The organism is Microcoleus sp. BROC3 (assembly GCF_036702515.1).
Classification (GTDB): domain Bacteria; phylum Cyanobacteriota; class Cyanobacteriia; order Cyanobacteriales; family Microcoleaceae; genus Microcoleus.
Genome location: NZ_JAUBTQ010000009.1, coordinates 112,555 through 168,035, shown reverse-complemented (window position 1 = coordinate 168,035; position 55,481 = coordinate 112,555). Strand labels below are relative to the sequence as shown.

The following is a 55,481-nucleotide window of genomic DNA, read 5'->3' as shown; positions in this document are numbered from 1 at the left end:
CATTGCTCGAATCTCTAAGGTTGCGCCAATTCAACCGGGCATAGAGTTGGATTCCTTGACCGGGTAAATTCATATATCTCTTTTTTTGTCAACTTCTAATACTGTACCGACGCTCTAGGGGGGATCGATCGGGAGTTTACTTCATAAACCTGCAATCTGCTGTCTCAAGATTCACCAATCCAGGGTTCAGTTAAATCGAGAATCTTCTCAAACTGAAACTCCGTCACCCAACCCCTGAGAGTTTGAAGCTCGAAAGCTTGAGATTCAGGAATCTCCTCAAGGAGTTGAAAAACTAATTCCGAATCAGCGTCAATAGCTGCTTCATATAATTTTACTATCCATTCTTTTGACATCCCTGCTAATAAATCAGTGAAATTTAACGGTTCTCCAGTCACATTAGAAGGGGAAGACGGTAGCTCTTGATCCTGATAAATATAACCGACTCCCAAATGTTTAGCCATGATGTCAAAGATGGCTTCTGTGTGGAACGGTTTTCGCACAAAATCATCACAACCAGCGGATAAAATAACTGCCTTTTCTTCTTCCCACACGCTAGCAGTAATAGCAATAACAGCAGTAGCTTGACCTTTAAGGGTGCCTTTAATGCGTTTCGTGGCTTCATACCCATCCATAACTGGCATTCTCATGTCCATCCAGATCAGATGGGGTGAGTATGAATCCCAAATTTCAAGCGCTTCAATACCGTTAGTCGCTTCTTGCACTTCAAAACCAACAGGTTGGAGGAGTTTAACTAACAGTTGCCGATTGTAATCTCGATCGTCCACTACTAGGATGCGATATTGGGGTTGGTTAGGCGCTAGGGCAACGACGCGACGACTGTGGGGTTGATTTTGAATGGCGCTGGCATCAGCGATGCCCACAGGAATGTCAAATTTAAATGTTGTGCCCGTTGTGTCTTCTAAAAATTCCTTGAGAGGCATTCCAGGGGTGAAAGCTTTACCGTGACTAATGACTGTTATTTCACCTCCCATCAAGCGGACAAATTGACGGCTAATCGTCAGTCCTAATCCGGTTCCTTGCTGTACTTTTTGACCGGATGCTGTTTGCACGAAGGGTTTGAATAAATTCTCCAGTTCCTCTGCCGCAATACCAACTCCCGTATCTTTTACTTCAAAGGTAATGGTTGTTGATTGTGGGTTGTTGGTTGTTGGTATTTCGGCTTCACTTTGGGTTTTTACCTGTTTATTTTTTACTTCTAAAGACACGCTTCCCGAAGAGGTAAACTTAACGGCATTACTGACAAAATTAATCAGCACTTGCCGCAACTTAACTTCATCAGCGCAGATATATTTAGGAACATCGGCAGCACATTCAAATCGTAAGTGTAAGCTTTGAGTGTTGGCTTTCAACGCAAACATCTCCTCGATTTCCGCTAAAAAGTGATGAATGTGAAAATTATTTTTAGATAGCGTCATGCCTCCAGCTTCAACTTTGGCAAGGTCAAGCACCTGATTAATTAGAGATAATAAATGCTCTCCACTGCGCTGAATGATGTTGAGGTTCTCTTTTTGTTCAGTTAACAGATTGGTATCCTGATTCATCAGTTGAGAAAAACCGAGAATGGCGTTCAGGGGAGTTCGCAATTCGTGGCTCATGTTGGCAAGGAAAGTGCTTTTGGCGAGGTTGGCGGCAACGGCTGCTTCTTTTGCCCGTTCGAGTTCTGCTTCGGCTTTTTTGCGATCGCTGATATCTCGTCCTACCGCCTGGAATTCAACAATGCAACCGGAACGATCAAATATCCCTCGGTTAACCCACTGCGTCCAACGCACCTGGGAGCTAACAATCACCCGATTTTCAATTGTGACAACGGGATTTTCTTTGCTAATGGAATTGACGACTCGGGTTACATATTCGCGGTCTTCCTCAAACACGACAGGTTCGTAGTGATGCCCGATGAGTTGTTCCCTTGTCAGTCCAAAAAATCGACAGAAGCCTTCATTGACAAAGGTAACGGTACCATCTGGCAGATACCGGGCAATCAGTTCTGTCTGGTCTTCCAGAATACCAAGGTAGCGTGCCTCGCTCTGCCGCAGAGCCTCTTGTGTTTTTTGGCGCTCGCGAATTTCCTGTTCTAAGCGGACATTTTCGATGAGCGTAATCTGTGCCTGCTTGCGTTCGCTAATATCTTGAAAAGCTGCGATCGCATATTCTACATTACCCGTCTCATCAAAAATTGGCGTGCTAGTTACTTCTAAGGGAACGATTCGCTCACTGTAGTGCAGTTCCAAATCATCCGCCCATGTTTTTTCACCGCGAAGCGATCGCACCAAGGGTAGCTGTTCCACTGGATAAATCTGGCCTGTGCCTGCCCGATAAACGTGATAGGTTTTTGAGAGTTGCTCGATTTCGGCTTTGGGTAAATCTTGAATATTCAGTAACTGCTGTGAAACTGGATTGGCGAAAACCAGTTGTCCTTTGGCGTCGTGAACGGATATGCCAAAAGGAATGGCATTAAGGAATTTATTCTGGCGATTTTGCGTCGATTGTACCTGAGTGTAGAGTCTGGCGTTGGTAAGTGCGATCGCCGCCTGAGTTGAAAGCAATTGAATCACTTCCAGGCGATCGGGTGTAAAAACCCCATCTGCTAAATTATTTTCCAAGTAAACAATGCCAATTAATTGCCCTTGATTGAGCAGAGGGGCGCAAAGGATAGACTTGGGCTGCTGTGTTTTGATATAAGCATCTTGAGTAAATCTCCCTTCACGGGCAACATTGGTTTCAATCAGTCCTTGTTTAGTCCTCTCAACATAGTGAATAATCGACAAAGGAAGACAGCTTTCTATAGGAGTAGATTGCAATACCATCACCTGATTTGAGTTAGCCTCGCCTGACGCTTCGACTCTTAGTTGTCCTTGAGACTCTAAAATTAGATAGCCAGTTTGTGCCCCGCAGCTTTCCAGGAGGATTCTCATCAAAGTCGTGAGAAGTTTATCTAACTCAATTTCACTGGCGATCGCCCCAGATGCTTTCATCAAGGCTGCCAAATCCAGGAGTTCACCTGAAGTGCTGTTAGATGTATCAGACAGGTTGCGGCGCGATCGATCGGAGAAATCGGCTGTGGTAAAACGCTTTAAAAGTTCTGGATACTGTCCTTTTAAATCAGTCAATTTAGCTGTTGCACCCCAACGTAAATAGCAGTAGTAAGCATTTGTCATATAGGCTTGGGCAACTTGCTCTTTTCCCCAAGCGATGTAGAATTTGGCAGCTAGTTCATTAGCCAAAGCCTCTTCGTTGATGTACTCATGTTCTTTGGCTAAGGCAATGGCGCGATCGTAGTAGTCGATCGCCCTAGCCTTTTCACCCAAAACTCGATACCGCTCTGCCTCCACTAGATAGAATTTATGGAGGTGAGTCATTGGAGCAAAATGAGCCCATTTTTTGAGTTTTTTCTGGTTGGCTTTAACCTTCTGGAGGATGAGTTTTTGCTCGGATTTTGGTGCGTCAGAATAGATAGCCAGAGCAAGTAAAGAATTGTAGAAATGGTAGAGAGGAATAGTACCTACAGCGCTATCGCTATATTTTTCTGCTAATTTAGCATTTTCTATAGCTTGCTGATAGTCTTGAAAAAGATAGCAGAGAAATAGCTTGTAAAAATAGACCGATCGACAAAGATTTTGAGCATTCGCCTCTAGATGCAGGGGTAACATTTTTGTTTCGTCATAACTTTCACCGATTAAACGGCATTTATCTTCAGCCTGTCCCCTCAAGTTCAATAAAACCTGTCGATTGAGTTGGTTATAGTAATATGATGTTTCTTGCTTCAGTTGGCTGAGGGTATTACTGTACATTGCCATCTCTGCCTCGACTGTTGCCAATTCCTTCCCCAATACATAGGAATGGTAGCAGTATACGCAGGCAGAATAAGCTGCATATTCTAAATCTCCAGTTTCTAGGGCGATCGAGTAAGCATTCTGCAAAGGGTTTAAAGTTTCCCTAAGATGCTCTTTCCAATGTTTGACAAAGTAATTTACAATAAATATGGTTCTGGCTTTGAGTTCTTTAGCATTAAACTTATCGAGTAACAAGAGAGCAAGTTGTCCAAATTGATAGCCAGTCTCAATGTCTCCTACGGTTTCTCCAGACAGAATCAGTCCGTAAGTAGCATAGGCACAAGAAGACACAGAAGTATTCCCGTATTTGATGGATAAATTGACCTGTTTAAAAACCATCAGTGGCAGCAGTTCAGGTGTTGCAAAATGGGCAGCCGAAACTACACTTGAGAGGATACGCATTGCTGCCTGCTTATCAGGATTAGTCATCACTGGTAAGTCGATTAAGTCCTCGATTCGCTTCCCTGCTAAACTTAACTGAGTCTTCACCAGTTCCAGGAAAATATTTAATTGTGTTGGTTTTTTGGGAAAGCGAATCCCCAACAGCTTTAATACTGAAAGGGCCGTATCTATCGCTTCTAACGGTTGGTTTTGTGCTGTATAGGCTTGAATCTTGACTTCATAGACTTTCACTTTGTCCAGCAAGGAAGTAGCTTGTTGAAGCACAATGTCAGCCAATTTTTCCATTTCCTCAAGGTGGCCACTCAAGATAGCAGCTTCTACTGTTTCCACATAAAGTGCCAGAGTTAGGTCATACAGACGAAACCAACTATCTGCAGTCAGGCAATTTATACCAATTCTTAAGTAATTCCAGGCTGGTTTCCAAGCTGCTGATGCCTTCGCTTTTTTGCCAGCAATCAGATTTAATTGAGCAAGTTTATCTCTTTCTAACTGAACGTCTATTGCTTCAATACTGAAGTTGAGTTGATTGACAATATCAAAAATATTTTGTTGGAGTATCGGTTGCGGTGTATTTTGTAACAACAGTTGCCCGATTTTCCAGTGAACCGCTTGCTTGTCGTCTGGGGGAATTAGAGAATAGGCGGCTTGCTGGATGCGATCGTGAGCAAATTTATAAGTAATTTTTAAGTCCTTCGCATCTCGATTGGTTTTCAGGAATTTGTAATCATCCCCAATGGGTAATATCAATCCCGCTTGAATGGCATCCCACAATTCATTAGCCGCTGCTTTTTGAGAAGTTTCATTAATAATTGAAAGCGTTTCTAAATCAAATTGGTTGCCAATACAAGCGGCTAATCGTAAAACTTTTTGTGCAGACTCTGATAAAGTTTTAATTTTATCTGCCATGAACTCAACAACGTTATCAGTAATATTCCTAGTTATAATTGGATCTAAATCCCAAGACCAAGCCCCAGAATTCGGATCAAAATTTAGCAATTGCTCTGTATAAAGTGACTTGATAAACTCTTTGATAAAAAAGGGATTTCCTTGTGTTTTTTGCCAAACCAACTCTGCTAATTTTTGCGTAGGGAGGCACTCTGTTTTCAGGGTATCCGCAATGAATTCATTAACCTGGTTTAAATTTAAGGGTGAAAGAGAGAGATGATTAATTACTACTCCCTGTTTTTTTATCTCAGATAAAGTCAGCATAGTAGGATGAGTTGCACTGACTTCGTTATCTCGATAAGCTCCGATTACAAACAGATATTGAGTAGTAAAATCGGTCATTATCAACTGGAGAAATTGCAACGTAGCGCTGTCTGTCCACTGAAGGTCGTCTAGAAATAGGACGAGGGGATGTTCTTTTTGGCAAAAAACCTGAATAAATTTTTGAAAAGCTAAATTAAACCGATTTCGTGCTTCTGTTGCAGGTAATTCGGGGACGGGATTCTGTTTGCCAATAATCAGTTCAACTTCGGGAATGACATCAATAATAATTTGTCCGTTGATTCCTAATGCCCGTCGAATCTTCTCTTGCCACTGTTGTAATTGCGCTTGAGTTTCTGTGAGTAATTGTCGCACCAATTTTTGGAAGGCAGCGACTAAAGCTTGATAGGGAATATCGCGTTGCAACTGGTCAAATTTACCTGCAATAAAGTAGCCGCTTTTTTGAGTGATGAGCTTATACAATTCCTGAACTAAAGCTGATTTCCCAATACCAGAGTATCCAGAAATTAGCATGATCTCAGTTTTTCTTTGTACGGGCAGATTTTGTGACTGAGTTGTCGTTGGGTTACTCAGGTTATTTGCTAAACCAGCCCCTACTTGTTTTTCTTGTGCCGACGCTACACGCTCAAATGCAGTCAATAAGGACTTTATCTGTGATTCTCTCCCGTACAGTTTTTGAGGGAGTTGTAATTGAGGAGAAATGTCTTGGTATCCCAAGGAAAAAGCTTTAATTTTGCCATTTCTAGATTGAGCGAGACATTGTTTTAAATCGGTCTTGATTCCCCAAGCACTTTGATATCTATATTCCGCCGTCTTTGCCATTAATTTCATGACAATTTCTGAGGCTATCAAGGGAATTTCTGGATTGATTTCATGAGGTGGAGTCGGTTGTTTTGCAATATGACAATGGACTAACTCAAGTGCATCGACGGATTCAAAAGGAAACTGGTTGGTTAGCAGTTCATAGAAAGTAACGCCAAGAGAATAAAAGTCGGTGCGGTAGTCTATCGCTCGATTCATCCTGCCTGTTTGTTCGGGGGAAATATAAGCTAATGTCCCTTCTAGAAGATGAGGACTTTTGAGGGTGGGATTCTCTTGGGATAGGATGGTAGATAAGCCAAAGTCAATAATTTTTAATTGTCCGGTTTGAGGATTTAAGACAATATTAGATGGATTGATATCTTTGTGAATGACCTTTTTTTGATGAACTTTGCCTAACGCATCTGTGATTTGGATGGCTAGGTGGAGAAACTCTGGTAAAGCCAAGGGACGGTCATCCAGCAGGATTTTTAAGGACTCTCCTCCAAAATCCTCTAACAACATGACTTGTGTGTTTTCGTATTTTCGCAGTTCGTAGGCTTTAATCGTTTCCTCTAGGTTGAGACGGCGAGTGATTTCGTATTCCTGCTGATAGCGGTAGAGTTCGGCTGGTGTGGGGTAATCCTCTTTGAGGAGTTTCAAAATTAAAGGTTGCTGATTTGATTTGAGGATGCCTCGGTATACGAGGGAATTAGCACTTTCGTAAATCTGGCTGACAATTGTGATATCTGGCAGTGAAATCATGTTGGGAATTATTGCTGCCTAAAAAAGTTAAGTATATAAATAAATATAACATGGGGAGGAGCGGGTGAGAGCAGCAGTACACTCGCTGCGAATATAAATCCTTGCCTTACACCCCCGACAACTCCCGATCTTTTATTATTGCTTTTTTGCTCTGGACTTACTTACGCTATATGTAGCGTACAACCTCACTGGCGCAGGCTCTAGCTACTGTGCGATCGCCAAAACTGAAAAATTCCGGAACACAGAATAATTAATGATAAAATAGCTTAAGGATTGAGTTCCCCAATTGTGGTAATCTGAAAACAATCCACTTTCATTCTCGATCGAGTGCGTGCAGCTATGCGAATCGGTAAAAATTTACAAAAGTTTCTGCTTTTCACAATAGCGTTCTTTTTCGCAGTATCGCTGTTAATTAAAGTTACTAAATTTCACAATTATTTCGGCATTAACCGCGCCGATACCGAAGTGAAAGTTGTTGCCCTCACCTACGACGACGGCCCCTATCCTCCCTATACAAATCAGCTTTTAGATATCTTAGACCGCTATCAAGTTAAAGCAACTTTTTTTGAAATCGGCCGCAATATTGAAAAACATCCAGAAATCGTGAAAATGATTATCGGGAGGGGAGATGAGTTGGCAAACCATTCCTACTCTCACAAAGATATGATGTTTAAACCCCAGGAAGTTTTGCTGTCTGAGATTGAAAAAACGGACAAACTTTTGCAGGAAGTGGGGGTTAAGCAAGACAGTATCAGTTTTCGGCCACCTTGGGGTAGGCGATTTGTAGTTTTGTCTTATTTGCTATCGCAAATGCACAAAAAACTGATTATGTGGGATGTGGATTCCCAAGATTATGAAAAAACACACACGGTAGAAGATATCGCAAAGCGGGTGATTGAAAATGTGCGATCGGGTTCGATTGTGGTGATGCACGACGGCGGGGGCGATCGCTCGAAAACCGTAGCAGCAACTGAGATGATTGTCAAGGATTTGCAGTCAAAAGGTTACGAATTTAAAACTGTTTCTGAGTTGTTGAAATAGCAGTAGGGTTAGTCAGCCACAATTATTTTCGCGACAAATCAACAATCTCATGCTGACGCACCAGGAAATAAATGGTGGGTCATAATTAGACTTTTCGTGCAGATTGAAAAATTAAAACCTGACGCACCATACCAGAATCAATAACCAAGATAGTTTGCCGCGTAATTAGCAATTTTTATGCTGCCACCAGCTTGCCCCATTCTCTCTAAACCATTTTTAACGCAACTTTCCAAATAACAATCGTCTTGCAAAGTTCGATCGACTGCCAAAGCAGCTTCCTTGATAATATCAGAATTCGCCGGTTGTGTGCCAATAACCTGCACGGAATCACCTAAAAGTCGGTGTTGAGCCTCCGCAAATCTATAGGTAAATGCAGGGCCGTTTCCCGGTACTGCGATGACTGGTTGGCCCAATCCCACCGCTTGTTCGATCGCACTTCCTGTCATCCCAATGACTAAACTAGACTGCTGTAAAATATCGGCAAAAGCATCTGCATAACAAAGCACTTCAACTCCTAAATTTTGGTGGCTTTCCGGTGATTTTAGGTGTTGAAAAATTAACTTTCCCGATCGGTGTTGCCATCCAGAACGCGCCGCAATATCATCTAATTGAGGCATCAAAGCTGGAACTAAAGCTGCCCGAAACTGCACTGGTACAGTAGAGTTACTAGCAATTTCTTTAACCAGTTCCAGTAGCAAAACGAGGTTGTAGGTGGCTTCCGGGAGGCGAGAACCGGGGAGGAGGGCGATCGTCCTAACTCCGGCTATTAACTGCAAATCTTTGCCCGTAGAATTGAGGTTGTCCATGACGGGATTGCCGACAAACTGAGCTTTCTTTAAACCCTGTCGGTTTAAGTCAGCAGCAGTCAAAGCATCTCTAGTAAAAACCGCCAGACATTTCTCGGAGGAAAGCAACTGCCACAAGATTAAACCCAAATCGACTCGCCCTTCGTAATAACTAGAATGAGCCGACAGAAAAATTATATAAGGGCGGTCGGTCGATCGGGCGATCGCCGCGGCGACAATATCCCCAGTCGCCACCACCAAATCGCAGCGGCGCGAATGCGTCCAAACAGCCTGCAATTGCTGCCAAGTCAAAGCAATTAGGCCCGCCCCAATATCTTTGAGGAAAAACAGGGGATTCATGTAAAAAACTCCCCCAGACGGCATTTGACTGGTGGGCCCAATAATGGGCACGGTCGATCGGCGGTAAGCAGCCCCGTCACCTACAATCGGCATTGCCGAAACATCAATATCCGCGCCAGATACTCTCAAAGCTTTGAGAATTTGACAGTTAATTGCGTCTTCCCCGTGGCCGTTGCTGAGGAAAAGCACCCCCTTCGATTTCATATAATCAGAATACAATCAGAATCAGTGCCGAGCTTTTTTTAAAGACAGCCGTGCGATAGCTACACTCGGGCCGGCTAACTTTTTGTTAGTCTAATTTAAATACATTGTGGAAGTGAAACAGCGTGAATATTGAAATTGGGCGGGGCAAAAGCGCTCGCAGAGCTTACGGCATAGATGAAATCGCGCTTGTACCCGGACAGCGCACCCTCGATCCGAGTTTGGCAGATACCAAGTGGCAGATTGGCGGGATCGATCGAGAAATCCCGATCATCGCCAGCGCCATGGATGGAGTAGTCGATGTCCGCATGGCCATTTTGCTGTCGGAATTGGGAGCAATGGGCGTGCTCAACCTAGAAGGAATTCAAACCCGCTATGCCGACCCCCAGCCAATATTAGAGCGCATCGCCAGTGTCGGGAACCACGAATTTGTTTCCCTGATGCAGCAACTCTATGCCGAACCCATCAAGCCAGAATTAATCGACCTGAGAATTAAAGAAATTAAAGCTGGAGGAGGGATTGCCGCCGTCAGCGGTACCCCCGCCGGTGCGAGCAAATACGGCCGGGCGGTTGCTGAATCTGGAGCCGATATATTTTTTGTGCAAGCAACTGTAGTCTCGACTGCTTTCCTTTCCCCGGAATCGATCTCATCTTTAGATTTGCCTCAATTCTGTCAAGAGATGCCGATACCAGTAATTTTGGGCAACTGCGTGACCTACGAAGTCGCCCTGAATTTAATGAAAGCTGGCGCTGCGGGAATTCTCGTGGGCATTGGGCCGGGGGCTGCTTGCACATCTAGGGGAGTATTGGGTGTCGGCGTTCCCCAAGCCACAGCGGTAGCAGACTGCGCCGCCGCGCGGGACGACTACTATCGCGAAACTGGCAAATATGTGTCGGTGATAGCTGACGGCGGTTTAATTACTGGCGGCGATATCTGCAAGTGCATTGCCTGCGGCGCAGATGGAGTGATGATTGGTTCGCCCTTTGCCAGGGCAGCCGAAGCTCCCGGGCGAGGCTTTCACTGGGGGATGGCGACTCCCAGCCCGGTTTTGCCACGCGGCACTCGCATTCGCGTCGGGACTACGGGTACTGTGGAGCAAATTTTGCGCGGGCCTGCGGTGCTCGATGACGGTACGCACAACTTGCTCGGGGCTCTGAAAACTAGCATGGGTACCTTGGGCGCTAAGGATATTAAGGAGATGCAGCAAGTGGAAGTGGTAATTGCTCCTTCTCTGCTGACTGAGGGTAAAGTCTATCAAAAAGCTCAGCAGTTGGGCATGGGTAAGTAGATTTACTGACCCAATACCAGCATACCTTGACAAAATTTGTTCAAGAGTCTCGAAATTTACAGAATATTGTGGAATTATCCAAAAGGAGATGTCACAATAGAAGAAGCGGAGACGCATGTTTCCGTTCACTCCTCACACCACACTCCGCCCGGACTACTGTTCGGGCGGTTCCTTTTGTAGCAGAAATCTTAGCTCTTGGTTACTACAGACAGGACTGAGGCTGTTAGCTCCGGAGAGGGGGAGAGTGGGAGAATGGGAGAGTGCGGGAGTGGGAGATAATTCAGAATTTTTCTTCTTCCTCGTGCATTCTGCCTTCGGAAACATCAGTGCCTCGTTCCTTCAGAAACCTTGTGCCTTCTTCCTTCTACCCTCTTGGTTGTTCCTTCTACCCTCTTCCTTTTTCCTTCTTTTTACCCGATCGCGAAGTCGAAGGGCATTCTTGCTTCAAAAGCCTTCTCTTAAAATCCTTGACGCAAGTGGTTACATTTTTTGCTAGACTTGTTATCCGAGAAATAGTATTTACAAGGATGGCTAGGGATGTCAACAGCCGCGCAAGTAACCGACTCTTCCTTTAAGCAGGAAGTGCTCGAGAGCGAAGTTCCAGTTCTAGTGGATTTTTGGGCTCCCTGGTGCGGGCCCTGTCGGATGGTGGCGCCCGTCGTAGACGAAATTGCCCAGCAATATGAAGGGCAGGTCAAGGTAGTAAAAGTTAATACCGACGAGAATCCTCAGGTTGCCAGCCAATACGGTATCCGCAGCATTCCGACGCTGATGATATTTAAGGGCGGTGCACGGGTGGATATGGTGGTTGGGGCAGTTCCGAAAACTACTCTGGCAAACACTCTGGAAAAGTACATTTAACCCAACTGCGAGCGGTTTCGCGCTGTTCTTTTTGGGCCGCGAAAGCTAACTCGCTTCAGAACCGGGGCAAAGCTACTGGAAAAGTTATTAGTTCCCAGCAGGGCAATTTGCTGGTTGCTATGAGCTTCTAAATTTGGCTTGCCCCTTAATTTTTAGTAGCGACAAATTGTTACCGTTTCGGAAAAATTCATGATACGTTCTGGGTCTGGTCAAGGTTTTGAGTCCCTCCAAGCTGAATTGATCGATTTGCTCGATCGCTTGCCCATGTTGAAGCACTCTGAGTGGATCGAACGATCGCTCTCTACTATAGTGCAAATGGCCGGAGAGGATCTCGATCGCCTAGACTGGAAAATTATTGCTGCGTCGCTCCGAGATATGGAGAGCGCTTTTGAGCTGTTTTATCCTTACCGCCACGTTCGCAAAATTGTGATTTTTGGTTCGGCGAGGGTGTCGCCGCCATCGGCGGAATATTTGATGGCCAGAGACTTTGCGCGCGCGATCGCCCAGCAGGGGTTTATGGTGATTACTGGCGGCGGCGGCGGAATTATGCAGGCGGGGAACGAGGGGGCGACGGCTGAACGTTCTTTTGGGCTAAACATTCAGTTACCTTTCGAGCAGAGTTCTAATCCTTTTATTGCCGGCGATCGCAAATTGCTCAATTTTAAATATTTTTTCACTCGCAAGTTATTTTTTCTCCGGGAGAGCGATGCTTTGGCTCTGTTTCCGGGCGGTTTCGGCACTCTGGACGAGGCTTTTGAGTGTCTGACTTTGACTCAAACTGGCAAGTTCGGGCCGGCTCCTGTGGTATTGCTCGATCGACCGGGAGGAGATTATTGGCACGATTGGAATATTTTTGTGCAAAAACAATTGCGGGGCCGGGGTTTTATTTCAGCCGACGATCGCAGCCTGTATACGATTACTGACGATGTAAATGTCGCTTGCGAGGCGATCGGTAGTTTTTATCTCGTTTATCATTCCTGCCGCTACGTGCGCGAAAAATTGGTAATTCGCTTGAAAACAGAGCTTTCTGAGGAGAATGTCGATCGGCTAAATGCTGATTTTAGCGATATTGTTGTCACCGGAAAAATTGAAAAAAGTCAAGCTTTGGAACCGGAAATAGGAGATGCAACTTTCGAGCTGCCGCGCCTAGTTTTGCATTTCAACCAGCGGGATTTGGGGCGGCTTTACCAGCTAATTGCTGCTATAAATCAAATGGGTGCAGCCTCGCCGGCGGCGGCGCATCCAGAACAAAAGTAACCATCAGTCATCGGTCATTTTTGATATGGATGAGATGTCGAAAAAGTTTAATAAGTCGTATCTTGACAAAAGCGATCGATTGAGATAAATATTTGTACAAAGTCAAGAAAAAAACGGGCAATCGCAAAAGCAAATTTTATCAATATCTTGATGGCGTTGTTAGGGAAAAAAATAGCAAAATGCTAGACCTGCTGCTAATTAGCACTTTGGGATTTCTCGGCAGTTTCGGTCACTGCGCGGGGATGTGCGGCCCGCTGACAGTGGCATTTTCTATCTCAAATTCCCGCAACGATAAATTAGCTGCTTTTCGTTTTCATTTGCTGCTAAATTTGGGGAGAATTGCTGCTTACGCTTTGGTTGGTGCTGCAATTGGGGGACTGGGTTCGGTGTTAATTGCTGGCGGACTTTTGGCAGGTACGGGTAGCGAATTGCGGCGGGCGATCGCACTTCTGACGGGCACGATGCTGATTTGGTTCGGAGTAGTGCAAATTAAACCGAACTTGCTGCCCAGATTGCCGCTGCTGCACCCAATGTCGCACGATCGAGTCGGACAAGCAATGAGCAAGCTTTCGGCGCAAAAAAACTGGTGGGTGCCGATTGCTTTGGGTTTGCTTTGGGGTTTGATTCCCTGCGGTTTCCTCTACGCGGCGCAGATTAAGGCGGCGGAAACCGGAAACCCGGTTTTGGGTGCGGCGACGATGCTGGCTTTTGGACTCGGCACCTTGCCAACTATGCTGGGATTGAGTTTTTTTGCTGGCAGATTGAGCGCCGACAAGCGCAGTCAACTGTTTCGTGCGGGTGGTTGGGTGACGGTGGCGATCGGGATTCTTACCTTGCTGCGAACCGATGAAATGGTCGATTTTACCGGCCACGCAGCGCTGCTGTGCTTGACGCTAGCACTGTTGGCGCGTCCGGTGAGCAAGTTTTTGCCGCAACTGCTGCGCTACCGCCGCGCTTTGGGTGTGGGCGCGTTTGTCCTAGCAGTCGCCCACACGTTTCATATGCTGGATCATACGCTGCGATGGAATTTTGATGCTGTGTCCTTCATGTTGCCGCAGCATCAGTTGGGAATGGCGGCTGGGATGATGGCGCTGCTGTTGATGTTGCCGGCGGCGGTTACAAGTTGCGATCGCATTCAAAATTTTTTAGGCCAACTGTGGCGAATGCTTCACCTGTTAAGCCTTCCAGCTTTTTTGCTGTGCGCCATTCATGCTGCACTCATCGGTTCCCACTATCTAGGCGGCTTTGAATCGACGGCGGTTAATCAATTGCGGGCGCTGCTTTTGGGAATAATTGCCCTGGGAGTCTTGCTGGTGCGATCGCGCTTGTTTTGGTCACTTTTATCACTAGAAAATTTCTATGTTTCGCCTGTCAAACAAAAGTAAAAGTTTAGGATTTTTAGTTTTTTTGGGATTGCTAATTGAAGCAGCAATTCCCAGTGTCCCACAGTTAAACTCGATTTCAGTTTTGGCGCACCAAGTCGAAGTTTCGGGAGATGTAGCAGCTACCTTTCACCTCGAACCCAACCACAATCCCCGCGCCGGACAGCCTGCGAAAGTGTGGTTTGCGCTGACTAGCAGGGGCGGTAAAATTATCCCGCTAGAGCAGTGTAATTGCAAATTTTCTGTTTATCTGAAAAGTCGTAAAGATGGGGATAAGCCGCTGATGCAGCCGCCTTTAAAAGCCGTCTATGCGGAGAAATATCAAGGAATACCAGGAGCAGATATCGTGTTTCCCAAGGCGGGGATTTACGAACTTGAATTGAGCGGAACCGCCAAAAACAAAGCTAATTTTAAACCCTTTAAACTGAATTATACAGTCACGGTTCGCTAAGATAATCTTTCCATCACCGAACATAAATCTTGTAGGGGCGGGTTCACCAACAATAAATGCCTCAAACCCACAATCTCATAAACCCGCCCCCACCCAACGGCCAATCATAATCTACCTATTTTAACATACAAGAAAATACAACCGAAATCTGTATAAAACCTTAAAAATTGCCAACTCTACAAAATGTCACAAATTTTTACACTACATTATAACCAGTGTCCATTATGGAATTTGTGCAAGCTAACGTCTCTTGAACTGACCAAAGGATATAACGATGGATATCTTATCTAACACCGTGGCGCTATCGCGGATGCAATTTGCGCTAACCGCCATATTCCATATGCTGTGGCCAGTTCTGACTACGGGAATGGGGATTTATCTGGTAATTGTTGAAGGAATGTGGCTGAAAACTCGCAATCCCGACTACTACCATCACGCTCGTTTTTGGTCTAAACTTTACGTCCTTAACTTCGGAATAGGAGTAGCTTCTGGAATTCCAATGGAATTTCAGTTTGGCACAAACTGGGCACCATTTTCTGAAGCTGTTGGTGACTTTTTTGGCAGCATTTTAGGCTTTGAAGCTTCAATGGCATTTATGTTAGAAGCCGGCTTTTTGGGAATTATGCTGTTTGGTTGGGAGCGCGTTCACCCGATCGTCCATTATTTCGCTACAATCATGGTAGCCTTCGGCGCTAACCTATCAACCGTCTGGATTTTAGTCGCTAACTCTTGGCTGCAAACTCCTGCGGGCGGAGAAATGGTCAATGGCAAGTTTATTGTCAGCGATTACTTTCAAGCAATTATGAACCCGTTCGCATTAAACAGCATTCTCCATATGTTTTTTGCGACGTTAGAAACTTCGCTGTTTGTCATTGGCGGCATTAGTGCTTGGTACATTCTCAATAAGCGCAACCAAGCCTTTTTTTCCAAGTCTTTAAAAATTGCCATAGCAACAGCAATCGCCGTTGCACCTTTGCAGATATACATCGGACATTTGAGCGCCGAACAAGTTTATCACTATCAACCCACTAAATTAGCAGCAATCGAAGCTAAGTGGGAAACTTCACCAGCGGGAGAGTCAGCCGATTGGACTTTACTAGCTTTTCCTAATGAAAAAGCCCAAAAAAATGACTGGGAAATTAGCATTCCCAATGGCTTAGGATACATTCTGGAATTCAAACAAAAACTCTCCGAACCCGTACTCGGATTGAAGGAATGGAAGCCAGAAGATAGACCGAGGATGGTGGGTTTAATCTATTATTGTTTCCGCATCATGTCCGGCATTGGATTCTTTTTTGTAGGATTGATGCTGTTGAGTATAATTCAGTGGATGCGGGGCAAACTTGCTGCTGAAAATATTAGCAGTCAACCTTGGCTGATGCGCGCTTGGGTATTAGCTGCTCCCCTAGGATATATTGCTGTAGAATCGGGTTGGATTGTCCGCTGTGTCGGCAGACAACCTTGGGCTTTATACGGGCAAATGCGGACTGCAGACGCGGTGTCAAACATCCCCGCCAGCAATGTTTTAACTTCTCTGAGTTTCTTTGCCGTTGTTTACAGCTTTTTGTTTGTTTGTGCCTTGTATTTTGGCAGCAGAATTATCCGCCAAGGGCCTAATTTAACTCTGCCGGTACCGGGATTAGACAATGAACCTGCAATCGAAACTCAACCTGCAGAACACATTCCCGATCAACGTCCAGTAGAAGCACAACAATAGGAGATTTTATGCAAGCTTTGGAGCATTTTCTCCCGCAAGTTTGGTTCGTAATTTTAGGTATTTTTCTCTTGCTTTACGTCATGCTAGACGGTTTTGACTTGGGAGTCGGAATCTTGTCTCTGACTGCTGACGACGAGGAACGCAGGGGCATTTTAATGACAAGTCTGGGTAATGTTTGGGACGCTAACGAAACTTGGCTGGTGTTGATGGGAGGCGCTCTGTTTGGCGCATTTCCCCTCGCTTACGGCACGATTTTAACGGCGCTGTACATACCGATTTGCATGATGCTTTTTGGTTTGATATTTCGGGCTGTAGCCTTTGAGTTTCGCGAGCATTCTAATCGGAAATTATTCTGGAATTATGCCTTTGGTGCGGGCAGTTTTTTAGCAGCTTTAGCTCAAGGATTTGCCCTCGGTGCGGTTCTCGAAGGCATTGCGGTTGACGAAGCGGGTCACTTTGTCGGGACTACTTGGGACTGGCTGGATTGGCGATCGATCTTGGTTGCTTTGACGCTGATTCAAGGCTATGTTTTGATCGGTTCAACCTATCTAATTATGAAAACGGAGGGCGAACTGCAAACAAATCACTATCGCACGGCTAAAATTGCGGCGGTGACGACTTTAATCGGAGCGATTTTAATTACGATCGCCACTCCGGTTTTTTATGAAAGTACGAGAGCGAGGTTGTTCGAGAAACCGCTAGTTTATATCTTTGTCGCGATTCCTTTGTTGGGAGTGCTGTTGGTGGGACTGCTGCTTAAAAGTCTCGCAAGCAAAGAAGAACGGACGCCGTTTATCTGGACAATTTTGATTTTCTTGCTCAGTTTTATCGGCTTAGGATTGATTGTTTTCCCCTACATTATCCCGACGCAAATCACGATTTACCAAGCCGCAGCTTCTCCCAGCGCGCTGGTGTTTATGATTGTGTTCATCGGCTTTCTGATCCCGATTATGATTTTTTACAACATCTACAATTATGTTGTTTTTCGGGGTAAAGTTGTCGGCGGGCACTACGGGGAATAAAGCATAATCAAACCGCAGATGTCAGCCAATATACGCAGATAATATCAACTCTCTATTCGGGTTTATCTGCGTATATTTGCGCTTAAAAAATACAAATAATTGTTTTCTGATACCATCACCACATTAGACAACTATACTATACATAGCGCAAATAGTGCGGAGTAGACAAAGGACTCGTTTAGGATTAGCGATCGCACGTCATGCGATTTGAAATTTGAGATTTGAGATTTGAGATCTATCCCACGGATGAGTCCGGGGCTTGCGATCGGGAGGCGCAGCTTTTTTCACAGGTACACGGATGAATCCGGATGCTTGTGAGCAAATTGCTTTCGCTCAAATAATAGTTGATAAACTTTGGGAAAAAATTACAGTTAATTCTGTCCCTAGCGAGGGTGCAGAGTTTGCGATCGGTATCTTTGTCCAATAATAAAATACAATGGAATAGAATGTTTTAATTTAACTGTTGTATAATATAGGGTCAACCAGTTATGGATGCGATCGCAAATTTGTCAGGTTATCAGGTTACAGAGCAACTTTATGCAGGTACACGTACCCTAGTCTATCGAGGCATCCGTACCCGTGACCAATACCCAGTCGTCGTCAAACTGCTGCGAAACGAATACCCCACCTTCAACGAGCTCGTCCAGTTTCGCAACCAATATACCATTGCCAAAAATCTCGACTTCCCTCACATCGTCAAACCCCTGACGCTGGAAGTCTACCACAATAGCTATGCCCTAGTAATGGAGGACTTTGGCGGAGTCTCGCTATCTACTTATCTCAAAACAGCAACAAATCACACCCAACCATCTCAAGCTTTACCTTTAGCAGAATTTCTCCAACTCGCCATACAACTAACAGACATTATTCACTATCTATACCAAAACCGAGTCATTCACAAAGATATTAAACCCGCTAATATTCTCATTAATCCAGACACCCAAGAAATTCAACTAATTGACTTTAGCATCGCTTCCCTACTGCCGAGAGAAACCCAAGAAATCCAGAACCCTAATATCTTAGAAGGAACATTAGCCTATCTCTCCCCCGAACAAACAGGACGGATGAATCGAGGCATTGACTATCGCAGTGACTTTTATTCCCTGGGTGTGACCTTTTATGAATTGTTAACAGGACAGTTGCCATTTATCTCTGATGACCCGATGAAATTGGTGCACTGTCATCTCGCCAAAGAGTCGATACCGATCCATCAAATTAATCCACAGATACCCCTAATTTTAGCGAAAATTGTCAGTAAGCTGATGGCGAAAAATGCCGAAAAACGCTATCAAAGTGCATTAGGACTCAAGCACGATTTAGAGATTTGTTTACTTCAGTTACAAAAAACAGCCAAGATAGAATCTTTTGAACTCGGAAAGCGAGATATTAGCGATCGCTTTACTATCCCCGAAAAGCTCTACGGTAGAGAAAAAGAAGTCGATCGACTATTAGCTGCCTTTGAGCGAGTCAGCCTGGGAACAACGGAAATGATGCTAGTAGCAGGTTTTTCGGGAATTGGGAAAACCGCCGTTGTCAATGAAGTTCATAAACCCATTGTCCGTCAGCGCGGTTATTTTATCAAAGGCAAATACGATCAATTTCAGCGCAACATTCCCTTCAGTGCCTTTGTGCAAGCCTTTCGCGACTTAATGGGTCAATTGCTATCAGAATCGGATACCCAACTGCAAACATGGAAAACCCAGATTTTAGCAGCAGTGGGAGACAGCGGACAAGTATTGATTGACGTGATTCCTGAGTTAGAAGGCATAATTGGCGTTCAACTTCCTGCAACTGAATTGTCAGGAAGTGCCGCCCAAAATCGCTTTAATCTGCTCATGCAGAAATTTGTGCAAGTTTTTACGAGCAAAGAACATCCTTTAGTGATATTTTTGGATGACTTGCAATGGGCGGATTCAGCCTCCCTAAATTTGCTACAGTTATTGATGATGGATACAGGGTATTTATTAGTATTGGGGGCATATCGAGATAATGAAGTTTCCCCAGTGCATCCATTTATCTTAACAGTGGATGATATAGTTAAAACTGGGGCCACAGTGAATACGATTACTTTGGAAGCGTTAAGCGAAGCAGATATGAATTTGTTGGTGGCGGATACGCTGAATAGCGAATCATCCCTTGCCCAACCTTTGACAACATTAGTCTATCAAAAAACTCAGGGAAATCCTTTTTTTGCCACTCAGTTTCTCAAGGTCTTACATGACGATCAGCTAATTAGCTTTAATTGGGATATTCGGCATTGGCAGTGTGACATTGCCCAAGTCAAAGCCTTAGCTATCACTGATGATGTCGTTGAATTCATGGCATTGCAATTGCAGAAGTTGCCCAGAGAAACTCAGGATGTTCTCACATTAGCTGCTTGTATAGGATCGCAGTTTGATTTGAATACCTTAGTAATTGTCAGTGAGAAATCTGCTGGAATGACGGCTACGGCTTTATGGAAAGCATTGCAGGAAGGTTTGGTAATTCCCACGAGCAAAATCTATAAGTTCTTTACAGAATCGGAGAGTGATGAAGTTTTCAAGGCTTCAGCTAATCCAACTTATCGATTTTTACACGATCGCGTCCAACAATCTGCTTATTTCCTCATTCCTGATGATAAAAAGCAAGCAACTCATCTCCAAATCGGACAATTGTTACTACAAAATTCCTCAGACATAGAGCAAGATGAAAAACTATTTGAGATTGTCAGGCACTTAAATCAGGGTAAAGATTTAATCACTGAACCAAGCGAGCGCCAAAAATTAGCCGAATTAAACCTAGTGACAGGGCGGAAAGCCAAAACTTCTAACGCTTATGCTGCCGCAACTGTCTATTTACAAACGGCGATGGGGTTACTGACGACAGAGTGTTGGCAAAATCAGTATGAATTGACTCTCAATATTTACATCGATACTGCCGAAGCTGAATATTTAAACCTGAACTTTGAGGGGTCATTAAAATTAGCTGAATTGGCGCTGACCGCCGCAAATAATCTACTCGAACAGGTGAAAGTTTATGAATTAAAAATGCAAATTCATATAGCTCAGCAAATAGAAATGATCGCGGCAGTAGATATTGGGTTAGAAGTGTTAGAAAAACTATCAATTTCTTTACTAACAATAGACTTGGACAATGAGTTGATAATTGATTTACCAAATCTTGACGATTTAGATAATTTGCCACTGATGACAGATCCATATAAGATCGCAGCCATGCAAATTTTAAGAACCCTTTGTACTCCTGTATTTGTAGCAAGACCAGAGATTTTTCCGCAATTAATCATCACCATGATTAATTTGTGTCTTAAATATGGAGATTCAGCACTATCATCTTTTGCCTACGGTTTTTACGGGTTATTATTAGTAGGTTTAGGTCAATTAGATAGAGGTTATCATGCAGGTTTAATTGCGTTAAAATTATTAGATAAGTTTAACGCTAAAGAACTAAAAGCCAAAGTTTATAACTTGTTTAATGCCAATATTCGCACTTGGAAAGAACCCGCAAAAAACAGTGTCGAGCCTTTGCGAGAAGGCCTACAAGCAGGGCTAGAAGTAGGTGACTTTGAATGGGGTGGATATTGTGCTGCAAATTTGTGTAGTTACTTATTTTTTACGGAAGACCACTTAGGATCTGCAGTCCAGCAACAAGAATTTTATGGTGATTTTTGTATTAACTTTAAACAAGAAAGTTCTACCCATTTCTCGCAAGTATGGCGACAATTAGGTTTAAATTTACAGGGTCAAGCCGCAGATGCCCTATTATTGAGCGGTAAAAGCTTTGATGAAGAGAAAACTTTGCCCCGCATTATTGCCGCTAAATCGGGAATAGTTTTATTTATGTTTTATCTGGCCAAAACTATTCTATGTTACTTGTTGGGCGATAGTAGTCAAGCCTTAAAAAATGTGGGACTAGCACAGGAGCAATCCGGATCAGCTTTTGGTTTTATGCAAGTCATAGTTCTCAATTTTTACCATTCGCTAACATTGTTAAATCGCTATACTGAAGTCACGGTGAATGAACAAGAAACATATTTATATCAAGTCAATATTAATCAGGAAAAAATGAAATTTTGGGTGGAGAATGCGTCAGAAGGAAATCAGCATAAATATGAATTAATTGAAGCCGAAAAAGCGCGAGTATTAGCGATTAACTGGCAAGCAGCAGAGTTATACGATCGCGCCATCATTGCAGCAAAACAACAAGGCTACATCCAAGAAGAAGCACTTGCCAATGAACTGGCGGCAAAGTTTTTTCTGGAATGGGGGAAAGAACGCCTCGCCCGTAACTATATGATCGAGGCTTACTATATCTACAGTCGTTGGGGAGCTAAGGCTAAAGTAGACGATCTGGAAAAACGTTATTCCCAACTCCTCGCACCCATCCTTCAGTCAGATCGATCCTTTGCTTCCCTCAAAGAAAGTATCACATTAGGAACGATTACTTCTACTCACTCTTCCAGCAGCAACTCTGAATTTCTAGATTTGCCTACTCTGATCCAAGCCTCTCAAGCTATTTCAGGGGAGATTGAACTAGATAAACTCTTGGCTACTCTCTTAAAAATAGTGATGACAAATGCTGGGGCAACCCGGTGTGTGTTATTGCTTAAACAAGATATTGAGTTACAGGTAGTAGCCCTTGTCGTAGAGGGGCAGGAACCGCAACTATTACCATCAATACCGCTAGAATCTAGTCAGGATGTAGCGATTAGTTTGGTCAATACTGTCAAGCGGAGTTTGAAACCGCTGGTACTTGCCGATGCGAGGGTAAATCCTCAGTTTGCTGGAGATATTTATATTGAACAGCACCAGCCTAAAAGTGTGCTTTGCAGTCCAATTGTTAATCAAGGTAAGTTGATTGGAATTCTGTATCTGGAAAATAACCTGACGGTTGGCGCATTTACGAGCGATCGGGTTGAGGTGCTGAATTTGCTTTGCTCTCAAGCCGCTATCTCCCTGCAAAATGCCTGCCTCTATCAACAGGCGCAACAAGCTTTTGATAACCTAAAACAAGCTCAGTTGCAAATTGTCCAAAGTGAAAAGATGTCGGCGCTGGGAAATCTAGTCGCTGGTGTGGCTCACGAAATCAACAATCCGGTTGGTTTCTTAAATGGCAATATTCAACCGGCATTGGATTATGTTCAGGATTTGTTTGGCTTGCTCGATTTGTATCAACAAAAGTACCCTCAACCCGATGCAGATATTCAAGAGGAAATTAAAACAATCGATCTCGACTATATTCGGGAAGATTTACCGAAGTTGGTGAGCTCGATGCGTGAAGGTGTGAAGCGGATTAAAGATATTAGCACTAGCCTCAGAACTTTTTCCCGTGCCGATAGCGATCGCCCTGTTGCTTGTAATATCCATGATGGCATCAACAGTACCTTGATGATCCTCAAACACCGTCTCAAAGCTTCAGACACTCGCCCGGAGATTCAAGTTATTAAGACATACGGGGATTTGCCTTTAGTTGAGTGTTATGCCGGCCAGCTCAATCAAGTTTTTATGAATCTGTTGGCGAATGCGATCGATGCCCTGGATGAATCAAATACTGGACGGAGCTTTGCAGAGATTAAAGCGACTCCTAATAAAATTATTATCGAGACAGAATTATCGGGCGATCGGCAGCAAGTTGTGATTCGCATCAAAGACAATGGGGTGGGCATTAATGAGGCGGTGCGAGAGAAGATTTTTGAGGATTTATTTACGACGAAGGAAGTCGGTAAAGGCACAGGGTTGGGATTGGCGATCGCGCGTCAAATTATCGTCGAAAAACATAGCGGTTCCCTGAACGTCAACTCAACACTAGGTCAAGGAACAGAATTTATTATCATCTTATCCATCAGGGCAGAATAAACAAGTTAATTTACCCTAGCATTCAGACTCAGTTAATTAATTACTCCGGCTCAATTATCAAACAAAAATAGCCATGAATAATCCCACTTTAAAAAGCAAATATAACCCAAATTTTAAAATCCCCAACTATCAAATTCTCGAAACAGTTTATTCAGGAAGTCGCACTTTAGTATCTCGATCCATCCGTACCAATGACCAACTACCTGTTGTTATCAAACTGCTCAAAAGTGACTATCCGAGCTTCAGCGAACTGGTGCAGTTTCGCAATCAGTACACCATTGCTAAAAACCTTCATCATCCTGGAATCATCCAAACATATAGTCTCGAACCCTATCGAAATGGTTATGCGTTAGTCATGGAAGACTTTGGGGGTATTTCTCTTCAGGAATGGGCACTGAAAGGGAAAAACGCACTGTCTTTGAGGGAATTTTTACAGATAGCGATCGCGCTGTGCAATACCTTAGATATATTGTATTGCGAGCGCATTATTCATAAAGACATCAAACCCAGTAATATCTTAATTAATCCCGAAACCAAAGAAGTCAAATTAATCGACTTTAGTATTGCCTCTCTCCTCCCACGGGAAACACAAACTTTGATGAATCCCAATGTCTTAGAAGGGACGCTTGCGTACATTTCTCCAGAACAAACAGGCCGAATGAATCGGGGAATTGACTATCGGACTGACTTTTATTCTTTAGGAGTCACTTTCTATGAATTACTGACAGGAGAAGTACCATTTCAATCCAACGATCCAATAGGAATAGTCCATTCTCATATTGCTAAAGCATCACCCTTAGTCCATGAAATTAATTTAGAAATTCCCTCGGTTCTCTCAGAAATTGTCAATAAATTGATGGCAAAAAATGCAGAAGACCGCTATCAAAGTGCAGTCGGAATGAAATTTGATTTAGAAAAATGTTTAACTCAACTTCAAGAAAACGGTCGGATTGAATCATTTGAAATTGGGTGTAGGGATGTGAGCGATCGCTTCCTCATCCCCGACAAACTCTATGGACGAGAAACCGAAGTAGAAACGCTCATACAAGCCTTTGAAAGAGTCAGCGAAGGTGCAACAGAAATGATGCTAGTTGCGGGTTTTTCAGGAATTGGAAAAACAGCAGTGGTCAACGAAGTTCATAAACCCATTGTGCGGCAACGGGGTTATTTTATTAAAGGGAAATATGACCAATTTCAGCGCAACATTCCCTTCAGCGCCTTTGTGCAAGCATTCCGCGATTTAATGGGGCAATTGCTATCCGAATCAGATTGGCAATTAGAAACATGGAAAAGCGAGATATTAACCGCAGTAGGAGACAACGGACAAGTCTTAATAGACGTAATTCCTGAGTTAGAAAATATTATCGGTAAACAGCCAGCCGCCCTTGAATTATCAGGAACAGCAGCCCAAAATCGCTTTAATCTCCTGTTTCAAAAATTTGTGCAAGTCTTTACCAGTAAAGAACATCCGTTAGTCATGTTTTTAGATGACTTGCAATGGGCAGATTCCGCATCACTGAACTTGCTTAAATTATTGATGCAAGATGTGGGGTATCTATTAATATTAGGTGCGTATCGAGATAATGAAGTCTCCCCCGTACATCCATTCATTTTAACAGTGGATGAAATTGTCAAAACTGGGGCAACGGTGAATACAATTACTTTACCACCGTTAAGGGAACCCGATATGAATCAGTTAGTGGCAGATACACTGAATTGTGAATCATCCCTAGCCCAGCCTTTAACAAAATTGGTCTATCAAAAAACTCAAGGTAATCCTTTTTTTGCGACCCAGTTTCTCAAAGCATTACATGATGACAAATTAATTAGCTTTGATTGCGAAATTCAATATTGGCAATGCGATATTGCCCAAGTGAAGGCCTTAGCAATTACTGAGGATGTCGTTGAATTCATGGCATTGCAATTACAGAAATTGCCCAGAGAAACTCAGGATAGTCTCAAACTAGCGGCTTGTATTGGGGCGCAGTTTGATTTGAATACCTTAGCAATTGTCAGTGAGAAATCACCAGACAGTAGCGCCACAGCTTTATGGAAAGCCTTGCAGGAAGGTTTGGTAATTCCTACTACCGAAATCTATAAGTTTTTTACCCAATCTGATAGCGAGGAAGTTTTCAATAATTCCGCTAATCCGACTTATCGATTTTTACACGATCGCGTCCAACAAGCGGCTTATTCATTGATTCCTGACGAGCAAAAACAGCAGACCCATTACCATATTGGGCAACTACTCCAACAAAACTTATCAGAGATAGAAAAAGAGGAAAAGCTGTTTGATATTGTCGGGCATTTGAATTTAGGAATTGAGTTCATGACTCAAGCAGAGGAACGGGAAGCCTTAGCCAGATTGAACTTAGCAGCCGGACAGAAAGCCAGAAATTCTACAGCCTATGCAGGCGCCAGAAGTTTTGTGAAAACAGGGCTGGAGTTACTCACAGAAAACTGTTGGCAAACTCAGTATGAATTAACCCTGAATCTTTATGTGGCTGCGGCTGAAACGGCCTACTTAAATGCCGATTTTAATGGCATGGAAGAAATGGCAGCCCAGGTTTTGCGATCGGCCAAAACAATACTAGATAAAGTCAAAATATTTGAGATTCAAATCAACGCACTGACAACTCAGAGTCAGATGTTAGAAGCGATCGCTATCGGCACCAATGCCCTAGCACAATTGGGGATTGAACTCCCCTATGAAACTGACGAAGCCTTGACACGCATTGCATTACAAAACCTTGCCAACCAACTGGAGGGCAAACAGATTGAGGAACTGGTTAACCTTCCCGTGATGAGCGATCCTCGGACAATCGCGGCGATGCAATTGTTAGGCATCTTGTTTCCGGCTATTTTTATGGGAAATCCTGCCTTGCAGCCTCTGCTTTGTGCCACAATGGTCAGTATATCACTTCAATTTGGCAATGCGCCAGCATCAACAATCGGGTATGTGGGTTATGGCATTGTGCTGTCTGGTTTTTTCTCAGAAGTAGAAAAAGGTTATAGCTTTGGGCGAGTAGCACTGAGCTTACTCAATCAGTTGAATTGGCCAGAATTTAAATGTATCACTTTACTGTGGTTTGGCTGTTTTATTCAGCATCGTCAAGAACCACTGAGGGCAGCAATCCCAACGGCGAAAAAAGGCTATTTAGTCGGAATGGAAACAGGTGATTTTCTCAATGCTGGCTACTGCGTCAGTAGTTATTTATATAATAACTTTTTTTCGGGAGTAGAGCTTGATGATTGGCACGCAGAAATAGAAAATTACTGTGTTGTCTTAACGACTGTGAAGCAATATTCTCCTATGTATTACGTGAAGATGACACAACAGACGGTGCAGAACTTGAGGGAAATTGTCAATCAACCGGATTTGTTAATCGGTCAGGCTTATGATGAAACCGTGATGTTTCCTCAGCACAATCAGAATAGAGAGCTTACTGCACTCGCTCTTGCCTATAACTACAAACTAATGCTTGCCTATCTCTTTGGCAACTACACCAACGCCCTAGACTACATTGCCCAAGCAAGCCTCTATTTGAGGGTGGCGGCAGCAATGATTCATACTCCGGTTTTCCATTTCTATGCCGGGTTAACCTACTTGGCACTCTGCTCTACGCAGTCAGAAATTGAGCAAGGGAACACTCTCGCTTTGGCAGAAACCCATCAAACCACTCTGGCTGAATGGGCACACCAGGCCCCGATGAATCACCAACATAAAGTTGACTTAGTAGAAGCAGAAAAATGCCGGGTTTTAGGCAAGAATTATGAAGCTGGAGATTGGTACGATCGCGCCATTTCAGAAGCCAAAGAAAATGGTTATATCCAAGAAGAAGGTTTAGCCAACGAACTAGCTGCCAAATTCTACTTAGATTGGGGGAAAGAAAAAGTTGCACAATCTTACATGATTGAGGCCTATTACTGTTATTCCCGTTGGGATGCAAAGGCTAAAGTAGCTTATTTAGAACAACACTATCCACAACTACTGAAAGCTATTCTCCAACCTGCTAAATTTGTCATCACATCTGGGACAACCATCAACCCGACCTGGATGGGAAGCCTAACTAGCGTCAGTAGTACCGAGAATTTATGGTTAGATTTTCCAGCAGTAATGATGGCGGCACAAGCCATTTCACAAGAAATTGAATTAGAGAAACTGTTAGCGACGTTGATGCAGATTATGCTTGCGAATGGGGGAGCACAAATCGGTTGTTTAGTGCTTCGCCAAGACCGACAATGGTTAGTCGTCGCTCAAGCCGCACAAAAGCAGACAAAAATATTAGAAATTCCTCTGGAACAATATCAGGAAATTCCTCAGGGTTTGATTTATGCGGTGGCACGAACTCAAGCGACGGCTGTTTTTGACAACTTAAGTACAGCCGACCAATTTTCAGGCGATCGCTATATTATCGCTCATCAACCTAAATCAGTTTTATGTACTCCAATTATTCGGCAAGGAAAACTCGTCGGTATTGTGTACTTAGAAAATAACTTAACACTGGGAGCATTTACTAATGAGCGAGTAGAAATTATCCAGATACTCGCAGCTCAAGTGGCGATATCTATTGATAATGCTCGTTTATATAAACAAATAGAGAACTATTCCCAAAGCTTAGAAGCAGAAGTAGCGCAAAAAACGGAAGATTTAAGCCAAAAAGCTTTTGATTTAGAGCAAGCATTTAAAAACTTACAACAAACCCAAGCACAATTAATTCAGAGCGAAAAAATGTCATCTCTCGGTCAACTGGTAGCTGGGATTGCTCACGAAATTAACAACCCAGTAACATTTATTCGCAGTAATCTTGCACATACAGAGCATTATGTCAAAGATTTGCTTATTTTACTTAATATTTATCAACAAGAGTATCCCGACCCCAGTGGAGTAATTCAAGCGAAAATAGAAGAAATGGATTTAGAATTTATCTGGGAAGATTTAATTAAAATTCTGGAATCTATGAAAGCAGGGAGCGATCGCATTAGCCAAATTATCTTGAGTTTGCGTAACTTTTCCCGCTTAGATGAAGCCGACATGAAAGCAGTAGATTTACATACCGGAATTGAAAGCACTTTGCTAATTTTGCAAACTCGCTTAAGACAGAGCGATGGCAAATCAGAAATACAAGTTATTAAAGAGTATGGAAATCTGCCCAACGTCATTTGTTATGCTAGTGAGATAAATCAAGTATTTCTGAGTATTATCAGTAACGCTATTGATGCTCTTGAATCAATTAATAAAACAGATAAAAATCCGGTCATCACGATTCAGACTGAAGTCATAGAAAAAGACAGGGTTAGAATTAAAATCACTGATAATGGTGCCGGTATCCCGGCGAATATTCAATCCCGAATATTCGATCCATTTTTTACAACTAAACCAGTGGGTAGCGGTACAGGTTTGGGTTTATCTGTTAGCTATGGTATTGTCAAAAAACATGGCGGTAAATTAACCTGTAATTCTAGAGTTGGAGATGGTACAGAGTTAGCGATCGAAATTCCCATCAGCTATATTAGAGCCTAAAGAAGCATCTTACTGCTACGCCCGTTGAGAGGTCAAACAAAAGATATCCGCTCATTTATTTACAACTAAAGGTTTGGGTAAAGGTACGGGATTGGGTTTGGCGATCGCACTGCCGATTGTGGTTGAGAAACACGGCGGTGTGCTAGAAGTGAGCTCGACTTTAGGTCGCGGTACACAATTTACAATTTCACTGCCATGTTGAGCATTAGCTGGGTAATTTATAACCTATTTTGGGATTTTTATTGAAAATTGAAAGTTTTTTACACCCCACTTTACAATTTATAGTGACCGAATAACTTCTTCCACAGTCTTCATACTTCCGCCGCAGTAATTCATAAAGGAATTTCGATCGCAAATTCCGTACCTTCTCCTATGGCGGAACGGCAGCTCAAGGCTCCGGCGTGTTTTTCCACGACTATTCGGTAACTGATGGCTAACCCCAAACCTGTGCCTTTCCCGATCGGTTTTGTCGTGAAAAATGGGTCAAACAATCGGCTCCGCACGTCTTCTGTCATGCCGATCGCATTATCGGCAATGCGGATGCAAATACTATTTTCGTTCAGGGCTTCTGTGCGAATGCTAATAGTTGGTTCCCAATCGTTGCCGACCGCCGCTCGCCTTTTTTGGTTGCAAGCATCTTCCAAGGCGTCAATACTGTTGCTAAGCAGATTCATAAATACCTGATTTAGCTGACCTGCATAACATTCTATTAAGGGGAGTTTACCGTAATCTTTGATTACTTTTATTTCTGGATAGTCGCCTCTGGCTCGCAGTTTGTTGTGCAATATTAAGAGCGTATTATCTATGCCTTCGTGAAGGTTGATCGGCTTCTTTACCGAGTCGTCTAAACGCGAGAAGTTTCGCAAGCTCAGAACTATTTCGCGAATGCGATCGGCTCCCATTTTCATGGAAGATAATATTTTTAGCAAATCTTCTGTCAAAAATTCTAAATCGATATTATCAATACATTGTTTAATTTCTACCGCTGGCTGAGGATAGTGTTTTTGGTAAAGTTCAACGAGCTGCAACAAGTCTCTGATATATTGGCTGGCATAGGAAATATTGCCGTAGATAAAACTGACAGGGTTATTAATTTCGTGAGCTACTCCAGCTACCATTTGACCGAGACTTGACATTTTTTCGGTATGAATTAGGTGAGCTTGAGTTTCTCGGAGTTCTTTGAGGGCGATTTCTAGCTGCTGGGATCTGTTGTTGGCGATCGCCTCAGAGAGGCGCAAAGCATCCTCCGCTGCTTTGCGCTCTGTCATGTCAAAAATCGCACCGTTGAGGGATAAAACTTGACCTGCTGCGTTGAAAATGGCTTGACCTTTCTCTGCAACCCACCGCACATTTCCGTCGCAGTGAATCAGGCGATATTCGAGCGTGTAAGGTTGTTTTGTTTTAATAGCCCGATCGATAGTTTTATCGATATACTCAGCGTCCTGGGGATGAACTATACTCGGAAAAGCCTGCACCGGTTTTTGCATAAAGTTAGCTGCGGGATAGCCAGAAATAGCTTCGATGCCACTGCTGATAAAAGTTAAGCTCGCTCGCCCCGCAGCACTGCAACGGTAAACTGCACCGGGAATGCTAGAAACTAACGATCTAAATTCTTCTTCTCTTTCCCGCAAAGCGGCCTCAATCCGCTTGCGCTCGCTAATGTCGCGAGCAAACGCGCACTGATATTCTTTGCCGTTAAATTCCAAATGGTCGATCGTAATTTCTACCGGAAATACTCGACCGTACTTAGTGAGATGGTGAACTTCAATATTAACCGAACCGCACCTTTTTAAGACTTTCCAGTGCAAACTCCAAGCAGTTTGGGGAAAATCTGGATTGATGTCGTGCACTGTCATCGACAGCAATTCAGCGGTAGAATATCCCAATGAAGAGCAAGCGGCGTCGTTGACGTACAAAAATTTACCGTCGGGCCCGATCCAGAATATCGCATCTGCCGATCGGTCGATCGCAAATTGAGTTAGTTGCAACTTTTCCTCAACCCGCTGGCGGTCGGCAATTTCTTTTTCTAACTGTTCGTTAAGCGAATTGATATCTAAAGCGCGATCGACAATAGTGTCTGGATCGGAAAGCTCGATCGATTCTTTTGCCAATTCTCCTTTTTGGATATCATGCTGGTGCTGATTTTTTTCTACCTGCTTTAACGGCAGTTTTGGAAGATTTGCTTTTGGATTTAAACCAGACTCGGCAAGTGCTTTCGGCATGACGGCGAGGGCGAATGCAGCTAAAAGCAAACAAATCAAAGCACTGGCAGCTTTGAGAGTTACCGACAGCCAATATATAGAATGCCAAAGCGTCCAAACTTCCGTCAATTTAGCAGCGCCGCAGGCAAAAAAAGCAACAGCAAACAGCCGGAAAATTTTGCGGTGAGAACCTTGGCGGGTAAAATAAACTAAAGATAGGGCGATCGAGCAATAAGCCAGTGCCGTCAGCGAGTCAAAAACAGCGTACAGTCGCAACTCCGGTACCGCGTTGCAGCCGAGTGCGGAAGATACAGCAAGTGTTGAAAAAAAAATTGTTAATTGTTCTTGCATAAAGTTCAAGAAAAAAATTATCTGTACCAATGCAAATCCGATCAAATCTAATTATTTGATTTCGGCTAGTGAAATATTTACATAATTATATACTTTTTTCATTGTTTATGAAACAGCTATTTTTTCAGGGAATGTCAAAACTGTCTAGGTTGGGCCCCGGGAACAAAGCTTTTCCCAAGTATGAGGAATGGCGATCGTCACTGGGAACAACGCTTAGGTTGCTCCCAGTGACGGAATACATAGGTTTGCCTACTTATTGCTTCAGAATCATTTAAATTGTTAATGATCCCCATAGCAATCGTAAATCATTTGTGAATTTCTTACTCCCGAGCGAGCGGGTTCGGGGTCGGGGTGGGGTAAAAAATTTACGACTCCTGCAAGGATTGCTATATTAAATTTTCTTTGAGATTACTTAAGCAGTGAGCCAGGGGTTTTTAACCCCTGGCTCACAGATGGACTAGCGGACTTTTAAAGCAGAGAAAATCTCAATGTTTGTGCTGGAAATCTACAGTTAAGCGCCGCCGAGCACCCACTGCACCAAAGTCCGAACTCCAAAACCGGTAGCCCCAGGGCCATTGTAGCCATTTTCTTTGTCAGTCCAAACCGGGCCGGCAATATCTAAATGCGCCCAAGCAGTATCCTTCACAAACTGTTTCAAAAATAGCGCCGCCGTAATCGAGCCGCCGGGACGCGGGCCAGTATTTTTCATGTCGGCGTGCAATGCTTTCAATCCCTCAAAATATTTCTCTTCCATCGGCATTCGCCAAAATTTTTCGCCTGCCAATTCTGAGGCGGCGAATATTTCGGCGGCGACGCTATCTTGAGGACTCCACAAACCCGCGATCTCGTCGCCTAAAGCAATTACGCAGGCCCCGGTTAGAGTTGCTAAATCGACAATTGCGTCAACTCCCAATTTATCAGCAAATACCAAAGCATCAGCCAGGGTTAAACGGCCTTCAGCGTCGGTATTGTTGACTTCAATTGTTTTGCCGTTGGAAGCTGTAAGGATGTCTCCCGGGCGCATGGCGCGGCCGCTGATCATGTTTTCAGTGACGGCGCTGATAAAGTGAACTTCCACATCTGGTTTGATGTGTCCGATCGCCTTTGCCGCTCCCAAAGTAGCCGCAGCGCCGCCCATATCTATTTTCATCATTTCAATGCCGCTGCCGGCTCCTTTGATGTTCAAACCGCCGGAATCAAAGGTCAATCCTTTGCCGACAATTGCTATTTTGCGGCGCGGCGTGCCTTCGGGTTTGTAAGTTAAGTGGATGAATTTTGGCGGTAAATCAGATGCTAGGGCCACGCCTAGAAAGGCTCCCATGCCTAGTTTTTCGCAGTCTTCCCGCTCCAGTATTTCTAATTCTAAACCGCATTCTGCAGCCAGACTTTGAGCGGTTTCTGCCATGGTAATCGGGGTGACAAAATTTGCCGGCGCTGCGACTAATTCCCGTGCTAAAATGACTCCGGCAGTGATTTGGCGGGCGCGGGCGATCGCACTTTCGGTACCGGCAAAACCGAGCAAATGAATTTGTTCGAGTTGCGGGCTTTTGTCTTCATGTTCCGATTTGAAACGGTTGTCTTGATTCAAGGAGAGTTCTACACCTTCGGCGATCGCGCTTGCTGTAGAATCCGGCGCGCTTTTCCACACAGGAAAGCTAATTCCGAGGGTTTTGCATTTCTCCTTTTTGGCTAACTTGGCGCAAACGCCCGCAGCTTGCCGCACGGTGTCTAATTTTAAATCCTCTGTTTTGCCCAAACCGACGATCGCAATTTTGCGGATGGGATTATTGCCGCCGACGCGGGTGATGGCACTCGTGCCCGCTTTACCCTTAAAATCTACTTCCAGTAGCAGCTCTTTCAAAGTACCTGCAAGCTTTTCATCTAATTGTGCCAATTCGCCGGTGAGTTCCAGGGCGTCCTCAAACAGACCAATTGCCAGGGCGTCTCCCGTCCAAACAGAGCGAGGTGTATCGGTGACTAGAAATTCCATGTTTTGATTTACACTTTAGATTTGAGATTTTTGATTGTACTTTGTAGTTGGTGGTTTGTGGTTTTTTTGCAGGTGCGGGTAAATAGATCGATCGCACAAATTCTCCGCTCCGCATCGAAATAAATTCTGCTACTATATCAGCCAAGTCCGCCTGCGATCGGATATCGCCCCAATCTCAATAATCTGTTTGGGGGCCTGCTGTCCGTTTTGGCCCCACTCTTAACATTTATTTCTCGTTGAACAGGCATCCTGCCTGTGATGGCGTGGAACAGGCATCCTGCCTGTGATAGCTCTTGACAAACGATCGGTTCTTTATTCTTATTCTCTTAAATTTTCCCATGGTAAAACGACGCCGGGCCAAAGTTTCTGTTTTAATCAGCGTTTCAGTTTGCGTTATTGCGATCGGCTCTTTGGTTGCTGGGACGAAATGGACGGGTTTGGGCTCGTTCCAGAAGGCCCAGCAGCCCCTGGAGGGAGCGAATTCCGAATCGGAAGTCAAGATGCTCGTGTCGCTGTCACCGATCGAGCGATCGGCAAAATTAGTTGAACTCGCAGCCAGTGAGTCGGTAAATACGAACCCGCAGCAGCAAATCTCCCCTCAAAGCCGCGCCCGTTACCTGCTTGCCAGCGATTTAATCCAGCAAGGAAATGCCGTCAAAGCATTAAAATTATTGGACAAATTAGAGCAAGAATATCCGGTTTTAGCTGCTCACATTGCCCTAAAAAAGGCGGAAGCCTACCAATTGAGCGGCGACAAAGGCAAAGCCCAAAAAGCTTGGCAGGAACTGCTCAAAAACTATCCGAGCGACCCCGTAGCAGCGGAAGCTTTATATGTTTTAGGCAAGTCAAAACCGGAATATTGGCAACAGGCAATTACTGAATTTCCCGCTCATCCTCGCAGCGTGGAAATTGCCCTCAGCAAGTTAAAAGAAAATCCCAATCAGCCGGAGTTGATGCTGCTGGTAGCAAAATACGGTCATTATGTCAAAGATTACGGTACAATTTTGGAACAACTCGTGCAGCGAAACAGCGCTGCTTTGAAACCGGAAGATTGGGAAGAAATTGCCTTCGGCTATTGGGAAAAACAGGATTACGGTAAAGGAGCTATTGCTTACGGGAAAGCTCCCCGCACCGCCAAAAATCTTTACCGCAAAGCTCGCGGTTTGTGGCTCGACGGAAAAATCCCGGAATCGAGAATTGCCTATCAAGAATTAGTGCGGGATTTCCCCGATGCCGAAGATACTGGTTTGGGTTTAATTCGGCTGTCGCGGTTGAACGAACCGAAAGAAGCGATCGTTTTGCTCGATCGAGTTATTAGCAAATTCCCCAATTATGCCGCCGAAGCTTTGTTAGATAAATCCAAACTTCTCGACAAATTAGGCAGCGGTCAATCCGCCTCAGATACCCGCAAGTTGCTATTGACAAAATACAACAATTCTGATAAAGCAAGCGAACTGCGGTGGACGATCGCGCAGCAGTATGCCAAAGGCGGAGATTTAAAATCAGCTTGGCAGTGGGCGAGAGAATTAACCACCCACAATCCCGACAGCGAACAAGCTCCAGAAGCAGCATTTTGGGTCGGAAAATGGGCACAGCAACTCGGCCGCCAACAAGACGCCAATACTGCATTTGAGTACACTCTCTTACGCTATCCAGAATCATATTTTGCGTGGCGATCGGCTGTACTTCTCGGCTGGCCCGTAGGCGACTTTACCACAGTCCGAAATTTGTCTCCTAATGTAGTGCGGCCCCCTCAGCGCCCCGAACCAACAGCCGGTTCTCCTGCGTTAAAAGAACTCTATCAATTAGGTCAAGATAGAGATGCTTGGACGCTGTGGCAAATAGAATTTATCAACCGCGTAGAACCAAGTATTGCGGAACAGTTTACCGACGGTTTAATGCGAGTAGCAGTCGGAGACAATTTAGACGGTTTGTGGATGGTTGGGAGTTTGCGGCAGCGCGAAAAACCCGATGATAGAACCCAATACCTCGAACTCAGACAGCAACCGATTTATTGGCAAGCGCTTTATCCTTTTCCTTACTTAGAAACCATTGTCAAGTGGTCAAAAGAACGCACAATAAATCCAGTATTAGTTACCGCATTAATCCGGCAAGAATCGCGGTTTATGCCCGCTATCAAATCATCTGTTGGTGCCACCGGGTTAATGCAAGTAATGCCGGAAACAGCAGCTTGGGTTGCTGATAAAATCAGCCTCAAAAAGTATTCATTGGAGAATGTGGACGACAACGTTAAACTCGGTACGTGGTATTTGGATCACACTCACGACGAATACAAGAATAACTCGATGTTAGCTGTGGCGAGTTACAATGCCGGGCCGAATGCAGTATCAGATTGGTTGAAGAGGTTTGATTTTAGTGACCCGGATGCTTTTGCGGAAAAGATTCCGTTTCCTGAAACCAAAGGATACGTGAAATCGGTGTTTGAGAATTACTGGAATTATCTGCGGATTTACAATCCAGAAGTTAATCAGTTAATGAGCGAGCATTATGCGGCTGCTCAGAAAAAAGCAAAGCCTTAGTAAATTTGGTTTTAGGCTAAGCTTTCAGGAACGGGATCTCCGGCCCGTTCCACAAACAAATTTATTTTGTGTATTGATTTTGTGGGGTGGGCTTCTAGCCCGCCCCTCATCAATATTCCAGAAATTCAAATTATGGAACGCTCAAATAAATCAGCGGCATCCCAAGGAATCGCGAGTAGAAATCCCTGTTTGAGAATTAATCCCGGTTGCCTTTGTACACAATTCTTTAACTTGTGATCCGTCCATAATTGCGTCAGTAAAATCAGCGCCGGTGATATCTACACCCTCAAAAGTAGAACGCAGCAAAATTGTTTCCGCTAAAATTGCATCACTTAAATCGGCATTAGTAAATTTAACTTGATCTATCATTGCATTAGTTAAATTCGCTCCGTGCAAATTCGCCTCAGTCATCACCGAAGCGCTCATAATTGCTCCCCGCAAATCGGCATTAGAAAAATTAGTCAAGTCCATATTAGCGTTAGAAAACTCAGCGGCCCGCAGCATTTGACCGGAAAAATCGCGTCTTGTCAGTTCGGCATTGCTAAAGGACAGCGGAGGAGCGTAATATTTAGATTGAGCCAGGGCTGGCCGCGGGAAGATGAAGATAGTTAACGCGAATAGCAATGCAGCTAGTTGCCGGAGTTTCATAAGTCTGATATTCTTGCAAGGTGGGTATTTCGTAGTGTATCCCGAACTTTGGTCGATCGACTAAACAGGTACAATCTTAATTAATAGTGATGGAGATGAAAAAAAAGATATGCTAAGTTTTTTCTTAACTTGGATAGTAGCAGCGGTTTCGCTGATCGTTACCGCTAACATTGTACCAGGTATTTCGGTGGTTAGCTTTCCGGCGGCGATGGTGGCTGCTGTTGTTATCGGATTGGTGAACGCGGTTGTCAGACCGATTCTGACATTGCTGACGCTGCCTTTGACCATTATTACTTTAGGTTTGTTTTTATTCGTTGTGAATGCAATTTCGCTTTCCCTGGCTTCGTTGTTGGCGGGTGCGTTCAATATCGGCTTTGCGGTTAACGGTTTTTGGCCGGCTTTGTTTGGTTCGATTGTTTTGTCATTTGTTTCTGGGTTGATTGGTCGATTTGTGAATGCCAATACTTTGTCTCAGTAATATATTATCCCAGATACTCGATCGGGCAAACTGCAACCGCTACTGTTACCGCAGAACCCGCCCTAACCCCTCCTTGTGAAAGGGGGGGATTTTTGCTGCGAAATATTTGTTTAGGGACTAAAAGCTTTTTACGGGCGGGCAGGATGCCCACCCCACCAGCAGATTCACTCTGTGTAGAACAGGCATCTTGCCTGTTGTTGAGAATGGTACAAGATATCTGTTCGATCGCACAAAGTGCCGCCGCTTCTGCTACACTAGGCGTCCCGACTTGTTTGACTGCAATATTTGAAGGATTGGGGACTTCTACGGAACTTAAAATGTCAGCAGCAAAGGTTTTTAACGGCCAGTTTCGCTCTTGACAAAGTTCTAACAAGCCGACTTCACCTGCTTTAGTGTCTATTGTAGCAATACCTGCGATCGCACTTTCCGCTAAATGATTAGCGCGACATACATTTTGAATCGCAGTTTCGATTAATTCTCGCGCTGTGTAGCGTTCGCAACCTATCCCTATCCACAACACTCTCGGATGCCACTGAACCTTTGGCAAAGCAGATTCCGGCGAAAATCTTCTCTGCGTGAAACTAATCCAAATTCGGGCGTTGATAGTTGATAGATTTTCCCCATCCCAATACAAAGAATGTTTTTCTGGCAGACTGTTTTGCCACAAAGTAGAACCCACTTCTTGAATTACTTCTACAGTTTCCCCTCTAGCCATAGCCGCCGCCACTCCTGTCCAGTCACCTTCGCCCCGCCTCCAACCGCTGGGAATCTCTAGCATATCTAAAGTAAATTCATCGCTCATTATTCAGTTATCTATTCTGTAGTTTCACTGCGACCGCAATCTAAAAAAAAACTTAACACTCTGTTTAGTGAAATCTTGGTATAATTGTAGCGCAAACTACAAAAAATCCAACATTTAAGATGGTAGAACTAAATAAGTTACTGTTAGAGTTTGAAAGCAACCTCAAATGGGAAGGAGTGACAAAAGAATGGATAGAGCGCCGGGAAAGTTGGGTTAGCGATGTGGCAGCATCAGTTAACCTGACATATCTAGCAGAATTGCTAGTTGAATTGGAATCTAACTTGAAGTGGAAATCGGTGGATATTCCGTGGCAACAGCGTCGAGACCGTTGGGTAGAAGAATGTCTGGGAGCATCGATTGTTCAAGAAGTATCAAGTTTATTGCTAGAACTTGAAACCAATACAAATTGGGAAGCGGTTACCGATGAATGGCAGCAAAATCGCGAGAAATGGGTACAGCAAGTGCACAAGTTTAAGGAGTAGGTTCGAGGATTCAGAGCCTGTAGATATGCGTTTTCAGACTCTCAAATTTCCTAATGACTAATCACTAATTCTTCATCTTTCTGCAAAACCCAATTCACAAAAATATCAGCGAGTCCTTCAGCCATTTCCTGCATTTGCTGCCGAGAAGCATTCGGCTTCATAATCGTATTTTGACTGAAGGGCGCGACTGCAAACATTCCCAAAAATACCTGAGCCGTTTCCCAAAAAGCCTCAGCCACATCGCTCATTATAAAAAACCAACAGTCTAAATCAATAAAATTTGTACCATTATAGCACAAACTGCAAACAAGAAAAAACTTGATATGGTAGAACTAAACCAATTACTGTTAGAGTTTCAATCCCACCTAAACTGGGACGCAGTGACGGAAGAATGGAAAGAACGTCGCGACTGTTGGATGAGGGAGGTGTCAGCAGCAAGTGACGAAAAACACCTAGCCAAATTGCTAGTTGAATTAGAATCAAATTTTCAGCGAGAAGCGGTACAAAGTCTCTGGAAAATGATCCGTGAAAGTTGGGTAGAAGAATGTCATATAGCATCGACGCTGGAAGAAGTATCAAGTCTCTTGCTGGAACTTGAAAGCAATACAACTTGGGAAGTAGTGACAGATGAATGGCAGGATAATCGGGAGAAGTGGGTACAAAAGATGTACGATTTTATAGAGTAATAATTCACTTAATCAAAATCCACTTTCATGGTGAATGATGTCCCTCCTGTGCGGTTGATTGTCTCGCTTCCCTCAATTACTTTAAATCCCGATCGCTCGTACAAACTCAGGGCTCGATTCGAGCTTCTGACACTCAGGGATACCGATCGATAAGAGACTTGTGCTGCTGACAGCAAACGAGCCAGCAACTGCGTTCCTACACCCTGATTTGTATATTCTGGAAGAACGGCGATCGCCAATTCCGGGATAGTATCGTCAACCCAGCCAAAGCCCTTGTCATCCTCTGTAAACAAACGCAGCCAGGCGGCTCCTACTGGCTGGCTGCCGTTCAATTCGATGGCTGCGAAGCCCAAATCGTTTGCACGTCCCCAATTCTTGACATATTTCGCAATTAAAGGATGATTCACAACAGCTTGCACCGTTGATTCGCCTTCTTCTGCCATGTGCGCCGCTTCATACAGCATTTGCCACAGAAAAGGCTCGTCTTCCTGCGTTAGCGGCCGAATAGAATAGTGCAAAATTTTGCCCATAACAACTTTTCCCTGTTGCCCTAATTATTCATCTTTCAGCAAAACCCCATTCAGAAAAATATCGGCTAATCCTTCAGCCATTTCCTGCATTTCCTGCGGTGAAGCATTCGGCTCCATAATGGTATTTTGACTGAAACCTGCAACTGCAAACATTCCCAAAAATACCTGAGCGACAATCTTCGGATTCATCTTCCGATAAACTCCTTTTTCCATCGCTGTTTCAAAAAAAGCCTCAGCAACATCGCTCATTTTTCCGATGACTTCCAACTGAATTCTGTCGCGTAAATCCGGGTGAAATTGCGCCTCCAAAAAACACACCCGCATCATGTCGCTATTCTCGCGGATATTCAGCATCCGTCGCCGCATCACCTGAGCCACTGCTTTGTAACTGCCCATCTCGCTTAATTCAGTCAGCAAATCCGTCAGCAACTCCACCCATCCTTCCGTCGCCACCTCAATCAAAATCGCTTTTTTATTATCAAAATGCCGAAATAGCGTACCCTCGGCCACCCCCGCCGCCACTGCTAAATCGCGAGTTGTCGTGCCGTCGTATCCGCTGCGGGCAAACAACCGCTGAGCGGCTTGTAAAATCCGCTTCTTGGTTTCTGTTTCAGAAGGAGGAGACTGATTAAAAATTCGCATGGCTTTGCAATCGGTAATTTGCGACTTGGAACTACGGGTTCGGGACTGAAAAACTAAATTATGTTAAGTTTTAAGTTGTGCGTGACTTTAATCTTAAACTGGAAGTGACGCAACAGATCGCTTATCCCTCCGAAAATCTTTATGCTTAAAAAGCATCTCTTGTTATTCGCCATAAACTTCTTGCCGTTTGACAATCCAAAATCTAAAATCTAAAATCTAAAATCCAATGACCCTTTGTGAGATTTGCTGTATCAGCCTAACATCTGGGGCGCAACAGATCGCTTATGCCTCCAAAAATCTTTATCCTTAAAAAAGAATCTCTGGCCGGCGAGCACAAACATTTTTTGTTTGACAATCCAAAATCTAAAATCTAAAATCTAAAATCGAATGACCCCGCAGTTCCAAAAACCCCGTGAAGCGAAGCTATCCCGTAGGGAATCGCCCGATCGCCAAACTCGATTCATAGCCTCCCTGCTGGCCGCTGTACTGCTGTGGTGGGGCATTTCTCCCGAAATCGCCCTCGCCCGCCCCAACCCCGCTAGCGGCTCCCAAGCAGTCTCTGTTCAACCGTCGCTCGATCGAGTAATCAAGCAAGTCACCGAATTTAAGCTCGACAACGGCATGACATTCATCGTGCTCGAAAGGCCCAGAGCACCCGTAGCATCGTTTCTGATTCACGCCGATGTCGGCGGCGCAAACGAACCCGACGGTCAAACAGGTGTTGCTCACTATCTCGAACATTTAGCCTTCAAAGGCACGCCAAAAATTGGCACTACCGACTACAAAGCCGAAAAGCCGCTGCTAGAAAAACAAGACCAACTCTTCGAGCAAATGCAAGCAGCCAAAGCCAGCGGCAAAACTGCAGAAATCGCCACATTAAAAGCAGAATTTGACAAAGTTGAAGCCGAAGCTTCGCAATTTGTCAAGCGCAACGAACTCGGCAAAATAGTCGAACAAGCCGGCGGAGTCGGACTAAATGCCGCTACTTCTACCGACGCCACAATGTATTTTTACAGCCTCCCAGCGAACAAGTTAGAAATGTGGATGTCGCTGGAATCAGAGCGATTTCTCGAACCAGTATTTCGGGAATTTTACAAGGAAAAACAGGTAATTTTAGAAGAGCGCAGGCTGCGAACCGAGAATTCTCCGATCGGACAAATGGTTGAAGTTTTTGCCAACAAAGCTTTCTCTGTTCATCCCTACCGCCGCCCCGTAATTGGCTACACTGAAGACATTACAAACCTCAGCCGCAGCGACGTGCAGAAGTTTTTCGAGACTCACTACGTCCCCAGCAAGCTGACTGTGGCGGTGGTAGGAGACGTGAAAGCTTCGGAGGTGAAGCGACTCGCTCAAATTTATTTCGGCCGTTACAAGGCGAAACCAACCCCTCCAGAATTGCAACTTGTCGAACCTCCCCAAACGCAAACTCAGGAAGTCACGCTGAAATTAAAAACTCAACCTTGGTATTTGGAAGGATACCACCGGCCGGCGATGAATCATCCCGACAATGCGATTTATGAAATGATTGGTTCTTTGCTCAGCGATGGCCGCACTTCTCGGCTTTACAAATCTTTGGTAGAACAACAGCAATTGGCGCTGGCGGCTCAAGGTTTCAGCGGTTATCCGGGGGACAAGTATCCGAATCTGATGTTATTTTACGCTCAAACTGCTCCGGGCCGCACGGTTGATGAAGTAGCCTCCGCTTTGAGCAAGGAAATCGATCGCCTGAAAACTGAGCCGGTTTCCGATTTGGAATTGGAGCGAGTGAAAACTCAGGCGAGAGCCGATTTGTTGCGATCGCTCAATTCTAATATGGGCATGGCATTTTCCCTGCTGGATTATCAAGTAAAAACCGGTTCGTGGCGAAATTTGTTCAAGGAATTGGATGCGATCGCGGCTGTTACTCCCGCTGACATTCAGCGTGTCTCTCAGGCAACTTTTCGCCCGGAAAACCGCACGATTGGTAAGCTTTTGCCACTGTAAGAAGAAGGTTCGGCAACGGATTAGCTTTCTTCGGATGTAACGGATGTCAGTCCGATTGAAGTCGGAAGTCGGAAGTCGGAAGAAGGAAGAGGGAAGAGGGAAGAAGGAAGAGGGAAGAAATACTCGTTTCCAGGCTCTGCCTGGGAACGCATATGGGCGAGGCTCTGCCTCGAATTGTCAAATTAGGAAACATTGGAGAAAGAATGAAAAGGACTAAATTGAGACTGAAAAAAGTAAAGTTATTTCTGCTGTCGCTTTGCTTTTTTACTGTTTCACTTGGCACGTTTAATTTGTTACCTTCCTTTGCGGCGGCACCCAAACACTACGACGAATTAACATTTCCCCCGCTGTCAGAAATTAAACTGCCTAAATACACTCGCTTCGATCTGAAAAATGGCATCCGGGTGTATCTTATGGAAGACCGGGAACTCCCGTTAGTTGGGGGAACGGCGCTATTTCGCACGGGCGAGCGTTTTGAACCTGCCGATAAAATCGGATTGGGAGGTTTGACGGGAGAAGTGATGCGAACTGGCGGCACGAGTCGGCATACGGCTGATGAATTAAATCAGTTGCTAGAACAGCGAGCAGCTTCAGTAGAAACGGGGATTGATGTTAGTTCAGGCAGCGCTAATTTTAGTGCTTTAGCTGAAGATGTGGAACCCGTGTTTGACTTATTTGCGGAAGTGATTCGGGAGCCAATATTTGCTCAGGAAAAGTTAGATTTAGCGAAGAACCAAACTCAAGGTGCGATCGCCCGCCGCAATGACGATCCTGACGACATTACCGGCCGCGAGTTTGAAAAGTTAATTTACGGCGATCGCAGTCCTTACGCGCGCACGGTAGAATACAAAACCCTCGCGAATATTTCCCGCGACGATTTGGTGAGTTTCTACCAGAAATATTTCCACCCCAAAAACATGATTTTGGGTATTTCTGGCGACTTTGACACTTCTAAAATGCGATCGCTCGTCGAGCAAAAATTCGGCAACTGGCAACCGAATCAAAGTGCAGAAGTGCCTGCGCTACCAACCGTATCGCCAGCAAAGGCCGGCGGCATATTTTTGGTAAATCAGCCACAACTAAGTCAAAGTTACGTGCAAATGGGACATTTGGGCGGAATGCTCAGCAGTCCAGATTACGGTGCTTTGGACGTGATGAATGGGGTTCTCAACGGTTTCGGTGGCCGTTTGTTTAACAATGTGCGATCGCGCCAAGGCTTAGCTTATTCAGTATACGCGGCTTGGAGTCCGAGATATGACTATCCGGGGGTGTTTGTCGCAGGAGGCCAAACGCGATCGGACGCCACAGTACCGTTTATCCAGGCAATTCGCGCCGAGATCGATCGTATCCGCACCGAACCAATTACCCCGGAAGAATTAGCTTTTGCTAAAGATTCCACCCTAAATTCTTTCATCTTCAAATTTGAAAATCCCAGTCAAACTTTGTCGCGCTTAATGCGCTACGAATACTACGGTTATCCCGAAGATTTCATTTTTCGCTACCGCCGCAGCATCGAAGCAGCAACAGTTGCCGACGTGCAGCGCGTAGCCAAAACTTACTTGAAACCGGAGAATCTGGTAACATTAGTAGTGGGAAATACTGCGGCAATTCAACCGCCGTTATCGAGTTTGGGAACTTCGGTCAAAGTGCAATCTGTTGATATCACCATTCCTTCGGCAACTTAATCCGTAATAAGGAGTAAAGTCATTACTACAAACCATTTTAAGGTTCCCAATAATGACTTTATTCCTCTCTTGTTGTGTTACAGACATCCCGCCTTTTCATGCCAGCCGATCGGGATCGACACCCAACTCGCGCAACTTTGCCGCCAATAAATCCGCCCGCTGACGTTCCTGTTGGGCCCGCAGCCGTTCCTGTTGGGCCTGTTCCGAGCTCCACAGCAGCAAATTTCCACCCTCATCCCACCAGCGCAGCCAATTCATAGTTTGGCCCAGCCGTTCCCCCGGCCAAATCCCCAGCCATAAATCTAACTCTGGAATCCGCACCCGTCCCTCAGTATCAGCGGTCTGCGCTGCATAGCCCCCATTTTGCAGATACCGCACTTCCAGCTTGGGCTCGTAGGGGTCGTAGGTGACGTAGGTGGGCACTTGCAGAATCTGTTCGTAGAAGTAGAGCTTGCCGTAGGGAGGAGTCGATCGCACCGACAGTTCGCCGTAATCTTCATTAGACAAAAACTCCATCACCACGGATACCCGCACACCCTCCAGATTCGGCGTGTAGCTGCGGCGAATCGTGCCCTCAGCGACTCGATGCACTTGCGGCACGTAAAACCAATCCGGTGCTTTGACTACAGTCTGCTTATTTACTGTCGCTACCAGTCCAAAATTGGAACCGATTAGGGCGATCGGCCCAATAAGTCCAGCGGCTCCCAGAGCATCGGTGAGAGCAGCCGCAAGGGGTGGTTGTTGAATATTTTCCACGGGATCGTCCGGTAATACAAAGTCGGCTGGTAAGGCTTCCCAGGTGACAGTTGGTGCTTTGGAACTCGATGGGATTTGAAGAACCATTAGCTCATACCATTTTAGGTTTTAGATTTGAGATGGGAAACAGCATTACCATTGGTGTCAGCTCAAGCCTAAAACCGTTGATAAATCTCGCTTTTATCCGAGACCAGATCCCCCTAAATCCCCCTTAAGAAGGGGGACTTTGAGAAGATTCTTGTCCCCCCCTTCTTAAGGGGGGCTAGGGGGGATCTGGTCTCAGCGGTAAACAGCAGTCTGTAACTACGTTTGATGTTAAGTTGACACCAATGGGCATGGCCGTTTCCCCACAGTTTACCGCTAAAAATCAATACTCAAAGGCGCTCTCGGAAACGGAATCACATCCCGAATATTCCCCATTCCCGTCATAAACTGCACCAACCGTTCAAATCCCAAACCAAAGCCAGCGTGAGGCACAGTACCGTAGCGGCGCAAATCCAAATACCACCACAATTCCTCCTTATTCATACCCTGGGCTTCCATGCGCCGCTCCAACACATCCAGCCTTTCTTCCCGCTGCGAACCGCCGATAATTTCCCCAATATTAGGAGCCAAAACATCCATTGCTCGCACCGTTTTCTCGTCATCATTTAAACGCATATAAAATGCTTTAATCCCGACGGGGTAATCGCTGACAATTGTCGGCTTCTTAAACAAGTCCTCCGCCAAATAGCGCTCGTGTTCCGACTGCAAATCCAAACCCCAACTTACCGGAAAATCAAACTTTTTGTCTGCTTTTTCCAAAAGTGCGATCGCCTCCGTGTAAGTAATCCGCTCAAACTGATTGTTAATGATGTTGTCAGCAGTAGCCAAAACCGTTTTGTCAATGCGCTCGTTGAAAAACTCCATATCTTCCGGGCACTGCTCCAAAACGTATTTAAAAATATACTTTAAAAACGCCTCAGCCAAATCCATGTCTCCCTGCAAATCGCAGAAAGCCATTTCCGGTTCAATCATCCAAAACTCAGCCAAATGTCGCGAAGTATTAGAATTTTCCGCTCGGAAAGTCGGGCCAAAAGTGTAAACATTTCCGAAAGCCATCGCCATAACTTCCGCTTCCAACTGGCCGCTAACTGTTAAATAGGCGCGCTTTCCAAAAAAGTCTTTAGCATAATCAACCTCTTGCGAATCAGTGCGCGGCACATTCTTTAAATCAAAGTTGGTAACGGCGAACATTTCCCCCGCACCTTCGCAGTCGCTAGCAGCAATAATCGGAGTGTGAACCCACAAAAAACCGCGTTCTTGAAAAAATTGGTGTACCGCCGCCGAACAAGCATTGCGGACTCGAAAGACAGCACCGTGGGTGTTTGTGCGCGGCCGCAAATGCGCTATTGTCCGCAAAAACTCAAAGGAATGCCGCTTTTTTTGCAGCGGATAAGTTTGCGGGTCTGCATCCCCGTAAACTTGTACTTGTGAGGCTTTCAACTCTATTCGCTGTCCTTTTGCTGGAGATGCTACCAGCACTCCCGACACTTCTAAAGATGCACCTGTATTCAGTTGTTTCAGTACATTTTCAAAGTCTGGCAAATCGGAATTTATGACTACTTGCAAGTTAGCCATGGCCGAACCATCGTTGACTTCGACAAAGGCAAATTCTTTCAATTCGCGCTTAGTACGAACCCAGCCTTGAACAGTTACAGTTTCGTCGGGTTCACCTGAACGCAAAATTGCTGCTATTCGTTGATTTGTCATAATATCCACTCCTGTTTATTTAATATTTATTTTGCACCATCTTTCTCTCTTTTCTCTTCCTCTGCGCCCTCTGCGCCCTCTGCGGTAAATAAAAAAATCAAAAATCCCAACATAGTTCAACCTGCATAGGATTTCAAAATCCAACCGATCAAAATACCGAGTCCCCCAAAGCGAACTGCTTGCCAAAAAGGTTGTTTGATGCTTCCCCAAGAAAACAGGCTGCTTTCTAAATTCAACTCGATAGTTTCCAATTCTTGCTCAATTTCCCGCAATTCTTTTTTGAGTTCCGGCAATGGATTTTGGCGCTTGGACTGGCGGATTTCTTCGCGCCGATGACCGAGTTCTACTTGGCGCTGTCGATCGACCTGAATTTGAGTGTACCGTTCTTTGAGTGCTGCGAGCGATCGCTCAACTGCTGCGATCGCTTGAACAAACTCACTTTCTTGCTCTTCCGGATTTAACTCTGACGGCTGTTGAGGCATTTCGATCTGCAAACCTGACAATAATAAAAAAAACCGATTTCCAATTAAGTTGTTATTATATGCAGTATATTTTTTAAATTCAGAAACGGCAGCCAAATCCGTATAATTGCCAATTATGCTTGAAACTACACAAACAACCCAAACTGTCAACCTCAACGAGCTTAGCACGGTAGAACTAGCCCAGGCTCTAGCCGCGCGCCTCGCCATCCACGAAAAAGATTGGCACCGCCTCAAAGCCAACCGTTCCGCGCGAGCCTGCGAGCAAGCCGCGGCCGCTCTGGTTTTTTTGCTCAAAAAACAGCCAGAAGAAGCTCTCCCGCGCTTACAACAAGCAGCAGGATGGCTGGATCGATCGATATCGGCTCCTCCCTGTCCCACTCACGGCAAATAATTTTGAGTGTTGAGTCTTGAGTTTGGACTTGATTAGTCGCTCAAAATTTAGACAATCGCGCCGCTCGATCGAGCAGCGCGATTGTCAGATCAAAAGATTTATAATTTTTGAACTCAAAACTCACATTTTGCATTACGATCGGCTATCAATAGCCAGGTCTTTCAAATTCTCAGTCCAAGCTTGGGCCCGGAAACGAAAAAATTTGCAGGTCTAGCTGAGGTGAAAACTGCTGCCAAATATCGGTGCTAGCGCAAGCGAGGCAGCCGCGAGCGACTGGGAATTTCTTTGCACAGCCGTAACTCTGTACCTTCAGAATTCCACTCTACGCGATCGAATATTTGGTAAAGAATAAACAAACCCCTACCACATTCTTGTTCAACATGGGGGAGTGCAGAGTCATCTGCAACATCCTCTGCTAAGAGACTGTCGCAATCATCGGTATAAAGGTTGCAACTGCAAGGGGCATTAAAGCCAGAACCTTCATCCGATATCACCCACCAATATTGGTTTTGGACGATCGAAAAACGGACTCCAACAGTTTTAGCGGGGTCTAACTTGTTTCCATGCTTAGCAGCATTTACCAAAGCTTCTTGAAGCCCCAACCGCAATTCCGCTTGCCAGCGATCCGGAAGCTCTGCTAGGAGCAGATCCAAAATAGGACAAAGGTATAGGGTAGAAGCGAAGCTAATCGTAATCCAATTGCGTCCGACCGGACGGGCTGAAATAGCAATCACTCAGAAAACTCCCTAACTTTCAGGTGGATAAAGTTCACACCCTGCATAGTTGGCTCCCTAGTATTCAAAATGCTAATTAATTGAGCGGCGCAGCTCTACTTCTATCTTAGAGTATCCAAGCAATTAAGAACAGCAAACCACGTCACAAAATATTCTGCGATTCTGAGAAACTTCTGCAGAGAACCATCAGTAATTTTACTTATAAGTTCTCCCAGCAGCGAAATTTTTGATGTCGGCTTTTGCCAACTCGCAACCAAACGGCCCGCTGCCTCCCCCAAGCCGTCAACAACTCCCTACCAAACGATCCCCACCTTGAAAAGCTCGGAAATAACTATAAAAAAGTCGATCCCTTGACCCTCGCCAATCAGGTTCGACCCTCGCAGCCCCTGGGCAAGCGCCATCGCCCAGAACTTGCTGTTGCCGCCACACAGCAAAATTATCATACCTAGGTGTGTTGCAGCCAAAAGCCGATATATTTCCCAAATGCGATCGGGCAAAATATCTCCCATTGGCGCGACCCTCACAAAATCAATATTCGTTACAAAACTTATTGCGTCTGAGTGAGATCGCCCGCGAGAACCCAACTCGCCCAAATTGACGAATCCTTTGCTAGCCGAACCCAGGCGCGTTTGCGACACTTTATAAATCTGAACGTCGCGATACAATAGTTAAAGTAAATAATTATTTCTTTACATCATGCAAACAACCCCAGCCATCACCACAGCCCCCATAGCCGGCACTTACTGGCAGTGGCAGGGGCATTCAGTATACTACGTTAGATCCAGCGATCGGCATCCAGAACGCCCTCCCCTGCTGTTAATTCACGGTTTTGGCGCTTCCACAGACCACTGGCGCAAAAATATCAGCGGCCTGAGCAAAGACTTTGAAGTGTGGGCGATCGACCTTTTGGGATTCGGGCGATCGGCAAAACCCGAATTGCAGTACAGCGGCGACCTCTGGCGCGATCAACTCCACGACTTTATCACCAACATCATCGGTCGGCCCGCCGTACTAGCCGGCAACTCCCTCGGAGGCTACGCCGCCTTGTGTGTAGCCGCCCAGCGCCCCCAATCAGCCGCCGGACTCATATTAATCAACAGCGCCGGCCCCTTCAGCGAACCGCAGCCGGCACCCGAAGCCCCGCCCTTGCAAAAAGCCATATCTGTAGTAGCTAAAACTTTATTTCAGCAAGATTGGGCAAGTTTTCTGCTGTTCCAGTACGTGCGCCAGCGATCGACAATTCGGAAAACCCTAGAAAAAGTTTATCTCGACCAAAGCGCCGTCACAGATCAATTAGTAGAAGAAATTTACCTTCCCTCCTGCGATCCCGGTGCCCCCAAAGTATTCGCCTCCGTATTCCGAACACCCCAAGGCGAAAAAATTGACGTATTACTTAGTCAATTAAACTGCCCGTTGCTAATGCTGTGGGGAGAAGGCGATCCGTGGATGAATTCCGCAGAAAGAAGCGCTAAATTTCGCAAACACTATCCGCAGTTAACAGAACACTTTATCAAAGCCGGTCACTGTCCCCACGACGAAGTACCAGAACAGATAAACGAACTGATTCGCGCATGGATAATTGACCAATAGTCGATCGGCACATAGATAATTTTTCCCCTGCCATCTCCTCCCTCGGAGAGGGGGAAATTTATCCGATTTGCAGTAAAAATCTATTTATTGTGCCAACACAAACGCGGTTAAATTCTACTCACATATTCTGAGGAGACGGAAACAATGACCCGCAAAAAAACTCGCCGCAATTTTATATTGAGCAGTATAGCTGTTGCCAGCGCTATTGCAGGTGCTAAGGCGATCGAACAGCAGGATCGGGAAATCCCAGCCGCACCCAATAACCAGGCTGCCGCCACAGTAAAAATGCCAGAACGAGTGTTAGGCAAAACCGGCGTGAAAGTGCCGATTTTCGGTTTGGGTGGGGCCGGACAAACACCGCTTTCGCAGCCGGGAAGAGAAGCAGAAGCAGCGGCGCAAATTGAACGCGCGATCGAACTAGGCATTGGTTATTTTGACACGGCAGCCGACTACGGGCCCAGCGAAGAAAACTTAGGCAAAGTTTTGCCACCCTATCGATCGCGCCTATTCTTAGCCACAAAAACCGCCGCCAGAGACAGAGACGGCGCGTGGAGAGACTTAGAGCGATCGCTCAAAAGATTGAAAACCGATCGGCTAGACTTGTGGCAACTCCACCACGTCTCGTTCCAAGCCGAATTAGACCACATTTTCAGTGCCAAAGGAGCAATAAAGGCGATCGAAGAAGCCAAACAGCAAAAAATAATTCGTTTTTCCGGCATCACCGGACACCACGAACCAGCCATCATTGCCGCCGGCTTGCAGCGCTATCCTTTCGACACAACATTAATCTCCCTCAACGCCGCCGAAAAACATCACCCGCGCTCCTTTGTTACCAGCGCTTTACCAGTTGCCAAAGCAAAAAACATCGGCGTCATAGCCATGAAAATACCCGCTTACGGCAAATTATTTCAGAACGGTGTTTTAGATGGAATGCACCAAGCAATGGGCTACACGCTTTCACTTCCCGGCGTGCACTGCTGCGTCATCGCCGCCGAGTCAGTAAAGCAATTAGAAGAAAACTTCAAAGTCGCCCAAGCATTCAAACCGCTGAACACAACAGAAATGGCAGCACTTGAAAAACGCACCGCCGCCGCTTGGCAAGAAAATACATTTTTCCGACAGTGGACTTAAACTTCCCAATCCAAAATCCCCTTTTTCATCTGTGTTTATTGTGTTGTGTTTATTATGGCGCGGGACGCCCGTGAGTCATAGTTTTGTATGAAGACTCAAGTCCTCACTACAAAATTATAACGGTTATTTTTACTGAACTTGATATCATCTGCGGTGAAAATATTTCAAATCACAAAACAAGGCGAGCCAACCAGGTCGCCTTGTTATATATCATAAAAAATGCGATTTGTCAACAGCAAACCGCTACTTTTTTTTCCGTTTAGCCTTATCTAACCGCCTGCGATCGCGCCACTCAACAGAAGTCAAATAAGCGACCCCGCCAGTCACCGTCAGCAGCAGTACAAAGGCGACTAAAACGAGAACATTAGCAATCGAAAATTCCACAACCCCTCTTCCTCTGATTTTACATTTTCTACTTTCGATTTTAGATGAAAAATGTTAACAATTAACAGTTGAATGTTGACTGCTAACTGTTAATTGTTAACACTCGATTCAAACTGCTGGCAAATCTTCCAAAATTGTAAACCTCACATGATTAATTGCCAGAGTCCCCACGGAAACATCCTCCTTGTTTAAAGGAAGACCGCCGCTCGTGAGACTTTGGAACCGAATTCCCTTGCCAATTTCTACGTGATACCAAGCCAAACCCATAAAAAATCGCAAAGGATAAGGGCCTCTGTCTTGAATATCATCAGGATTAGATTCCATCGGCACCCAGCCAAAACCCGGAATGTAAAATTCCAGCCAAACGTGATTGAAATCTGGCTCCAGCGACACACCTTTTCTGTCAGCAAAAGCCGGACACTTGTAGCGCCCGATCGTGCGGCAAGCTATCCGGTTCAACCTTGCCAAAGCTAACAACAAGCCCACGTACTCGCCGCAAGAACCGATGCCCCGGCGTAATACAAGATCGGGAGTGTCAATGTGAGGCCTAATCCCGTAAGAAAGTTGGTCGTAAACAAAATTGCGAATGCTCAGTAACTGCCTCAGAATATTAGTTTCTGAGCCAATAGCCGCCACAGCAGCCGATCGCACAATCTCCGTATCCATCGCCAAATTATCATTGTCCACCAAATACTTAGCTGCAAACTCCGGCGACAGCTTGGGGATCTTTTCGACATCCCGAGGCGACAACTGATACTTAATCGATCGAACTTCTAACAATGCCTTCCAGCCAAAAATTCGGCGTTCCCCAGGGTGCAGCCGATCGAACTTAAACACCGCCACCCGTTCCCCTTCCTGAATTTCCTCAGTAAAAGGCATTCCGATCGGGGTAACTTTCCTTACCTTTTGCCGGTGAGTTTCCGAAGGCAAAGCAATCCGCCACTCCAAATTTTCGATTTCTACCTCATCGAGAGGAGACAGTTCCTCCACATAAGACATTTCCATCAAAAAACCGTTTGACAGAGCGTAGCGCTCGGCTTCATTGTAGTGAAAAGACAAAGGCTGAATAAAAGTGCGATCGCGCTTCGTCAACTGAAAAGGATCTTCTGAATTCGGATCGTCCCGGATGTAAAGTTCATCCCCGGCATAAGCCACGTACAGAACCTCCTCCCCGGTTTCGGAATCCTTGTGAAAAGCCAAACCAGAAGGCGATTCAAAGGGAGTCAAAACGCTAAATTTAATCTCCCCAGTTCCCCGTTCCAAACAGTAAACAGTTTGCTCAGTCTTATCGCAAACCCAAATTTCCTCATCCCGGACTGTGATATTTTCCACCCCAATACCCGGAGCGTAAAACCGAGTAATTTCGCGACCAGTTTTCAGGTCAAAAACCAGAATCGAGTTTAATCTCTGGCAAGTCACATAAAGCGTAGATTTCCACACAGCAATCCCGTCAGCAGGATAAGAAAGCGAAACAAAATGTTCCGGCTTGAGTTCAGTTATCGCCCCGTCCCGAATTGCGCCCCGACAGCAACAAATATCCTCATCCCGCGCAAACCAGAGAGTATCTTCCGAAATAGCCAGCCCCGTTGCGCCGGCAAACTTAGCCGTTTGATAAGGATTCAAAACAGTAGTGTTGTCACTTTCTCGATCGATCTCCAATAGCAGCCCTTCGGCGCGATCGACAGCGAACAATCTATTTCCTAAAAAAGCAATGCCGTGCAGTGCCAAGACTCCGATGGGTCTTACCATCTGCAGCCTCGAAGGTTGTTTGTCAGAGAGAACAGGTGAATCGAGATTCATGCTAAATTTCTTGCCGCTATTGTACAGAAAACCTGATATGTAACTTGTAGCCGAGCGCTTGAGGTTCACAAGCAAAATTGCCGAGGTTCCTGATATCCAGGGCTGACGCATCAACCGGGTACTTTTAAGAAAAGACTCGTTGTAGCCTCTTGTCAGACCTACAAAACCCGGAATATTTGTCTGGGTCAAAGTTGGGTTTAACAAGCTCAACCTAACCTGCTGCCCTGAATGCAAGTAAGTATAACCACTAAGCTACCACTGAAAAACGCGACCGCGAAGTCCATGTCGATCGGAACGGCAAAACTAATCGTATCTGCCTAAAGATATAAATTAAGTACAACAGATTGCTGGATTCCCCAAAACCTTGGGTAGAATAAAATCGTGCGACAAAGTTTTTAGGTTCATCAGAAGGCAGGTTGGTCATGGCTTGGAAGTCTGCTCTAAACATCGGTGCCTTTTCCTTAATTCTGTCTTTAGAGGCAGTTGCCGCCGGTAGTTTCTTAATACCAGCAGAGGCTCTCAACAGCCCCGCAAACAGCGTCCAGCGCCCCTCACGACCGCAGCTACCTCTCAACTGGCAAACAGTTCAACCCCCTGAACCAAGCGGAAACAGACCGAACAGCCAGCAATTGAGAGCGGCATGGAATAACTTTCAACCGCCGGAGGACGGAGTACCTGGAAGGCGGGAAGGGGGAGGAACCCGCGGCTTAGAATGCCCCACGGCCACAACTGCTTTAACTGCCTTGATTCCCCAATCAACTATGGGGCAAACCATATCAGCAACACCGACATTTTTTTACTACCTTCCCGTAGCCCTCGACAAAACAGTTCAGTTTGAGTTAGCAGACGAAAGGGACAAAACACTATACAAAAAAAGTTTTCGGATGGTAACTAGCCGTGCAGGTATCGTTAGCGTCAGCCTCGGCTCCGACGGCAACTCGCCAGCCCTGGAAGTGGGCAAAAACTATCAATGGTACTTTACTATCAAATGCAACCCAAAAAATACAACAGATGATGTTCTCGTTTCTGGGTGGATCAACCGCACTGCACTCGCCCCAACCGTGAAAATAGAGTTGGATCGATCGCCCGACAGCCGCGCCAAACTCAGCATATTCGCCCAACAAGGTCTCTGGTACGAGTACCTGGCAACTCTAGCTCAATTGCGTATGGAGTCTCCCAGCGATGCCAGTTTAGCGCTCAAGTGGTTAGAAGTGTTGAACTCAGTCGAACTGGGCAACATCGCCCAACAACCCTTAGTCACCAGTGAGTTAACACCCATAACCAAAAAATAATTCGACACCAGTTTCAAAAAAGAATGCAACCGTAGCCCCGTACCCCAAACCCCGATCGCCATAAGTCATTGCCAAATCTAAAATCTAAAATCTAAAATGGTATGACTTCTGGAGCAAGTATCAAAAACCCGGTTTCGATTGCGGTATTTGACAGCGCTACAGATGATTTTTGTCTGTTCCGGGTTTTTTGGTCGATCGTCCTCAATAAATTAAAATTTTTGTGCTCGTAAGCAGTTCCGCCTCGCTTGCCTCTTGAAAGCCCGACTGGGGAAATTTTTATTGTTAAATTGCGCTCAATACTAAATGATAAACTGGCAGAGTCAAGCAGCATACCAACTTATTTTAGACAAAATATTAATTATGCGCCCGAGTGCAAATATTGCAATATTTCGGTTGGCGATTTCACTTCTGACTGGGCTCCCGATCGCTTGCTTTTATGCAAATAAAGCTATATCCCAAACTTCCGATATTTCTCAGTTGCCAGCCGCCGCTGACAACTCAGCAGATCCGGGCAACGAAGTATTAGCACTGCAAAAACTGGAAATCAAGCAAAATGAAACTGCCACAAATTTAAATCAACTGCCCGATTGGATCGAGGCCAACCCTCAACCAGAAACACAATCGAACCCGGCCCAGAACACGCAAGATGCCTGTTCCACAATCGATGAAACTGCTTGTGGTGCAGGCATCTTGCCCGAACCAAAAAATCTGGTTGACAGCGATCCCCAATGTCACAACCAGCTAGATTGCAATCCTGTTTTAGCCCAGAACCCGCAGACGCCACCGGGAAACCTCCCGCCCGACTTAAACCGCAATCGAGTACCAGATCCGCTGTTACCGTCGCCGCCGACTCAGCCAGATCCAAATCGCGATCGCTTTCTGCAACCGGCCCCGCAGCCTTCGCCAGAACCTCCCCAAGTACCGCCAACAGTAGCGCCTAGCCCCCCGTCGCCAGTACCCCCAACCCTGCCGAATACAGCAATTGAGGTGCAGAAAATTCAAGTTGTTGGTAGCACGATTTTAAGCCAAGACGAAATTAATACCTTAGTCAGCCCGTTAGAAGGCCGTTCTACCACCCTAGAACAGCTCAAACAAATCGCCGACAAAATTACCGAAATTTATCTCAATCGTGGCTACATCACTTCGAGAGCAGTCTTGCCGCCCCAAACTATCACCGCAGGGGTAGTCCAAATTCAAGTTATCGAAGGCAAGCTAGCCCGAATTGAGGTAGAAGGAACTAAAAGATTGCATCCAAGTTACATCCGCAGCCGGATTCGACTCGGGGCGGGAATGCCTTTAAGCACAGCTTCATTAGAAGACCAACTCCGGCTGCTGCGAGTCGATCCTTTATTTGACAATGTAGAAG

37 protein-coding genes and 1 pseudogene (1 of these 38 running past the window's edge) are annotated in these 55,481 nt (G+C 45.2%); 22 read left to right on the top strand and 16 right to left on the bottom strand.

Going from position 1 to position 55,481, the window contains the following annotated elements; all coding sequences use genetic code 11:
• Positions 1 to 164: 164 nt before the first annotated feature.
• Positions 165 to 7,043, bottom strand: coding sequence for an AAA family ATPase (locus QUB30_RS08360; protein WP_333331776.1), 6,879 nt, complete (start codon positions 7,041 to 7,043; stop codon positions 165 to 167).
• A gap of 339 nt (positions 7,044 to 7,382) precedes the next feature.
• On the opposite strand from QUB30_RS08360, the gene QUB30_RS08355 reads away from it, so the two are divergent.
• Positions 7,383 to 8,084, top strand: a complete 702-nt coding sequence (locus tag QUB30_RS08355; protein WP_333331773.1) for a polysaccharide deacetylase family protein — start codon at positions 7,383 to 7,385, stop codon at positions 8,082 to 8,084.
• A gap of 137 nt (positions 8,085 to 8,221) precedes the next feature.
• On the opposite strand, the gene QUB30_RS08350 is transcribed toward QUB30_RS08355, so the two are convergent.
• Complete coding sequence (locus tag QUB30_RS08350) at positions 8,222 to 9,433, bottom strand: lipid-A-disaccharide synthase-related protein (protein WP_333331770.1); 1,212 nt, start codon at positions 9,431 to 9,433, stop codon at positions 8,222 to 8,224.
• 122 nt (positions 9,434 to 9,555) lie between these two features.
• On the opposite strand from QUB30_RS08350, the gene QUB30_RS08345 reads away from it, so the two are divergent.
• The 10 genes from QUB30_RS08345 (at position 9,556) to QUB30_RS08300 (ending at position 28,987) form a co-directional block, all read left to right on the top strand.
• Positions 9,556 to 10,719 carry a GuaB3 family IMP dehydrogenase-related protein gene (locus QUB30_RS08345; RefSeq protein ID WP_333331767.1) on the top strand — a complete coding sequence of 388 codons (1,164 nt, stop codon included), beginning with the start codon at positions 9,556 to 9,558 and terminating at the stop codon, positions 10,717 to 10,719.
• 537 nt (positions 10,720 to 11,256) lie between these two features.
• Complete coding sequence (gene trxA / locus QUB30_RS08340) at positions 11,257 to 11,580, top strand: thioredoxin (RefSeq protein ID WP_333242692.1); 324 nt, start codon at positions 11,257 to 11,259, stop codon at positions 11,578 to 11,580.
• Positions 11,581 to 11,769: 189 nt separating this feature from the next.
• A complete protein-coding gene (locus QUB30_RS08335; RefSeq protein ID WP_333331763.1) occupies positions 11,770 to 12,837 on the top strand; it encodes an LOG family protein in 1,068 nt (355 codons plus the stop codon).
• Between the two features lie 179 nt (positions 12,838 to 13,016).
• Complete coding sequence (locus QUB30_RS08330; RefSeq protein ID WP_333331761.1) at positions 13,017 to 14,222, top strand: urease accessory protein UreH domain-containing protein; 1,206 nt, start codon at positions 13,017 to 13,019, stop codon at positions 14,220 to 14,222.
• Positions 14,197 to 14,670: a hypothetical protein gene (locus QUB30_RS08325; protein WP_333331758.1), complete on the top strand. Its 474-nt coding sequence runs from the start codon at positions 14,197 to 14,199 to the stop codon at positions 14,668 to 14,670. The genes QUB30_RS08330 and QUB30_RS08325 overlap by 26 nt, the downstream gene beginning before the upstream one ends.
• 274 nt (positions 14,671 to 14,944) lie before the next feature.
• A complete protein-coding gene (locus QUB30_RS08320; protein ID WP_333331755.1) occupies positions 14,945 to 16,387 on the top strand; it encodes a cytochrome ubiquinol oxidase subunit I in 1,443 nt (480 codons plus the stop codon).
• 8 nt (positions 16,388 to 16,395) lie between these two features.
• Complete coding sequence (cydB, locus tag QUB30_RS08315) at positions 16,396 to 17,409, top strand: cytochrome d ubiquinol oxidase subunit II (protein WP_333331752.1); 1,014 nt, start codon at positions 16,396 to 16,398, stop codon at positions 17,407 to 17,409.
• Between the two features lie 488 nt (positions 17,410 to 17,897).
• Complete coding sequence (locus QUB30_RS08310) at positions 17,898 to 23,261, top strand: AAA family ATPase (RefSeq protein ID WP_333331749.1); 5,364 nt, start codon at positions 17,898 to 17,900, stop codon at positions 23,259 to 23,261.
• A 73-nt stretch (positions 23,262 to 23,334) separates the two neighbouring features.
• Positions 23,335 to 28,785, top strand: a complete 5,451-nt coding sequence (locus QUB30_RS08305) for an AAA family ATPase (RefSeq protein WP_333331747.1) — start codon at positions 23,335 to 23,337, stop codon at positions 28,783 to 28,785.
• 43 nt (positions 28,786 to 28,828) lie between these two features.
• The gene (locus tag QUB30_RS08300) at positions 28,829 to 28,987 is read left to right on the top strand and encodes an ATP-binding protein (RefSeq protein WP_333331789.1); all 159 of its coding nucleotides are present in this window, start codon (positions 28,829 to 28,831) and stop codon (positions 28,985 to 28,987) included.
• A gap of 130 nt (positions 28,988 to 29,117) precedes the next feature.
• Here the strand turns inward: QUB30_RS08300 and QUB30_RS08295 are convergent, their stop codons facing one another.
• A complete protein-coding gene (locus tag QUB30_RS08295; protein WP_333331744.1) occupies positions 29,118 to 31,337 on the bottom strand; it encodes a PAS domain S-box protein in 2,220 nt (739 codons plus the stop codon).
• 511 nt (positions 31,338 to 31,848) lie between these two features.
• Entirely contained in the window at positions 31,849 to 33,327 is a 1,479-nt protein-coding gene (locus QUB30_RS08290) for a leucyl aminopeptidase (RefSeq protein ID WP_333331741.1), read from the bottom strand.
• Between the two features lie 338 nt (positions 33,328 to 33,665).
• On the opposite strand from QUB30_RS08290, the gene QUB30_RS08285 reads away from it, so the two are divergent.
• Complete coding sequence (locus QUB30_RS08285) at positions 33,666 to 35,867, top strand: transglycosylase SLT domain-containing protein (RefSeq protein WP_333331738.1); 2,202 nt, start codon at positions 33,666 to 33,668, stop codon at positions 35,865 to 35,867.
• A 150-nt stretch (positions 35,868 to 36,017) separates the two neighbouring features.
• Here the strand turns inward: QUB30_RS08285 and QUB30_RS08280 are convergent, their stop codons facing one another.
• Complete coding sequence (locus tag QUB30_RS08280; RefSeq protein ID WP_333331735.1) at positions 36,018 to 36,515, bottom strand: pentapeptide repeat-containing protein; 498 nt, start codon at positions 36,513 to 36,515, stop codon at positions 36,018 to 36,020.
• A 109-nt stretch (positions 36,516 to 36,624) separates the two neighbouring features.
• Here QUB30_RS08280 and QUB30_RS08275 point away from each other — a divergent pair, with 109 nt between their 5' ends.
• Positions 36,625 to 36,993: a phage holin family protein gene (locus QUB30_RS08275; RefSeq protein WP_333099821.1), complete on the top strand. Its 369-nt coding sequence runs from the start codon at positions 36,625 to 36,627 to the stop codon at positions 36,991 to 36,993.
• Positions 36,994 to 36,997: 4 nt separating this feature from the next.
• Here the strand turns inward: QUB30_RS08275 and QUB30_RS08270 are convergent, their stop codons facing one another.
• A complete protein-coding gene (locus QUB30_RS08270; RefSeq protein ID WP_333331731.1) occupies positions 36,998 to 37,795 on the bottom strand; it encodes a cobalamin biosynthesis protein in 798 nt (265 codons plus the stop codon).
• Positions 37,796 to 37,914: 119 nt separating this feature from the next.
• Here QUB30_RS08270 and QUB30_RS08265 point away from each other — a divergent pair, with 119 nt between their 5' ends.
• Positions 37,915 to 38,277 carry a hypothetical protein gene (locus QUB30_RS08265; protein ID WP_333331728.1) on the top strand — a complete coding sequence of 121 codons (363 nt, stop codon included), beginning with the start codon at positions 37,915 to 37,917 and terminating at the stop codon, positions 38,275 to 38,277.
• Between the two features lie 50 nt (positions 38,278 to 38,327).
• Here the strand turns inward: QUB30_RS08265 and QUB30_RS08260 are convergent.
• A pseudogene (locus QUB30_RS08260) lies at positions 38,328 to 38,525 on the bottom strand (TetR/AcrR family transcriptional regulator); the annotation flags it as partial.
• A gap of 75 nt (positions 38,526 to 38,600) precedes the next feature.
• Here QUB30_RS08260 and QUB30_RS08255 point away from each other — a divergent pair.
• Positions 38,601 to 38,963 (top strand): hypothetical protein, encoded by a 363-nt coding sequence (locus tag QUB30_RS08255; RefSeq protein ID WP_333331725.1) that lies wholly within the window; start codon positions 38,601 to 38,603, stop codon positions 38,961 to 38,963.
• A gap of 8 nt (positions 38,964 to 38,971) precedes the next feature.
• Here the strand turns inward: QUB30_RS08255 and QUB30_RS08250 are convergent, their stop codons facing one another.
• Both QUB30_RS08250 and QUB30_RS08245 read right to left on the bottom strand, forming a co-directional pair.
• On the bottom strand, positions 38,972 to 39,493 hold the full coding sequence (locus tag QUB30_RS08250; RefSeq protein WP_333331722.1) for a GNAT family N-acetyltransferase: 522 nt from the start codon (positions 39,491 to 39,493) through the stop codon (positions 38,972 to 38,974).
• Positions 39,494 to 39,517: 24 nt separating this feature from the next.
• Positions 39,518 to 40,135 (bottom strand): helix-turn-helix domain-containing protein, encoded by a 618-nt coding sequence (locus tag QUB30_RS08245; RefSeq protein WP_333331719.1) that lies wholly within the window; start codon positions 40,133 to 40,135, stop codon positions 39,518 to 39,520.
• Positions 40,136 to 40,522: 387 nt separating this feature from the next.
• On the opposite strand from QUB30_RS08245, the gene QUB30_RS08240 reads away from it, so the two are divergent.
• Complete coding sequence (locus QUB30_RS08240) at positions 40,523 to 42,118, top strand: pitrilysin family protein (protein ID WP_333331716.1); 1,596 nt, start codon at positions 40,523 to 40,525, stop codon at positions 42,116 to 42,118.
• Between the two features lie 203 nt (positions 42,119 to 42,321).
• On the top strand, positions 42,322 to 43,803 hold the full coding sequence (locus QUB30_RS08235; RefSeq protein ID WP_333331713.1) for a pitrilysin family protein: 1,482 nt from the start codon (positions 42,322 to 42,324) through the stop codon (positions 43,801 to 43,803).
• A gap of 96 nt (positions 43,804 to 43,899) precedes the next feature.
• Here the strand turns inward: QUB30_RS08235 and QUB30_RS08230 are convergent, their stop codons facing one another.
• The 3 genes from QUB30_RS08230 to QUB30_RS08220 all read right to left on the bottom strand — a co-directional run bounded on the left by QUB30_RS08230 (position 43,900) and on the right by QUB30_RS08220 (position 46,793).
• Positions 43,900 to 44,646, bottom strand: a complete 747-nt coding sequence (locus tag QUB30_RS08230; protein WP_333331710.1) for a Uma2 family endonuclease — start codon at positions 44,644 to 44,646, stop codon at positions 43,900 to 43,902.
• A 273-nt stretch (positions 44,647 to 44,919) separates the two neighbouring features.
• Positions 44,920 to 46,311, bottom strand: a complete 1,392-nt coding sequence (gene asnS, locus QUB30_RS08225; RefSeq protein WP_333331707.1) for an asparagine--tRNA ligase — start codon at positions 46,309 to 46,311, stop codon at positions 44,920 to 44,922.
• 116 nt (positions 46,312 to 46,427) lie between these two features.
• Positions 46,428 to 46,793, bottom strand: a complete 366-nt coding sequence (locus QUB30_RS08220; protein ID WP_333331704.1) for a DUF2203 domain-containing protein — start codon at positions 46,791 to 46,793, stop codon at positions 46,428 to 46,430.
• A gap of 115 nt (positions 46,794 to 46,908) precedes the next feature.
• Here QUB30_RS08220 and QUB30_RS08215 point away from each other — a divergent pair, with 115 nt between their 5' ends.
• On the top strand, positions 46,909 to 47,184 hold the full coding sequence (locus tag QUB30_RS08215; RefSeq protein WP_333231368.1) for a DUF6439 family protein: 276 nt from the start codon (positions 46,909 to 46,911) through the stop codon (positions 47,182 to 47,184).
• A 245-nt stretch (positions 47,185 to 47,429) separates the two neighbouring features.
• Here the strand turns inward: QUB30_RS08215 and QUB30_RS08210 are convergent, their stop codons facing one another.
• Both QUB30_RS08210 and QUB30_RS08205 read right to left on the bottom strand, forming a co-directional pair.
• A complete protein-coding gene (locus tag QUB30_RS08210; protein WP_333238195.1) occupies positions 47,430 to 47,918 on the bottom strand; it encodes an anti-sigma regulatory factor in 489 nt (162 codons plus the stop codon).
• Between the two features lie 293 nt (positions 47,919 to 48,211).
• Positions 48,212 to 48,556 carry a hypothetical protein gene (locus QUB30_RS08205; RefSeq protein ID WP_333331700.1) on the bottom strand — a complete coding sequence of 115 codons (345 nt, stop codon included), beginning with the start codon at positions 48,554 to 48,556 and terminating at the stop codon, positions 48,212 to 48,214.
• Between the two features lie 58 nt (positions 48,557 to 48,614).
• Between QUB30_RS08205 and QUB30_RS08200 the strand changes: the two genes are divergently transcribed.
• Together QUB30_RS08200 and QUB30_RS08195 are read left to right on the top strand one after the other, a co-directional pair.
• Positions 48,615 to 49,508 carry an alpha/beta fold hydrolase gene (locus QUB30_RS08200; RefSeq protein ID WP_333331696.1) on the top strand — a complete coding sequence of 298 codons (894 nt, stop codon included), beginning with the start codon at positions 48,615 to 48,617 and terminating at the stop codon, positions 49,506 to 49,508.
• Positions 49,509 to 49,652: 144 nt separating this feature from the next.
• Complete coding sequence (locus QUB30_RS08195) at positions 49,653 to 50,639, top strand: aldo/keto reductase (RefSeq protein WP_333331694.1); 987 nt, start codon at positions 49,653 to 49,655, stop codon at positions 50,637 to 50,639.
• A gap of 243 nt (positions 50,640 to 50,882) precedes the next feature.
• Here QUB30_RS08195 and QUB30_RS08190 read toward each other — a convergent pair whose 3' ends face one another.
• Entirely contained in the window at positions 50,883 to 51,023 is a 141-nt protein-coding gene (locus QUB30_RS08190) for a hypothetical protein (protein WP_333331691.1), read from the bottom strand.
• Between the two features lie 108 nt (positions 51,024 to 51,131).
• The gene (locus tag QUB30_RS08185) at positions 51,132 to 52,823 is read right to left on the bottom strand and encodes a transglutaminase domain-containing protein (RefSeq protein WP_333331688.1); all 1,692 of its coding nucleotides are present in this window, start codon (positions 52,821 to 52,823) and stop codon (positions 51,132 to 51,134) included.
• Between the two features lie 422 nt (positions 52,824 to 53,245).
• Between QUB30_RS08185 and QUB30_RS08180 the strand changes: the two genes are divergently transcribed.
• Both QUB30_RS08180 and QUB30_RS08175 read left to right on the top strand, forming a co-directional pair.
• The gene (locus tag QUB30_RS08180) at positions 53,246 to 54,115 is read left to right on the top strand and encodes a DUF928 domain-containing protein (protein WP_333331685.1); all 870 of its coding nucleotides are present in this window, start codon (positions 53,246 to 53,248) and stop codon (positions 54,113 to 54,115) included.
• Between the two features lie 303 nt (positions 54,116 to 54,418).
• Positions 54,419 to 55,481, top strand: the beginning of a protein-coding gene (locus QUB30_RS08175; protein ID WP_333331682.1) for a ShlB/FhaC/HecB family hemolysin secretion/activation protein. Its footprint extends 1,100 nt past the window's final position; only the first 1,063 of its 2,163 coding nucleotides appear in the window; it begins with the start codon at positions 54,419 to 54,421; the stop codon falls past the right edge of the window.

Bases quoted from the DNA above. Each gene is read 5' to 3' on its own strand.
- cydB (WP_333331752.1), top strand. From the start codon at position 16,396: ATGCAAGCTTTGGAGCATTTTCTCCCGCAAGTTTGGTTCGTAATTTTA.
- QUB30_RS08240 (WP_333331716.1), top strand. From the start codon at position 40,523: ATGACCCCGCAGTTCCAAAAACCCCGTGAAGCGAAGCTATCCCGTAGG.
- QUB30_RS08325 (WP_333331758.1), top strand. From the start codon at position 14,197: ATGTTTCGCCTGTCAAACAAAAGTAAAAGTTTAGGATTTTTAGTTTTT.
- QUB30_RS08280 (WP_333331735.1), bottom strand. From the start codon at position 36,515: ATGAAACTCCGGCAACTAGCTGCATTGCTATTCGCGTTAACTATCTTC.
- QUB30_RS08330 (WP_333331761.1), top strand. From the start codon at position 13,017: ATGCTAGACCTGCTGCTAATTAGCACTTTGGGATTTCTCGGCAGTTTC.
- QUB30_RS08250 (WP_333331722.1), bottom strand. From the start codon at position 39,493: ATGGGCAAAATTTTGCACTATTCTATTCGGCCGCTAACGCAGGAAGAC.
- QUB30_RS08230 (WP_333331710.1), bottom strand. From the start codon at position 44,646: ATGGTTCTTCAAATCCCATCGAGTTCCAAAGCACCAACTGTCACCTGG.
- QUB30_RS08290 (WP_333331741.1), bottom strand. From the start codon at position 33,327: ATGGAATTTCTAGTCACCGATACACCTCGCTCTGTTTGGACGGGAGAC.
- QUB30_RS08350 (WP_333331770.1), bottom strand. From the start codon at position 9,433: ATGAAATCGAAGGGGGTGCTTTTCCTCAGCAACGGCCACGGGGAAGAC.
- QUB30_RS08220 (WP_333331704.1), bottom strand. From the start codon at position 46,793: ATGCCTCAACAGCCGTCAGAGTTAAATCCGGAAGAGCAAGAAAGTGAG.
- QUB30_RS08285 (WP_333331738.1), top strand. From the start codon at position 33,666: ATGGTAAAACGACGCCGGGCCAAAGTTTCTGTTTTAATCAGCGTTTCA.
- QUB30_RS08180 (WP_333331685.1), top strand. From the start codon at position 53,246: ATGGCTTGGAAGTCTGCTCTAAACATCGGTGCCTTTTCCTTAATTCTG.
- QUB30_RS08335 (WP_333331763.1), top strand. From the start codon at position 11,770: ATGATACGTTCTGGGTCTGGTCAAGGTTTTGAGTCCCTCCAAGCTGAA.
- QUB30_RS08360 (WP_333331776.1), bottom strand. From the start codon at position 7,043: ATGATTTCACTGCCAGATATCACAATTGTCAGCCAGATTTACGAAAGT.
- QUB30_RS08295 (WP_333331744.1), bottom strand. From the start codon at position 31,337: ATGCAAGAACAATTAACAATTTTTTTTTCAACACTTGCTGTATCTTCC.
- QUB30_RS08275 (WP_333099821.1), top strand. From the start codon at position 36,625: ATGCTAAGTTTTTTCTTAACTTGGATAGTAGCAGCGGTTTCGCTGATC.
- QUB30_RS08200 (WP_333331696.1), top strand. From the start codon at position 48,615: ATGCAAACAACCCCAGCCATCACCACAGCCCCCATAGCCGGCACTTAC.
- QUB30_RS08195 (WP_333331694.1), top strand. From the start codon at position 49,653: ATGACCCGCAAAAAAACTCGCCGCAATTTTATATTGAGCAGTATAGCT.
- QUB30_RS08235 (WP_333331713.1), top strand. From the start codon at position 42,322: ATGAAAAGGACTAAATTGAGACTGAAAAAAGTAAAGTTATTTCTGCTG.
- QUB30_RS08245 (WP_333331719.1), bottom strand. From the start codon at position 40,135: ATGCGAATTTTTAATCAGTCTCCTCCTTCTGAAACAGAAACCAAGAAG.
- QUB30_RS08355 (WP_333331773.1), top strand. From the start codon at position 7,383: ATGCGAATCGGTAAAAATTTACAAAAGTTTCTGCTTTTCACAATAGCG.
- QUB30_RS08255 (WP_333331725.1), top strand. From the start codon at position 38,601: ATGGTAGAACTAAACCAATTACTGTTAGAGTTTCAATCCCACCTAAAC.
- QUB30_RS08305 (WP_333331747.1), top strand. From the start codon at position 23,335: ATGAATAATCCCACTTTAAAAAGCAAATATAACCCAAATTTTAAAATC.
- QUB30_RS08310 (WP_333331749.1), top strand. From the start codon at position 17,898: ATGGATGCGATCGCAAATTTGTCAGGTTATCAGGTTACAGAGCAACTT.
- QUB30_RS08185 (WP_333331688.1), bottom strand. From the start codon at position 52,823: ATGAATCTCGATTCACCTGTTCTCTCTGACAAACAACCTTCGAGGCTG.
- QUB30_RS08215 (WP_333231368.1), top strand. From the start codon at position 46,909: ATGCTTGAAACTACACAAACAACCCAAACTGTCAACCTCAACGAGCTT.
- QUB30_RS08320 (WP_333331755.1), top strand. From the start codon at position 14,945: ATGGATATCTTATCTAACACCGTGGCGCTATCGCGGATGCAATTTGCG.
- trxA (WP_333242692.1), top strand. From the start codon at position 11,257: ATGTCAACAGCCGCGCAAGTAACCGACTCTTCCTTTAAGCAGGAAGTG.
- QUB30_RS08270 (WP_333331731.1), bottom strand. From the start codon at position 37,795: ATGAGCGATGAATTTACTTTAGATATGCTAGAGATTCCCAGCGGTTGG.
- QUB30_RS08265 (WP_333331728.1), top strand. From the start codon at position 37,915: ATGGTAGAACTAAATAAGTTACTGTTAGAGTTTGAAAGCAACCTCAAA.
- asnS (WP_333331707.1), bottom strand. From the start codon at position 46,311: ATGACAAATCAACGAATAGCAGCAATTTTGCGTTCAGGTGAACCCGAC.